Genomic DNA, 57671 nt, shown 5'->3' on the forward strand with positions numbered 1-57671 from the left:
TCTCGGACCGCCGTACCGAGCGCAGCTGGACGGTCGAGGTGGCCCCGTACCTCCTCGCGGCGTACCCCCTCACCCGGGCCGACCACGCGCGGGTGGCCGCAACGCACCCCGACGGCGCGCAGGACGGCAGGCGGCTGCCGGCGCACAGCGTGTCGTGGTGGGACGCGGTCCGGTACTGCAACGCCCTGTCCCGGCAGGAAGGGCTGACCCCCGCCTACCGCCTCCCGGGCACGGCCGACACGGCGGACGGCGAGGAGGGTCACATCGAGTGGGACCCGGACGCGGACGGCTACCGGCTGCCGACCGAGGCCGAATGGGAACACGCCTGCCGGGCCGGCACCACCGGCCCCCGCTACGGGCCCCTGGACGACGTCGCCTGGCACCGCGGGAACTCCCGGGAACGGATGCACGAGGTCGGCGGCCGCCGTCCCAACGCGTGGGGCCTGTACGACATGCTCGGCAACGTCTGGGAGTGGTGCTGGGACCTCTACGACCCCGAGGTGTACGGCTCGTACCGGGTGCTGCGCGGCGGCGGCTGGTTCGACGAGCACTGGAGCTGCCGCGCCTCCGTACGCCGGCGCAGCCACCCGACCCTGCGGATCGAGGACGTGGGGCTGCGCCTCGCCCGCTCCCTGCGGCCCTGACCGGCCGTCACCCCGGTCCGGGCCCGGTACGGACGTCAGGAGTGCGACGACGGCACCTCGGGCGCCAGCGAATTGCCGGCGGGGATGCGGCCGCAGTCGGACGGGGCCGGCCTGCCCGAGAAGCGGTCGCCCAGCCAGCCCAGCGCGACGGGTGCCCAGGCGACGGTCGCGCCCACGTGGCTGAGCAGCTCGTACTGGCTGTACTTGACGGCGGAGTTGCCGGTGGCGCAGTACTGCCGGGCGAGTGCCCGTACGTCCCCGGCGACCATGACGCCGTCGCCCGTCCCGATTCCCGGGCGGTTGCCGAAGGTCCCCTCCAGAACGCCCGCGTCGCCCTGCGCGATGAATCCGGGGCTGGCGGGGGTGGGCGCCGAACCGAGGTTGATCCTGTTCATCGCCTCCACGAACGCGGGGATCGAGTTGGGGTCGGCGTACTGCGACTTCGCCATCTTCTTCCAGGTCAGCCCGGGGTAGCGGCCGATGGCGTCGACGATGGAGCCGTGCTCCAGCTCCTTGTACACCTCCAGGCCGTAGCCGTTGAGATAGGACTTGAGATCGATGCCGTAGGAGCGGGAGACCCCGATGACCGCCATGGGGATGACGCCCGACCACGCCAGTGACCCGTCCACGTACTTCAGGTTGTGGGCCGGGTCCACGAGCAGGCCGCCCTCGGCGTAGCCGACCAGCTTGCGCTGGACGTCCGGCGCGTAGCTCGGCGCGAGCGCGGCGGCCCAGTTGGTCGCGATGGCGCCGCCGGAGTAGCCCATGAGGCCGAACGCGGTGTCGGAGGTCAGTCCGGTCTGTGCCGACCGGGTCGCGGCGCGGATCGAGTCCAGCGTGTTCGTCCCGTATTCCGGTCCGGCGGCGAAGTTCGCCTGCTGTCCCTCGGTGTCCGGGATGACGACGTCGTAGCCCTGCGTCAGCAGGGGCGCCAGGAAGACCGCCTCGACGTTCGGGATGAGGCCGCCGAGGGTGAGGTTGCCGGCGATCGCACGGGACGGGCCGTCCTCCGGGCTGAGGGAGTCGTAGAACGACTGGTAGGACACCGCCTTGCTGCGGTCGCCGGTCGGGCTGCGCACCACCGTGGTCACGTTGGCGGCCGGCCTGCCCTGGGCGTCGGTGGTGCGGTAGAGCAGTTGGACCGCTTTGAGGGGTGTGGGGATGCCGACGAGGTGGTACTGCAGCGTCCGGGTCTTCAGTACGGTGCCCGGTGCGAACGCCGACAGGGGGGCGCTGCCGCCATAGGTGTAGAACGGGTCGCTCGTCGTGGCCGTCGCCGCCGCGGGCGCGGACGGGGCGGCGGTGGCCGCCGGCGCGGCGGTCATGGCCGCCGCGGTGACGACGGCGACGGCGATCAGGCGGACGGCTGCCTTGGACATGTGTTCCTCGTTTTCTGCGTGGGGGGACTGACGCGCCGGCACGAGGTCGTGTGCATCGGCGCGTCAGGCCGGGGCGGGCGGCCCCCGGCAGGGGATTGCGGTGAGTGACACGGCCGGGTCCGCCGCATCTGGCCATTCACCCGCCAGTCGTGTTACCAACCAGTAGGTGATGTCCCGGAAACATCATCGAGCCGGTTCGCGGCCGCGTCTCCGGGGCGGGGAACAGAGATGTGCGAGGTGGATTGTGACCGGATCCAACGCGGTGGGTCGGGACCCGGTGCCGCAGTTCGGCGGCGTGCCGGTGCACAAGCGGCTGCAGGACGCCGCCGGGGCGCTGGAACGCGCGGTGATGGTCCGGCTCGTCGAGCGGCTGCCCGTCTACGGAACGCTGTCCGCGGAACACCTCGGCGGTGACATCGCCAAGCAGGTGACCCGCGGTATACGAAGCTTCGCCGCCGTCCTGAACACCGGAGAGATGCCCGGGCAGGCCGAGGCGGCGGCGATCCGCGAGTCCTCGGCCCGGCGCGCCGACGAGGGTGTGCCGCTGGAGGCCGTGGTCGGCGCCTACCACCTGGGCGCGGAGGAGTGCGCCACGCAGGTCTTCTCGACGGCCGACCCGGGTGACCTGGGCGACGTACTGCTGGTGCAGCGCCAACTGCTGGCGTTTTTGCGGCTGGTGAGCTGCGAGGTCGCGGCCGGGTACGTACAGGAGCGGCAGACGGCGCTCAGCGACGAGCAGGTCGCCCTGCAGTCGCTGCTGTCCCGGCTGCTGGAGGGCGGCAGCCCGCAGGCCGCAGCAGACCGCGCGGGCATCCGTCTGCCGCCCTGCTACCTGGTGCTGAGCATCGCGGTGGGACCGCATCCGGACGAGTTGGTGCCCGGTGTGAACCATTCGGTCGCCGCGCGCCGCAAACTCCGGCGGCTGCGCAATGAACTCCAGCGCCAGACGAGGGGGGTCCCGCTGTCCGTGCTGTCCGGGGACGGCGGGCTGGTACTGGTCCCGTACGAGACGCCGCCGACCGGTCTCGTCGGTGCCGACCGGGACCGGGTCTCCCGGCTGGTCGAACAGCTCGGCCGGGTGTGCGGCGCCGAGCTGTTGGCCGCGGCGGCGACGGCGGCGCCGGAAGGCGTCGCCGCGGCCGCCCGGCTGGCCGGCGAGGTACTCGAAGTGGCGGAGGCGTCCGGCCGGGGGCCCGGCGTATACCTCCTCGACGACGTGCTGCTCGAATACCAGCTGAGCCGTCCCGGCCCGGCCCGGGACGGGCTCGCCGCACTGCTCGCCCCGCTCGACGCGCGCCCGGAACTGCTCGTCACGTTACGCGCCTTCCTCGCGTGCGGCCTCGACCGGCGCCGGGCCGCCGCCCGGCTCCAGGTCCACCCGAACACGGTCGACTACCGCCTGCGCAAGGCGGGCGAGTTCACCGGACTGGACGCTGCCCGTGGCGCCGACGCGCTGACGCTGCGCGCGGCGCTGGCAGCCCACGACGCGGTACGGCAGGGCAGGCCCGACCCGGCCTGACGGGCCTCGCCCCCGGCTCCGGGCCGGGACGGCACCGTTCGACCGGCAGACCCTCCGTTCAGCCCTCGGGGCCGGGACCGGCGGGAGGGTCGGGGGTCCCGAGGGACCGGCACAACGTGCATGCGTGGGGGTCGTTCGTGGTGCTCGCCCGGCGAGGCGGGGGCAGGGGCAGGGGGAAGCCCGCCCGGTATTCGTCCTGGAGCACCTGGATCGATCCCCGCCTCTCGCCGGGCGGAGTGCTCGAGCCGGCCGTAACCGCTTCGGCGAGACGGCGTGTCACGCGCATCAGCGCGGCCCGGACCGTTCTCGCCAGCCGCGTCGACGCCCGGCGGACACGGCGTCGCACGGCCGGCCATGAACCTCGAGCCGATAAGTCGCCACAGGGGCCTTGCCCGTGTCCCTTCACAAAATCAGTTACTCCTCGGTCGCACGGAACAGAAATAGATGGATCATACGCTTTTTGTTTTAGGTATTTCCCGCCCTTTACGTCGACACCTAGTACGGAGGTGCGTCGAACGGGAATTACACGCACGTCGGAAGTTAAAGACGGGGCGCCATGGCACCAGATCCAGCAATGTACGAATTGCCGGGGTTTTTACGCGATCGACAATGTGCGGATTGCCGGGGTTTTTAAGGGATTCGACGCCAACGGCCGCACTTTCGGTCAGGTACACGCCCTGCCGGATGCAAGGAATTGCAAGGTATTCCGCCGGAGACCGTCGGCGTATCGCCATGGGGCGGTAGCATCCAACGCCTACCGCGAGCCGGGGCCCTCGTCGCCGGCCGTCGGCATCACCAGGCCTGCCGGGGTGCACAGGGGCCAGTACGGCTCGTGGGCGACCTGGAGCGGCTCCGCGCCCGCGTGGGCCGGGATGCCCGCGGACCTCTCGACACGTGCCGCGGCTTGCCCGCGAGCCAGCCGGATGGCGTCCACATGGCAGGACAGGACGTGCTCGAAGCGCTGTTGACGCCTCAGCTCAATGGCGTCCACGCGCCACAGACGGCCGGTCCCCGATGACGCGAACGCGGTGCAACCTGTACCCAGTGCGGCGGAGAGCAGCACGATCCACAGGAAGAGGTGTCCCACAACTGATCCTTTCGAAGGCTGAAGCTCGAAGGGGCACACGATCCCGTCCCCGTCGATCGCCCGGCATAACGCAGAGGCATATGCAGAGTTGCGCCCCACACGCCGATTGCAGCCATGCGCAGCAATCTGTCGGCCTTGGCATCTCAGCCGTTCTACTGATGATCAGCCGGGGTGTCAGCGGCGGCCGCCGATCGGCGTGCGCAGGCGCGGCGCATCTCCGTCCGGCAACGGGAAAGCGGCATGGAGGAATGAAAATATGGTGAGCCGGTGCCATGCGCCGACACCTTCGGTCATGCGGAAGGGGCGCCTTCAGCGGACGCCCGTCACCCGTCCACAGCCCGCGCGGGCCCGCGTCGATCCGGCCCTCATCGCCTGCCTGAGCTGCGGATTGACAGCCCGCCAGAACGCGGCCACCGAGCTCTTGTCGCGTTGCGGGAATCGGCGAACGGCAGGACCGACACTTATCCATCCGCCACGATCACCCGGATGGCGCATACCCTGACCAACATCGACAGCGTTTATGGAATATGACAACAGCAAAGCCCCCCTTCTTCTTCCGCAGGCCTCCAGAAGAAGACGAAGGGGGAGGTGGTTTTCACACCGGGACAACCCGGATCGGAAAGTGGACTTTCACTCCAGGATCAACCGGCTGCAGCGCGAGCGGGAACGCGACGCTGGAGGACGAGGGCCTGGAAATCGATCTGAGTTACTCGTCCTCGGTCCTCGAGGACTTCCTCCGTACGATGAGCATGATCCAGGTCGAGTTCGACCGGCGGTCAGGAAGCGCAGCACCGTCCACGACCGTCGGCGAGCGCTCGGTCGGCAGTTCCCGTGCATGAGCCGTACGGATACCCGGACGTCAACGGCCTCCATCCCCAGCCGGCCACCACCATGTCCTGGCGTCTGCCGGAACACGGGGAACCGCTGGGCAGGTCCGATGAGGCGCACCTGGCATGGGATCCGGTGGAAGAGCTCGCGAGCCTGCTCCAGGAGAGCCCCGCACCCGGGCAGCCGGAGCCCTTCACCCGCGTCGGCTACGACGGCACCGGCGACACGGTCAGCACCATCGGCCTCGTGGCGGGGCTGAAGCAGACCACTGCCGAGCGGCCGCCCAGACGAACCTCCAGCGGGCACCGGCGGAACACGTCGCGGAAGCCGGTGGCGACCCTGCTGCAAACGGGCAGCCTGTTCACCGCCCTGCTGGTCGCCGTCATCGCCGCCGTGGTGAGCGTCCTCAGCGGGATGGCCATCTGTGACGCCCTGCGCCACAGCGCCGGGCCCCATACGGCCCGCGATGTGGTGAGCTGGTGGCCGCTGCTGATCTACGGGCCCTGGATCGTCGCTTCCCTGTCCATCCTCCGGTCCGCGCTGCACCAGCGCCGCGCGGTTCATTCCTGGTCGATCGTTCTGCTGTTCTCCACCCTGGCAACGCTCCTGTGCGTGGCCCAGGCACCCAGGACGCTCGCCGCCGAGACCTCGTCCGCGCTCCCCGCCGTCGCGGCTCTGGCCTGCTTCCAGCAGTTGGTCCGTCAGATCACGCTCACGCGACCGCCCCGCCAGGCCGCACCACGACACCGGAACCCGTCGACCTCCGTCCTGGGGACCGGGCAGCCGGCCGCGCCCCGCACCGGGCCGGACGGTGTCCGTCCCGGCTACTCCGCGGCAGACGGAAGAACGGACCGCTCTCCCTCCAGCGGCCGCAGGTTCGAATACGGCGCATGACGGTCGTACCCGTGCGGTGGTGTCTCCCGCGCAGGCGTGCCGTGCCGGGCGACCGCGAAGAGCGGAGGCAGTGACAGCCGCCAACGTCCTGGTCAACCCGTTCCTTCCCACGCGTCACAAGAGTGCTCGCCTGCACCTTTGAAACGAAGATCGAAACCGATAGTCACGGGCCGTACGAAGACTCGATCCGACGGTCCCTGCCCAGGTCCGGGCCTGTTCGACGGGCCCAGGGCATCCGGCTGCCCCGGCGCATCCGAGCGACGTGTCGTTCGGCGCCGCGCGGCCTCTCCTCTCCCATTGCGATGAAGGGCAAGAACCATGGTGTACGAACTGAGTCACGCCGAGCGGATGGAGTACAAGCGGCGTCAGGACGCCGCCTACCAGGACGGCGCGGACGCGGTCACCAACCTCCAGGCCGCGCTCGCGCTCGCCGGCCTGACCCTTCCCTCCCTGTGCAACGACGGGCCTGTGGCCAGCCATGGTTTCGTGCGTCTCGGGGGATGCAACGCGGCTTTCGCCAACCGGCTCGCCGAAGTCATCACGGCGGGCGCCGACGCCCTGCATTTCCAACGGTGAGCCGGCAGACAGCCCCCTCGGGCCGACCGCACGACATCCCCGCGTTCGGGTCTGCCGAGCGAACTCGCCGTGGGCCCCTGGACCGCTGGGACTGACCGGCCCGATCCGCCCGCGCCGGCGCCCCGACCAGGACGGTCGGTGCGCCGGCGGCCCTCGCCCCGGGCCGGGTCGTCAGAGGTGGAACATGATGATGTCGGTACGGACGAGGCCGGCTGTGAGCACGGCGGCCCCGAAGGCCCCGAGGCACGGTACGAGGATCCGGGCTGCGGGAGCGGGGTCCCGGGCCGGGAGCAGGGCGAGCGGGATCACCACCAGGCCTCCCAGGACGGCCAGTTGTGCGAGCGGATCGGCGAAGTAGCCGACGTGCACGATGGCCTGGCCGGGTGTCAGGGACTGCATGCGAACGGTCCACAGGGTCCCGGTGGTGAGCACGGTCGTGAGCGGAGCCGCCCACAGGGCGGTCCGGAGCCCCGCCCTTCCCCGTACCGAGCACAGCGCCAGGAGGCACACCAGCCCCGCGACCGCCGCAACCATCCGGTCGTACTGCAGCGTCGGGACGAAGCCCGCCCGCGCCTGGTCGTGCCGGATCGCCCAGCGGGCGGCGAGCGTGCCGGCCGCCGCGGCCAGGGCCACCACGGACGGCAGGGCGAGCCCCCAGACCGCCTGCGCCGCGGAACCGGTTCCCGTCGTGCGGGCGATCGAGGCGCCGCGCAGGCACCACCCCAGCGCGAGCAGTGCCAGGAGGCCCACCACGACCGCGTCGGAGCCGCTGTGCGGCGAGTGGATCCCGGGAAGCGTGAGCCAGGCCCAGGAGATGTGAGGCAGACGCGAGGTGTACAGCGCGAGTTCCTGCGCGGTCCGCAGTACACCGGTGAAAAGTGCCGCGTTGACCGCCAGGGCCACCACGAACGGGCTTCGGGACCGGGCCCGGTCGTGGCCCGGCCGCACGGCGGAGGCGTACGCGCGAGCCAGTACCGCGCTCAGGACCGCCGCGACGCACACGGCCGCCGGCACGATCGCCACCGCGTTCCAGGCGGGGGGCGAGGCGATGTCCTCGAAGCGCCCGAGCCAACCCAGTGCGGTCCCCACCCCGAGGGCGGCGAGAGCGCGGGCGGGCAGGGGGAAGGTCCCCGGGTCCCGCATGGCGTCCTGCCACATCTGCGTACCCCAGACCGCGGCCATGAGCACGCCGACCAGGATCGCGGGAGCCAGGGTGACGTACGGGGCCAGGGGGGTTCCCGGAAGCGCCGTCGCCGCGAGCCGGCCGACCGGGTCGAGGGCCAGCGCACCGAGCAGCCCGGTGACCGCCGCGTCCGGCCAGGCCGCCCCCAGGTGCGGTTGGGGTGGTCGGAGCACTTCCATCCGCCGTGCGGGAGAGGGGTGGTTCGCCAGTACGGAGCGCGGCCCGTCCGGCGCCTTCCACCACCCCAGGCAGGAACTTCTGATCCGCCGGGTGCGGTCGGCACCGGCCAGCATGCCGATGAGGCCGGCGCGGGAGCGGCCGGAGACCGACAGGATGTCGGCCTCGTGCTCGCGCGAGCGCAGCACCATCTGGGAGACCGTGAAGACGGCGGCCAGGAGCAGCAGGGAGCGTCCCGCGTACCCGACCCACATCGGCTGGGCGAGGGCGTCCCACAGGTCCACGCCCTTCCTCAGCATCTCCAGGGCGAAACCGATGACGGGCACGGCGAGGACCACCGCTGTCGCCACCAGCGTGCTGCGGGCCAGCCACACCAGGCGTACGTCTGCGGCGGCCACATGGGCGAACTCGTGCCGGATGATCGCCCTGGCCGTTTCGGGGGCCAGGGCATCGATGCCGGCCGGCAGCACGACGACGGGCGCGCCGGGCGGGCCCGCGGTGAACGGCTCTTCCCAGCCGTCGGCCGCTTCGACGATCCGGGGCCGGCTGCGGAGCCTCATGTCGTCGGCCTCCTGGTCCGCCCACGCCACCGCTTTCCCCGGGGCGGTCTTCAGGGGGCCCGCGCGTCGCAGCGCCCGTCGGGGCAGTACCCACAGGCCGCCGGCGCCGACGAGGAGCACCGCTGCCGAGCCCGACAGGGAGACCGCGGTCATCCGCCGGGCGGCGGGCTGTGCACACCGCATCTGCCAGAGCCCGCCGGCCAGGGCGTCACCGGGGTATCGGCGCCCGGCCTCGATGGAGCAGTCGTTCTGCTGCTCGGCCCACGAGGTCCCGAAGAACTGGTTGTGGACGATCTGCCCGGCGAACGCCCCGGCCAGCAGCAGGACGCCGACGAGCAGGACGTACCGGCTTCCCGTCGGGGACCGTAAGAGGCGTGGTGCCCGCGTGCCGGGAGCGGTCGGCCGGGCCGCCGTGAGGGTCTGACCGGCCTCGGCGGCCTCCACCGGGGCCGGACGGTCGAGCTCTGTCAAGAGCCCGCTCCCGCCCGGGGCGGATCGTCGAGTGCGGTGGCGATGGCCTCGGCGAGGGCTGCCGCCGGATCCGCTTCGAGTCCGAGCCGCTGGACGAAGACGATCTGGAAAGCGGTGACGAAGGCCGCCCGCTCGTCCGCGGACCAGGTCGTCCGTGGCTCCACCGCCTGAGCCGGAGCCGGCTCCTCGGGCGGCTCGGCCCCCCGCTGCCGCAGGCGGCCCAGCAGGGCGGCGGCCTTGCCGCGGGCGGCTTCGGAGAGCGCGTCGGCCGCGCGGCCGGTCACCCGCTCGCCCACCACGCCGAGCACCCAGGCCACGGCGGGCAGCACGTACATGGTCAGGTCCGCGACGGAGATTCCCGTGCCGACCGCCGGGCCTCGCCGTCGGGTGGCCAGCCTCTGCGGGTCCGCGTCGAACTCCGCTAGCAGTTCGCCGAATTCACGGTCTCCTGTGACCTGGGCGGGCAGGGCGGCGAACACGGCACGGCCGGCGCGCTCCAGGCTCTTCCGGCCGTAGGGCTCGGGGTGGTCGGGGCCTGGTACGGGAACGGCGGACGCGGCCCGGCCGCGCCCGAAGAGTGTGGGCATGGTCCTCCCCCAAGGACGCCGGGGCGGGTATGCCCGTGCGGCGCGATTCCGCCAGCGTAGTTGGGAATGCCGCAGCGGTCATGACCTGTGGCGCAGGCTCTCACATTTGAAAACTAAACGACATTTTTTATGCATTTTTGCAACCCTTCAGGTCGGGAAAACATCCAAACAGACGGACCTACCCGTTCTGCCCGTCCGAGGGCAGCCGCCCTGTTCGGAGCGAAGTTCGTGCACGAGTACCCGCAGACGCAGCAGCCCAGGCGATCCCGCAAGAAGGTGTGGATCACGTCCGCGGTGGCGGTGGCCCTGCTCGCCGGCGCCGGCGCCGGGGTGATCCACTGGAAGACGGACTGGTTCGACGGGAACGGGGAGTCCGTCAGCTACGGGAAACCCGCTGCCGGTGCGGACGGCGCCAAGGACAAGGGCGGGGAGACCGGCGGCGGGAAGCAGGCCGCCGCGCCGAGCGCGGACCCGGACGTCTCCCTCCCCACCGGTCCTTTCACCGACTTCAAGCAGACGGTCAAGCTGGACGACGGCACCCGCATATCCAAGGCCCGGGTGAAGGGCGCCAAGTCCGGTTTCGACGGCAGCGTCTGGGTGTGGACGCCCAAGGAGTACGACCGCCCGGAGTACGCGAAGAGTGCCTTCCCCGTCATGATCGCGCTGCCCGGAGGCAACGGGAACGCCGACAACTACTGGGCGACCATGCCGAAGCTGGGCCTCCACAAGGCCATCGCCGAGGGCGCCGCGGCCGGCAAGAGCCTCCCGTTCATCGTGGTCATGCCGATCCTCAACCCGGACGCCAAGTACTACTACGACGGCTCCGACATACCCGGCCAGGCCAAGATGGGCACCTGGATCGGCGAGGACGTCCCCGACCTCGCCCGGGCCAATTTCCGTACGTACAAGTCCCGTGACGGCTGGGCTTTCATGGGCAACTCCTCCGGCGCCTTCGTGGGCCTCAAGCAGCTCCTGCAGAAGCCGGACCGCTTCCGGGCCGTCATCGCGAACGGCGGCGAGATCGTCCCGGACTCCCCGCTCTGGAAGGGCCACCAGGCCGAGATGGACGCGAACAACCCCGAGAAGCTCGCCCCCAAGGTGATCAGCGCCAACGGCCCCGAGGTGAACGTCCTCTTCCAGTACGGCACCAAGGAGGGCGGCCGCGACCGGATGGAGAAGTTCCAGCAGCAGTTCGGCAAGGGCCCGATCAAGGTCACGATCCACGAGATCCAGGGCGGTGACCACAACGGATGGGACTACGTGCGGGGCATGCGGGAAGGCGCCCTGGAACAGCTCAGCAAGCTGATGAAGGGCCCGAAGCCGCAGTAGGGGCGAGAGACAACGGGTCGCCGCGCCCGGAGCCCCTGGGGGCTCCGGGCGCGGGCCGTGGGTCAGGCGTGCCCGGGTGGCACGGCGCCGATCATCTCTGCCAGTACGGTCCGCCGGTCCTCTCCCGGGCGGGCGCGCAGCGGACGGGCCAGGCGGGCGCTGTCGTAGTGCCAGCGGTGGTCCAGGTCGCGCGGGACCGTCCCGGTCTCGCGGAAGGCGGGCCGGGTGCCGAGCAGTTCCGTGAGGTCCCGGGCCAGGTCGTGCCAGGAGACGTGGCCGCTGCACGCGTTGGCGACTCCGTGCACGGGCCGGTCGAGGCACTCGGTCACCGCGCGGGCCAGGGCGGCCGCGTGCACCCAGGCGGCTCCGTACCAGTCGTGTCCGCCGGTGCCGGGACGCGGCAGTTCGATCGGCCGGCCCTGGCGGGCGGCCTGGTAGAGCGTGCCGATGGCACCCCAGCGCAGCTGTTCGCGCAGCCGGTCGTGCGCGCCCCAGACGAGCGGGGAGCGCACGGCGCTCGCGCCCCCGCGGCCCTCGGTCCCCGCGGCGCCCAGCACCATGGCCTCGCAGTCGAGCTTGGTCCTCCCGTACGGGCTGACGGGCTCGTGGGGCGGCGCCTCCTCGGCGACCCGGTCCGCCGCGGGGTACCCGTAGGCGTCGACGCTGCTGACGAAGACGAACGGTCCGCGCCGCCAGGCGCCGACCATCGCCTCCATCGCCGCGAGGTCCACGTCGTGCCGGGTGAAGGTGCAGGCGGCGTGGACGACCGCGTCGGCCTGTGCGACGGCGTCCCGCAGTCCGGCGAGGTCGGTGAGGTCGCCCTCGATGACGTCGACGCCCTCGGTGGCGATCAGATGGGCGGACTCGGGCCGGGCCAGGGCCAGCACGGGGCGCCCCCGGGCGGCGAGTTCACGTACGACGTACGCGCCCACGCCGCCCGTGGCGCCGGTGACGAGCACCGTGCCCGGGCGGATGTCCCGGGAGCGGGGGGCCGGCCTGCTCGCGGCCTTCGCGGCGCTCTGCTGTGCCGCCCGTTCGTCGAGGAGCGCGGTGAGCGCCCGGGGCGTACGGGCCTGGAGCACGTCGAGGCCGGTGAGCGGCAGTCCGAGGTCGGTGCGCAGCCGTTCGGCGAGCTGTACGGCTTTCAGGGAGTGGCCGCCGAGGGCGAAGAAGTCGTCGTCCGGCGACGGGGCGACACCGAGTACGGCGGTGAACGTCTCCTCGACCGCCCGGGCCCGGGGGCCGGCCGGGCCGGCCGGGGCGTTCTGCGTGGGCGGACCGGGCAGCCGGGCGTGGTCGAGCGGGCCGGCGGCCGAGCGCGGCAGCTCGTCGAGCAGCGTGACCGTGGCGGGCACGGCCTCGGGCGCGAGGGACCGGCGCAGCAGGCCCAGCAGGTCGTGGCCGGACGGGCCGGCGCTGTCGCGCAGGACGGCGTAGGCCACGGGCGGGCCCTGTTCGGGCCGGACCACCGTGGCGTCGGCGACGCCGGGGTGGGCGCGCAGGGCCTGCGCCGCCGGGTGGCCGTCGCCCTGCGGGTCGGCGCCGTCACGGGGGTCGCAGGCCTCGTCCGGCTCGGGGAGGGGCAGCTCGCTCAGGGTGAGTTCCGGGTCGGCCGCGACCGCGTCGAGCAGGGCCGCGTAGTCCCGTACGGCCGCTCGTGCCACGGTGTCGTCCAGCGTGTTCGGGTCGTACTGGACGAGCGCCCGGGGCGGTGCGCCGTCGCCCGGCACCAGGCCGTAGGACAGGGTGAACTTCGCGCCGTCGGACGGGATGTCGACGTACTCGGCCGACGTACCGGGCAGCCGGAGCACCGTCGGCTCGCCGAGGATGTCGGAGGTGACGCGGACCAGTGCGGTGCCGTCGGCGCCGCGGGCCCCGGCGCCGAGGCGTTCGAGGACCAGGTCGAAGGGGATGTGCCGGTGACGCTGGGCCTCGAGGAGCGCGTCGCCCACGCGGCGCAGCAGTTCGGCGAAGGAGGGGTCGCCGGAGACGTCCACCCGTACGGGCAGGGTGTTGACGCACAGGCCGACGAGGCCGCGCATCGCGGTTCCGCTGCGGTGGGTGCCCGCCACGCCGATGACGAGGTCGTCGTCGCCGGTGAGGCGGTGCAGTGCGGCGAAGGCCGCGGTGAGGGAGACCGCGAAGAGCGTGGCCCGGCGCTGTGCGCCCAGCGCGCGCAGGGCCTCGGGCACCCCTGGTGCGAGTGGCACGGTGTGCGCGGCTCCGGGACGCGCCGCTGCGGACGGAGCGGCCGGCCGGGGCAGGCTCGGTGGGACGGCATCGGCCAGCAGGGCGCTCCAGCGGTCCAGTTCCGCCTCGAAGCCGGGCAGGTCCTCGTGCTCGCGGCGCGCGTGGTCGGCGTACTGCGGCGGCGCGGCGAGCGGGTGCCGGCTCGTGCCGTCGGTGGCCGCCGTGTAGAGCACGGCGAGTTCGGTGGCCACGGTCTCCAGTGAGGCGGCGTCCACGGCGATGTGGTGGAACGTCAGCAGCACGGTGTGGTCCTGGGGGCCGTGGCGCAGGACGGTCGCGCGTACGGCGTCGCCGGCCGCGAGGTCGAACGGCCGGCCCGCCTCGCGCCGCAGCAGCTCCGCGGCGTCCGTCGGGTCGGTGTCGACGACGTGCACGGGGACCGTCCGCGGTGTCGGGAGCACCTCCTGGCAGGGCTCGCCCGCGTGCTCCGTGTAGCGGGTGCGGAGAATGGCGTGCCGGGCCACCAGCCGGGTGAGGGCCGTGGCGAACGCGGCCACGTCGAAGGGACCGCGCACACGGGTGGCGAACGGTACGTGGTACGAGTCCCCCGCGCCGCCGAGCCGCTCCATCAGCCACATGCGGCGCTGGGCGCGGGAGAGGGGAACGCGTCCGGTCCGCGGTGCGTGGCCGTCCTGGCCGGCGTTCGCACCGGCGGTGGGCTCGGTTCGGGCCGTCGTGCGCTGGGCGGTGCCGGCGCGGGCCCGGCGCAGCAGCTCCTCCTGGAGCTGCTGCCGGCTGCCGCGGGGCTCGGAGTCGGTGTCAGTGGACATCGCTGTGCTCCGGGGTCTCGGGGTGGAGGTCCGCGTGGGCGGCGAGGAGGGCGCGTTCGACCAGCGCTGCCTGGGCGGCGACGGTCGGGGCGGCGAAGAACTCGGCGAGGGAGAGTTCCACGCCGAGTTCCTCGCGGAGGTCGTCGGTGACGGCGAGGGCGAGGAGGGAATGGCCGCCGAGCAGCAGGAACTCGTCGGCGGCGCGGGTGACCTCGGTGCCCAGTGCCTGGCTCCACACCTCGGCCACGGCCTGTTCCAGCGGTGTCATGGGCGCCGCCGTCGGCTCGTCGGCGGGCCGGTGTCCGGCGGCTTCGGTGTGCGAGGCGGCCGCGCGTGCGGTGAGGGCGCGCCGGTCGACCTTGCTGGCCGGGGTGAGGGGAAGCCGGTCCAGCACGGTGACCGTGTCCGGAACCAGGTGGGCCGGCAGGAACGCGGTGAGCCGCTCGCGCAGCACCGCGCCGGGCGGTACGGGGCCGGGGGCGGCGACGACGAACGCGACGAGGCGCGCCTCGGGGGTGCCGGCGCCGTCGACGGTGACGGCGGCGTCGTCCACGTCCGGCTGCTCGCGGAGGGCGTGTTCGACCTCGGCCGGTTCGATGCGGAAGCCGCGGACCTTCACCTGGTCGTCGTTGCGGCCGTGGAACTGGAGGATGCCGTCGGGCCGCAGGGAGACGATGTCGCCAGTGCGGTAGAGCCGGCCGTGGGCGGCGGCGGAATGCTCGACGAACCGTTCGGCGGTGAGTGCGGGCAGGCCCGTGTACCCGTGGGCGAGCCTGCTGCCGCCGATCCACAGTTCGCCGCGGTCGCCGTCGGCGACGGGGTGGCCGTCGGCGTCCAGGACGTGGGCGGTGGCCCCGGATATGGGCGTGCCGATCGGTATCGGCCCCTCGCAGTCCTGCGCGGTGACCCGGTGGGCGGTGGCGAAGGTGGTCGTCTCGGTCGGCCCGTAGCCGTTGACGAGCTCCAGCCAGGGGAAGGCGGTGAGCACCTCGCGGGCCGGTGCGGCGGCCATCGCCTCGCCGCCCACGACGACCGAGCGGAGCTGGGCGAAGACGCGGGAGCGGCGTGCGGCGAGCTGGTGGAAGAGGGCCGTGGTGAAGAACGCCACGGTCACGCCGTGTCGTTCGACGTGCCGGGCCAGGTCTTCCAGTGAGGGCCGCTGCTCGGTGCAGACGACGACCGCGGCGCCGTTCGCGAGCGCGCCCCAGACTTCGAACGTGGAGGCGTCGAAGGTCATGGGTGAGTGGAACAGCACGCGGTCGCGGCCGGTGAGGGTGACGTAGTCGGGTGCAGTGACCAGCTCGGCGATGGCCCGGTGCGGCACGAGGACGCCCTTGGGGCGGCCGGTGGATCCGGAGGTGAACATGATGAAGGCCGGGCTGTCCGGGTCGGACTCGTCGACCGGCCGACCGGTCGTGAGCGGCTCCTCGGGCAGGGCGAGGGCGGGGCCGGGGAGCGCGGCCACGTCCAGCAGCTTCGCGTCGCCGACGGTGAGCGTCACCTCGGCGTCGGCGATCATCGCCTCGGTGCGCGGGCGGGGCTGGGCCGGGTCGAGCGGCACGCACACGGCTCCCGCCAGCCACAGCCCGAGCTGCGCCACGACCGTGCGGGACGACCGTGCCGTCAGGAGCGCCACCCGGTCGCCGCGGGCCACGTCGTGTGCGCGCAGGTGCGCCGCGAGGGCGTGGCCCGCCCGGAGGAGCCGGCCGTAGGTGAGGGTGGTGTCGCCGTCCACGACGGCGAGGGCGTCGGGGGTGAGTTCGGCGTGCCGCGCGACGAGTGCCGGCAGGGCGGTGCCGGGTGCCCGCGACGGTACGGGGGCGTCGTGCGCCGGGTCGGCGGGCTGCGGGATGGTGGTGGTCATGTCAGGCTCCTTCCGGGCGCGGGGTCCGGCGCTGGTCGAGGAGGGCGGCGAAGGCCCGCAGGTCGGTGCTGCGCAGCAGCTCGGGGGCGCGCAGGCGCACTCCGGTCTCGCGTTCGACTGTTGCCAGCAGCCGGGCGGCGACGACGGAGGTGCCGCCGGCGTCGCTGAAGTGGTCGTCGAGGCCGATGCCGGGCCGGCCGAGGAGGTCGCGCACGGTGGTCAGCACCAGCCGCTCGGATTCGGTGGCGGTGTCGGCGGCGAGGTCGTCCGTGGTGGCGGGCCGGGGACCGGCGGGCGACGGGTCCTGGGCCCGGGCCGCCAGGGCGGGCCGGTCCACCTTGCCGTTGGCGTCGAGCGGGAAGCCGTCGACGATCCGTACGGCGGTGGGGACGGCCTGCTCGGGGAGCCACGAGCGGACCGCGTCGAGGAGGTCCGCCGGCGTGGGTTCGGCGCCGTCGGCGGGGCGTACGTGGGCGACGAGGCGGCCGTGGCCGGAGCTGTCGCGCAGCACGGTGACGACGGCGGCGCGCACGCGGGGGTCCTGCTCGAAGGCGGTTTCCACCTCGGCCGGTTCGATCCGTACGCCGCTGATCTTCACCTGGTCGTCGAGGCGGCCGAGGAAGTCCAGGCTGCCGTCGGCGTTCATGCGCACCCGGTCGCCGGTGCGGTAGAGGCGGTCGATCGTCGGCAGCGCCGCCTCCGGCGGGGGCGGGGTGAACCGGCGTGCGGTGAGTTCGGGGTCGAGGTAGCCCAGTGCCAGGCAGTGGCCGCCGACGCGCAGTTCGCCCTCCTGCCCGCGGGCGACGGGGCGGCCTTCGCCGTCCGTGACGACGAGGGTGATCCCCGGCAGTGCGGTGCCGATGGGCGGCGGGGTCGGGTCACCGGCCTCGGGGTCGGTTCCGCGCATGGTGTGGGTGGTGGTGACGACGGTGGCTTCGGCGGGGCCGTAGGCGTTGTGGACGGTCGTGGTGACGTCGGAGCCGGGGCGGCGGCGCATGCGGTCGCCGCCGACGACGAGGTGTCGCAGTTTCAGGTCCTGCGGCCAGGGCCGGTCCAGGAGCGGTTCGACGGTGGGGGTGGCCGCCACGGCGTGGGTGAGGCCGGCGTCGCGCCACCATTCGGTGAGCACGTGCGAGTCCCAGCGGGTGTCGTCGGGGGCCGGGACGAGGGCGGCACCGGAGGTCAGGGCGGCCCACAGTTCGAGCAGGTGCGGGTCGAACGCGACACCGATGAGCAGGGACTGGCGGTCGCCCGGTGCGAGGCCGGTCTCGTCCCGGTACCAGTCGAGGGCGACGGACAGCGAGGACTCGGCCACGGCGACGGCCTTGGGGCGGCCGGTGGAACCGGAGGTGAGGACGGCGTACAGGGCGCCTTCGGGCGCGCGCCGGGTGCCTCGGACGGATTCGGCGAAGGCCGCCACCGCGGTGGCGGGGGCGTTGACGCCTTCGGTGGGCAGCGGCAGCAGGACGTGCTCCCCGCCGCGGTGTTCCCCGGGCAGGACATCGGGGTCGCCGATGAGGCAGGCGACGTCGAGGTCCTCGGTGACGGCCTGGATGCGGCGCTCGCCGGGGCGGGGGCCGAGCGGCAGGTAGACGGCGCCGAGGCGGGCGAGCGCGACGGCGGTCACCACCAGGGCGGTGGACCGGTCGAGGCAGACGCCGACCAGGTCTCCGGGCCGGACGCGATCGGCCAGATCGGCGGCGACCAGCGCGGCCGCCGCGTCGAGGTCCTGGTACGTCCAGGTCTGGGCGCGGTCGATCACCGCCGTGGCCTGCGGGGTGTGCCGGGCCCAGTCCTCGAAGCGGGCGAGCACACCGGTCGGTTCGGCGGCGGGGCCGTGGGCGACGCTCGGCGCGGATGCGGCATCGAGGGGCGCGGCGGGACCGGCGGCTGCGGTCGGGGACTGGATCATCACGACTCCGTGGAGAGGGTGGTGGTGGCGAGGGCCTCGGCCTGGTCGGCGAGCACCGGGTTGCGGAAGAGCACCTTCAGCGGCGGGCGCGTGCCCAGCCGGGGCTCCAGCCAGGCGGCCAGCTCGGCGGCCAGCAGGGAGTGGCCCCCGCTGTGGAAGAAGTGGGAGCGGGCGTCGAAGCGGCTGTGGCCGAGGACCGTGCGCCAGCCTTCGGTGAGCAGAGCCGTCATCGGATCGTCCGACACGGCGGACAGGCCTGACACGGTGGTGGTCTCGGCCGTCGGCCCGGCCTCGGAGCCGGCTCCGGGCGCGGGCGTCGCGGTGTCGTCGGGGTCGAGCGCCGCCGCCCGGCGGGACAGTGCCGTTCGGTCGGGCTTGCCGCCGGCGAGGGTCGGCATGCTGTCCAGCCGTGCCCACCGGGCGGGCACGAGGGGGCCGGGCAGGCGGCGGCTCAGCTCGGCGTGCAGGGCCTTCTCGTCGAAGGCCGCGCCGTCGGCTCCGTCTTCGAGGAAGCCGACGAGCCGGGGGCTGCCCGGGCCCTCCCGGTCCAGTACGACGGCGCAGGACCGGCCGCCCAGCACCGCGGACGCGGCTGCCTCGATCTCCTCCAGCTCGATGCGGTGACCGCGCAGTTTGATCTGGTGGTCGCGCCGCCCGAGGAAGTACAGCAGACCGTCCAGGCCGCGGTAGCCGAGGTCGCCGGTGAGGTAGACGCGCTGTCCGTCGAGTGGGTCGACGGTGACGAACCGGGCGGCCGTCGCCTCCGCGTTGCCCGCGTAGCCCTGGGCGAGACCGGGTCCGGCGACGGCGAGTTCACCGACCGCGCCGGACGGCAGCGGCCGGTGGTGGGCGTCCAGGACGTGGACCCGCTCGCCGGGGAGTTCGGTGCCCAGGGGGATCTCGGTGCCCTCGGCGAGGGCGTCGCGGGAGATCTCGTGGACGGTCGAGCTGATGGCCGCCTCCGTGACGCCGTACGCGTTGAGCACGGTGGCGTCGGTGTCGGCGAGAACGCCGCGCAGGGCCTCCACGGGAAGGCGCTCGCCACCGAGGACCAGGAGCCTCGGCGCCCAGCTCTCGTCACGCAGTACGGGCCGCAGGTCCTCGCGGGTGGCGAGGAAGTAGCTGGTGGGCAGGTTGGCGACGGTGACCCGGGCGGACGCCAGCAGTTCCGCGAGCTCGGCGCCCGTGGGCACCTCGTGCTCGGGCAGGACCAGGCACGCACCGGCGTGCAGGGTCGGCAGCACCTCCTCGAGCGCCACGTCGAAGGACGGCTGGGCGAACATCAGGACCCGGTCCGAGGTGGTGAGGCCGAACCGCTCGGCGGCCGCCGTCAGATGGTGCACGAGCGCCGCGTGGCCGACGGCGACCGGCTTGGGCGTCCCGGTGGAGCCGGAGGTGTGGATGACGTACGCGGCGCCGGGGAGTTCGGCGGTCCCGTGCGCGGTCGGCAGTACCGGGGCGTCGATCCGGGCGGCCGGCAGCGCTTCCGGCAGGGCCGGGGTGCCGTCACCGGTGAGGACGAGCGCCGGGGCGAGCCGTTCCAGCAGCAGGGCGAGCCGGGCCGGCGGGTCGGACGGGGACAGCGGGCAGTAGACGGCGCCGGTCCGCAGGCAGGCGAGCAGGGCGACGACCGAGTCGGTCCCCCTGGGCAGGACCGCGGCCACCGGCCGGCCGGGCGTCACGCCGGCGGTCTTCAGGCGCTCGGCGAGCGAGCCGACGCGTTCGTCGAGTTCGCCGTAGGTGAGGCGGCGGGCGCCGCACAGCAGGGCCGGCAGTGACGGGTGGTGCGCGGCCACCGGGTCCAGCGGATCGCGGTCGTCCGGGACGGGCGGGGCCTCGGCGGCCGGCTCCGCGACGGTCGGGACCAGGTCGGCCAGCGGCGTCGCGGGGCTGTCGAGATAGGCGCGCAGCAGGTCCAGGAAGCGGCCGGAGACGAGCCGGGCGACGTCCTCGCCGAAGAGGTCCATGTCGTAGTCCCAGACCAGGGTCATCCCGGGCGAGCCGTGGCGCGGGGTGACGCCGCGCCGGTCGTCCGGGAGCAGGACCACGTCGAGGTCGAAGCGGGTGGTGCCGGTGTTGAAGCCCTCGAAGAGGGTGATGTCGAGGCCGGGCACGTCGATCTCGGGCAGCGGCGCGTCGTGGGCGCTGAACATGACGGAGAAGAGCGGGTTGTCGGCGCCGGAGGTGTGCATGCCGAGCGCCCGGGTCAGCTCCTGGACGGGTACGTCCTGGTGCGGCAGGGCCCGGATGAGGGTGTCGGTGACCTCGTCCATGGTGTCCTGGGCGGGGGCGGCACCGTCCAGGGCGAGCGGCAGCGGGATGGTGTTGACGAACATGCCCACGGCGTCCTCGTAGCCGAGGGGGCGGTTGCCGACGGCGGTGCCGATGACCATCCGGGAGCGGCCGCTGTGCCGGCGCAGGAGCTCGGCGAAGAGTCCGAGGAGCGTGGAGAAAGGGGTGAGACCGCGTTCGCGGGCGTGCGCGCGCAGGCGTTCGGCGAGATCGGCGCCGATCGTCTGGCGCAGCTGTCCGCCGTGGTGCTTGCGGCGGGCACCGGGGCGGGTCAGGCCGGGCAGCGGCAGGTCGTGCTGCTGGTCGCGCAGTTCGGCCCGCCAGAAGTCGAGCGATTCGGGGGCGTACGCGGCCTCGGCCCGCTCCTGGACGTGGTCGGCGTACGAGGAGGCGGGCGGGAGCTCCAGGGTTTCGCCGAGGACGTGGGCCCGGTAGACGCGGAAGACGTCGTCGAGCAGGATCGCGAAGGAGTGGCCGTCGTGGATCAGGTGGTGCTCGACGTGGATCAGCCGGTGGTGGCGCTCGGCCAGTCGCACGAGCGTCCAGCGGATGAGCGGTGCCTCGAAGGTGTCGAGGGGTGTCTCGGCCTCGGTGCGCAGGAGACGGGCGAAGGCCGCCTCGGGGTCCTCCTCGGTGGCGAGGTCGACCGTGCGCAGCCTCGGCGCACACTGCCGCGCGACCCGCTGCGCCGGTACGGATCCGGTGGTGGCGACGAGTTCGAGCCGCAGGCCGGGGTGGCGTGCCAGGGTGGCGTCGAGGCCGCGGCGCAGCGCCGCGGTGTCGAGTGTGCCCCACAGGTCGAGCGAGGCGGTGAAGTTGTAGGCGCGACTGCCGGGCTGCATCTGCTCGTGCAGCCAGACGATCTCCTGCGAGGAGGAGAGGGGAAGCATGGGCGATCCCTGAGGTTGTCGGGTCGGTCTCCGTGCCGGTCACGGTCGTGTCCGGTGGTCGTGCGGGCGGCTCCGCGGGTCGCGCGGGGCCGCTTTTCACGTGGGGGGATGCCGTGGGGGATGCCGTGGGGAGCTCTGGGTGCGCGGCGGCGCGGGGTGCGCCGCGCCGACGGGCGCCGGGCGGTGCGGGGTACGCGTGGGCGCCGCTGCGCGGGGGCCGCGGATCGGTGGTGCGCTCGGGGGGCGGTCGGTTCGGGTGGCGGGGTCAGCGCACGGTGTGATCCGAGGGGCGCAGCGCGCGGGTGAGCGCGTCGAACGCCCGGTGCGCGGTCTCGTCGTCGAGTACCGCCCGGTCCCACGCCATCCGTACGCGGATCTCGGCTCCCTGGGTCACGGAGACCGCGAAGGGACCGCGTACCGGCCTGCCGTCGACATGGACCTCCCGTCCCTCGACACCGGCGAGCACCAGGGGCGGGCGGCGGCTGTCGTCGTCCACGGTGAGCAGTCCGTCGAGGCCTCCGGTCCAGCCCGAGCCGGCGGCCCGTACCGCGGCGACGACCGCGTCGAACGGCACGTCGGCCCGGTCGAGGTCGTCCCACCACGCGTCGGCCGTCACCTCGGGGCCGGGGCCCTCGCCGGTGTAGGCCGGGAAGACGAGGGTGTTGAGGAAGCAGCCGATGACCGGTGCCGCTCCCGTGGGACGGCCGCCCCACGGGTAGCCGAGCGGGACCGCGTGGCCGGGGCCGTACAGCTCGCGGGCCGCGGAGCGGCAGGCATCGAGGAGCCCGGGGAAGGACACGCCGCCGTCGTGCGCGGGCAGCCGGGCCTGGGCGGCGCCGCTGGGCCACGTGCCCTCGGGCACGCGGGCCGGACGGGGCGCCGGGGCACGGGTCTGCAGCGCGCGCAGCCGGTCCGCCCAGTAGGCGGCCGCTTCGGGTGTCTCGGCCTTTTCCTCGGCGGCGAGCTGGCGCAGGACCGCGTCCCGGTAGGCGGCGAGTTCGGCTTCCGTCTCCCCCTGTTCGACGGGGGGTTCGGTGGCCTCCTCGCCGTACGCGGCGCCGAGTTCGTCGACGATCCGGGCCAGCGAGCGGCCGTCGCAGACGGCGTGGTCCAGGACGACTGCGACGATGTCCTGCGCGCGTTCTTCGTCGTGTACGAGGAAGAGCCGCAAGGGGGGACCTTGGGCGTCCCAGGAGGCCAGTGCGCGACGGAGCCCGTCGGCGGGCGACTCCCCCGGTACGAGGGCCGACCGGGTCACGCCGACGTCCGGGTCGCCGACGCGCAGGACGGGGGTGCCGCGGACGACGGCGGGCCGTGAGCGCAGGGCGGTGTGCCGTGCGGCGAGCCTGGATGCCGCTGTCCGCAGGCGTTCGGGGTCGACGGTTCCGGACGGGAACGCGAAGAACATCGGTACCACGTCGGGGCGTCCCGACGGGTCCAGCGCACGCACCAGCAGGAAGCGGCGCTGTGCGCCGGTGACCGGCAGCAGGGTGTCGGACCGGTCGCCGGTGAGGCGCCGGTGGCGGGCCAGGTACTGACTCGTGATGCTGAGCACGTGGTCCTCTTCGTCGTGGCCGCGGTCGCGCGGAACGGAGTGGTGGTGGGCGCGGTGCCCGCGCGGGTGCCGGTCCCGGTCGCCCAACGGCCGCCGTACGGTGCGGTGGTCGGGCGGTGGTCAGGCGGTGGGTGCGGGGGCGGCCGGCCGTTCGTCGCCGTCGGCGCGGGCCGTGTCCCGCGGTGTCCCCCGGGTGCCGTCGGTACCGTCGGTGCCGCCGTCGTCGGGCGGAGCGGGCAGGTCCCGCATCCGGCGCAGCGGGGAGAGCAGCAGCGGCAGCGGTACGGCGAGGATGCCGACGGCGCACCAGAGGAGCGCAGTACGCGACCCGAAGGACTGGGCGAGGGCTCCCCCGAGGAGCGCGCCCAGCGGCAGGGTGCCCCACATGAGGAAGCGCAGGGTGGCGTTCATCCGGCCGAGCAGCCGTGGCGGGCACATCCCCTGGCGGAAGCTGACCTGGGCGACGTTGTAGACGACGGCGCCGAAGGAGACGACCGCCGATCCCGCGGCGAAGAGGACCGCCCCGGCGACGCCGTGCCCGGACAGGGGCCACAGCAGCGCGAACGGGCCGGTCACGAGGACGGAGAGGAGCATGACCCGGGCCTGTCCCAGCCCGGCGGCCAGGCGTCCGGCGCACAGGGCTCCCAGGAGCCCTCCCACGGCCGACGCGGACAGCACCAGTCCGAGCCCGGCGGCCTCCAGGCCGACGACACGGACGAGGTGCACGGTCTGCGTCGCCATGAGGACGGCCGTGGAGAAGTTGGCGAGGCCGGTGGTGAGGGCGATGACACGGAGCAGCGGGTGACCGAAGACGAAGCGGACGCCCTCGCCGATCTCCTTGCCCAGGGAACTTCCGGCAGCGGCGGGTTCGGGCGTTTCCTCGGCCCGCCGGACGCGCTGGAGGAAGAGCGCGGAGAGCAGGTACCCGACGGCGTCGACGATGACCGCGAACTGCGCTCCGACGAGCTGGACCAGTCCGCCGCCGATACCGGGGCCCGTCACCTGGGCGGTGGAACGGACGGTCTCCAGGGCGCCGTTGCCGGCCACGAGCTGGTCACGGGGCAGGATCTGCGGCAGGTAGCTCTGGTGGGCGACGTCGAAGAACACGGTCGCCACGCCGGTCACGAGCGCGACGGCATACAGCTGGACCATGGTCAGGACGTCGGCGAGCGCGGCGGCGGGGATGGAGGCCATGGCCACGGCGCGCACCAGGTCCGCGCGGATCATCAGGGGCCGCTTGCGCATGCGGTCGGTGAGTGCGCCCGCGGGCAGCCCGACGAGGAGGAAGGCGGCGGTCTCCGCGGCGGTCAGGAGGCCCACCTGGAAGGCGGGGGCGTCGAGTTCGAGGACGGCCACGAGGGGCAGCGCCACGAGGGTCACCTGTGCACCGAGCTGTCCGGTGGCAGCTCCCGCGAGTAACAGTCGGAAGTCGCGCAAGCGCATGGGGCCACCGGCGGTGGCTCGGGATGTGTCGGACATGTGAACGACATTCACGGATTCATCGCTCAGGAGTCAAAGTAAACCTGTCACTTTCGGACTTGTTTTGCGGCCTTGTGGACACCGACCGGGAAATCTTTCGTACTACCTGGGGTGCGGCCGCGTGAATTCCTGTCAGTTGTGTGTGACGTGTGGGGCTGGTGGGGCAAGGGGGGACAGGGGGAAGGGTGAGGCGGCGAGCGGCACCACTTACCCTGAGTAACGGGTTCCATCCTGACCGAAAAGGCCCACCCTTGATCATGCGTCCGCGGAGGCGCTTATTCCGTCCGCTATGAACGCAGGCGGAGGCCGGCACCCGTGCCGGCGGGCGCGTCCAGGCCGGCGCCGGCCGTGGTCCGGCGCGCGCAGTGCCGGACGACCGAGGCCAGGTCCCCCTCCGAGCGCAGCAGGCTCCGCTGGACGCGCGCCCCGTTCCCGTGCTCCAGGAGGCGGGCGATCCCGGCCCGCACGAGTTCCTCGTCGCCGGAGTCGGCCAGGGCGTCGCCCACGTGCCGGTACAGCGCGTCGACGGCGGCCTCGGGCGCGGTTTCCCGCAGCGTCCGGGGGTGCAGCAGCGGACCGTCCAGTCCCGAGCGGCCCGCCTGCCACGACGCGAGCCGGAGCAGCCCGGTGCTGACCCGGGCCGGAGGGTCACCGGCCCGCCACTCCCGGGCCGCGGTCTCCACCAGCGCGCGTACGAGGGCGGCCAGCAGGACGGGGGTCGACGCGTCGAGGCACACGTCCGCCACCCTGACCTCCACCGTCGGGTAGGAGGCGGACAGCCGCGCGTCGAACCAGATCATCCCCGTGTCGCGCAGCACGCCCGACCCGACCATGGCCCGTACCTCCGCGTGGTAGCGGTCGGCGGAGCCGAAGACGTCCACCGGACCGGCCGCGGGGAGCCGGTTCCAGACCCGGCTGCGGTAGCTGCCGTACCCGGTGTCCTCGCCCTGCCAGAACGGGGAGTTGGCGCTCATCGCGGTCAGTACGGGCAGCCAGAGCCGGATGCGGTCCAGTACGGCCACGCCCTCCTCGTCCGACTCCACCGACACGTGGACGTGGCACCCGCAGGTCAGCTGCTCCTGCGCGGTCATGCCGAACTGCCGCGACACCCACTCGTAGCGGTGTCCGGGGGACATCGATGGGCGGACGGCCAGCGGCGAGGTGCCGATCGCGGCGACGACCGCACCGGCCGCCGCCGCGTGCCGGGCCGCCTCAGCGCGCCACCGCAGGATCTCCTCCTGCAGTTCGCCCATCTCCGTCACCGGTCTCGTACCGAACTCGACCTGCTCCTCCTGGAGCTCCGCCTCGAAGGTGTGGCCGGGCTCCTCGCCGTCCGCCGCACCGGCGGTCGCGGCCCGGTCGGCTTCGGCGAGCACGGCTCCCGACACGGCCAGCGGCTCCCCGCTGTCCGCGTCCGCGAGCAGCAGCTCTTCCTCCACGCCCACGCTCCGCATGCAATCGCGCATCACTTCGCCGTCCTGTTCGCCGATCGGTGGTCAGCGTCTGCCCCGACCCACGGCGGGTATGCGGAAGAGAATCCTCCGGGTCGGGCAGCCCCGGACGGCAGGACCGGACGGCAGGACCGTCACCCGCCCCCGGACGGGGCCGGCCGCTGTTCCTCGAACGGGGAGGGCACCGGGAAGTAGGCCTCCAGGAAGGCCGTGACGACGTTGTGCTGCTGCACCGCCGACAGTGCGCCCTCGCCTCCGCCCCCGCCGGGTCCCTCCGGTTCCTCGTCGTCCGCGAGGCAGAAGGCGTCGTGGCCGCGCTCGGCGGCCAGGTCCGGCAGCCGTTCGATCTCGGAGCGGCGCGCCGTGCTGACGTACGTGTGCGCGAGGTCGCCCTCGACGGCGTGGCCTTCGGCGAGCGCCAGGTGGGCGGCGAGCGTCACCGGGGCGAGGTCGTCCGCGCTGCGGAAGACGGACCGGGCGGTGGCGGCGAGCCGACCGGGCAGCAGTTCCTCGACGCGGGCGAAGGCGGACCGGGTGAGCGGGTACGGGGTGTGCGCCAGGATGTGGGGGTAGGTGCGGCCGACGGCCTCCTCCACGGCCTGCCGGGTGACCTTCTGGGACGAGGTGAACACGTCGTCCCCGGCCCGGCTCCCTGGGTCCACCGCGCGCCAGTCGTGGAAGACCTTGGGCAGTCCGGAGGGCAGGAAGTAGTTCTGCGGGCGCTGGGGCCGGCCGAGGAAGATGTCGTCGTTGAAGTAGAGGAAGTGCTCGGCCAGGCCGGGGATGTGGTGCAGTCGGCTCTCGATGGCGTGGGAATTGAACACCGCGGGGGCCGCCGGCTCCGTGGACAGCTCGCGGTGGTCGATGACCGTGACGCCGGGGTGGTCGGCCGCGAGCCAGGCGGGAGCCTGGTCGTCGGTGACGAGGAAGACGCGCCGGACCCAGGGTGCGTATGCGGCGATGGAGCGCAGGCAGTAGCGGAGCTCGCCACGGTCGCGGTAGCGGTTCTCGGCGTGGTCGATCCCGGCGGCTCCGGCGGGCCCATCGCTCCCGGAGGGGCGCCCCGCACCGGCCTCCGCCTCGGCGGCCCGGTCCCGGCGGTGGCGCCAGGCGGGGTCGGCGGCGTCCACCCAGGTGATCACCGCGTCGATCGGGAAGTCGATGTCGTCGGGGAAGCGGCTCGCGAAGCAGTCGACGACGGGGTACTCCCGGTCGCCGATGCGGCGGGTGGTGGAGGCGGCCAGGGAGGGGACCCACCAGCCGTACGGGGTCTCGCGCAGCACGGCGAGGGCACCCTCGCCGGAGTCGGGGGCTTCCCAGAACTCCAGGTCGCAGCCGGTTTCGGGGCCGTACTTCAGGGTCCGGCCGGAGGTGATGACCGGCCGGTGGACCCGTACGGCCCGCACGCGTGCGGTGTGCTCCGGTTCCTCGCCGTCCTTGCCGTCCTTGCCGTCCTTGCCGTCCTTGCCGTCCTCCTTCCCGGTGTCGGCGGACTCGGCGGACTCGACTGCCGCCGGGAGGTCCTCGGCCAGTACGTCCCCGGCATCGCCGTCAGCGGTGAGCAGGCGCGCGTAGACGGGGAGCCCCGTGAAGGCGGCGGCGCATGCTTTCAGCGCCGCGGCCCGGTCGCCGGGCGCGATGGCCACCCGGTGGGTCAGCCCACCGTCGGGGACCAGTCCGTAGGGGACGGCCGCCTCCTCCAGGGCCTCGGCGACCGACCGGAGACTGGCGGTACGGGCATCGGCGGGGAGGAGGTCGTCGCGTACGGTCACGAGTCGACCGCAGTGCCGGAGCAGGCCCGGAACTCTCGCCAGCAGTTCCTCCTCACGGGAGGTGAGCCCGCCGGACGGAGGGGTCGGGCCGCCGATGCGCTCCCGCGCCGCGGGACCCGGCTGCGGCGGAACGCCTCCGGGTCGACGCAGCATCCGGGCGAGTCTGCGCAGCCCGGCGGGCAGGAGGAGGCGGTGGACACCCTGCATGTACGACCTCGGTGTCGGGTGCCGGTGCGCTGGAGCCGGTCGACCGAGCGTCCCGGGCAGGAGCGGCGCGCTCAGCGGCAACGATGGATACCTTGTTCACGCTCACTTTTGCTGTTGTTCGCTTTTCACGCAAGAGTCGTGAGCGCCGCCCTCCCGACTCACAGCCAATTCTCAGTCGGGCCGCCGGCCGCCGGCCCGCCGACCACTCCCCCGTACCTCTGGTGCCGCGGCCCGCCCGGAGGGGATCATGGGCGGTGCGCGTTGGCCGTCATCGCCGCAGCAAGTGCTGGAGGTACGTGTGTCCGTAGCGTCGAGTCGTGCGTCCGGGGACCGCGAGGTCCCGCTGCTCCGGGAGACGATCGGGGACAACCTCGACCGGACCGTACGGCGCTTCCCCGGCCGGGACGCCCTCGTGGACGTGGCCGCCGGCCGCCGGTGGACCTACGCGGAACTGGCCGCCGAGGTGGACGCCCTCGCCCTGGGTCTGCTGGACCTCGGGATCGTCCGGGGCGACCGCGTCGGCATCTGGGCGCCCAACCGTGCCGAGTGGACGCTGGTGCAATACGCCACCGCGAAGATCGGGGCGATCCTGGTCACCGTGAACCCGGCGTACCGCTCCCACGAGTTGGAGTACGTGCTCGGGCAGTCCGGCATCCGGCTGCTGGTCGCGGCGGAGCGCTTCAAGACCTCCGACTACGCGGCGATGATCGAAGAGGTCCGGCCCCGCTGCCCGGAGCTGGAGTTCACCGTCCTGTTCGACGGGCCGCGGTGGGAGGCGCTCCTGGCGCGCGGGCGCGGGGCCGATCCCGCCGCGCTGGCGCGGGCGCAGGCCGCGCTGACCCCGGACGACCCGATCAACATCCAGTACACCTCGGGCACCACGGGCTTCCCCAAGGGGGCCACCCTCTCGCACCACAACATCCTCAACAACGGCTTCTTCGTAGGCGAGTTGTGCGGGTACGACGAACGCGACCGGGTGTGCATCCCGGTGCCCTTCTACCACTGCTTCGGAATGGTGATGGGCAACCTCGCGTGCACCAGCCACGGTGCGGCGATGGTGATCCCCGCGCCCGCCTTCGACCCGGCGGCGACGCTGGCGGCGGTGGCGGCGGAGGCCTGCACCTCCCTGTACGGGGTGCCCACCATGTTCATCGCCGAGCTGGCCGCGCCCGGGTTCGACGGATACGACCTGTCGAGCCTGCGCACCGGGATCATGGCGGGTTCGCCCTGCCCGGTGGAGGTCATGAACGAGGTCATCGAGCGGATGGGGATGGCCGAGGTCTCCATCTGTTACGGCATGACGGAGACCTCGCCGGTGTCCACGCAGACCCGTGTGGACGACTCGGTCGAGCGCCGTGTCTCCACGGTGGGCCGGGTCGGACCGCATCTGGAGGTCAAGGTGGTCGATCCGGAGTCCGGGCGGACCGTCCCGCGCGGCACCCCGGGAGAACTGTGCACCCGGGGCTACTCGGTGATGCTCGGCTACTGGGGCGAGCCCGCGAAGACCGCCGAGGCCGTCGACCCGGAGGGCTGGATGCACACCGGCGACCTGGCGGTCATGGACGGGGACGGTTATCTGAGCATCACCGGCCGGATCAAGGACATGGTGATCCGGGGCGGCGAGAACCTCTACCCGCGCGAGATCGAGGAGTTCCTGCACGCCCATCCCGACGTCATGGACGTCCAGGTCATCGGGGTGCCCGACCCGAAGTACGGGGAGGAGCTGATGGCGTGGGTGCGGATGCGGGAGGGGGCCGAGCCGCTGACCGCGCAGGCCGTGCGCGCGTACTGCGCGGGGCGGCTCGCCCACTTCAAGATCCCCCGATACGTCCACGTGGTGGAGGAGTTCCCGATGACCGTCACCGGGAAGATCCGCAAGATCGAGATGCGTGCGATGGCGACCCGACTGCTGGAGGCGCAGGCGGCGGCCGGCAGCGCCTGAACCTGCGGGGGGCGGCGGCCGGGGCGGCGGCTCTCCGTCCGAGACCCGGACGGAGCCGAGCCGGCGCCGCTCGAAGTGGACGCATGAGCCGGGCAGGCGGCGGCCGCGCGCCGTGCTGCTGCGGCTGACGTGCCGCGGCGGCCATGCGGACGGGCCCGGGCCGCGCTCGGCCACCGCCGGAAGGAGCCCCGGGCGGAGGGTGCTCGTGCACTGACGTACTCGGCTCCCCCGACGACCCGGGGATGAGGCGCCCTGCCGGGCACGCCGGGCCCGGCACGATCCGGAAGGGACGGCCGGGCCGCCGCGGCCGCCCGCGGGCCCCGCCCCTCCGGAACGACCGGCCCTCAGTCCTTCCGCTTCGCCGCCGGCTTCGCGAGCGCGCGGTAGCCGGGGTGCACGCCCGGCGTCAGTTCCTGCTGTGCGGCGACGCGTCCGAGGAGTTCCAGCAGCTGCGCCCGCCCGTCGGGGTCGAGGGCGGCCAGCAGGTCGTCCTCATGGGCGGCCGCGGCCCGGGAGACCGCGCCGAGGGCCTGCCGCCCTTCGGGTGTGAGGTGCAGTTCGTAATTGCGGCGGTCCTCGGCGCTGCGCCGGCGCTCGACGAGCCGCTTGTCCTCCAGGACGTCGATCAGGGCGACCACGCGGCTCGGTACGACCCCCAGGTCCTCGGCGAGCGCGCGCTGGCTGCGGCCGGGTTGTCCGGCGACCATCCGCAGCAGGCCGACGTCGGCGGGGGTGAGCCCCAGGGTGGCGACGCGTTCCGCGAACCGCCCTGCGGCGTGGGCACCGATCTGCGCGAGGAGGAAGGCAGCTCCGCGCGGAGCCGGGGCCGGAGCCGGGGCCTGGTCCGGGGCCGAAGCCACCGAGGGGTCTGGTTGCCGGGCGGTGTTCACGCGGCTATCGTACGCGACAGGTAATGATTCAGTGCAGTGAATCATTCTCTCAAAGAACGGATTGTGCCGTGGAAGCGATCGAGAACCGTGTCCCTCGCGACACCCGTACCACCGCCCCGCAGTCCGGGCCGCCGCCCGGCGTCCTCGCCGTGGTCTTCACGGCCCTGTTCCTGGGCGGCCTCGCCCTCAGCACCGTGCTGGCCGGCGGCGATCCGTTCCCGTCGCCCTTCGGCGACTCGGACGCGATCACCGCGTACTTCCTCGACCACGGGGACGCGGTCCGCGTGTCGGGAGCCCTGCAGTTCGCCGCCGCCGTCCCCCTTGCCCTCTACGCCGCGACCGTCTCGGCCCGGCTGAACCGGCTCGGGGTCCGGGCGCCCGGCGCCACCATCGCCCTGGCGGGCGGGGTGCTCGCCGCGGCGTTCCTGGCCTGCTCCGGCCTGGTCACCTGGGTGCTGTCGCACGCCGAGGTGGCTCAGCGACCGGAACTCGTACGGACCCTGCAGTACCTGGCCTTCGGCCTGGGCGGCCCCGGGCACGTGGTCCTGCTGGGCCTGCTCGTCGCCGGGATCGCCGTACCCGGGCTGCTGGCCGGGCTCCTGCCCCGGGCACTGGCCGTCGCGGGACTCGCCGTGGCCGCCGTCGCCGAGCTGGCCACCCTCGTCCTGCTGGCCGAGGGCGCCGCCCTGCTCCTGCCGGCCGCCCGCTTCACCGGGCTGGCCTGGCTGATCGCGGCGGGCTTCCTGCTGCCGCGCAGCCGTTCCCGTATCCGCGTCCGTGTCCCGGAGGAGAGCTGACATGACCACCACCGACACCACCACCGACACCACCACCGACCCGAACACCGCGCAGGCTCAGCGCCTGCTGCGGTTCCACCAGCCGGAGAAGCTCCTGCGCCACCTGGGCCCGCTCGACGAGCCGGTGCTGGCCGCCCTGTTCGGAACCGACGCCGCGGACTACCGGGGCCGGCTGGCCCGGTTCGAGGCGCGCAACCGGGGGACGGCGGCCTCGCTGTCGGCCGAACCGGGCGCGACCGCGCGGATCGCCGCACTGCCGTTCCGGCCTGGTGAGCACGTCGTGGCCCTGGGCGAGAGCACCACGGCGGACCGGCTCTCCTGGTTCGAGATCCTGCGGCACCTGCTCCCCGAGGGTGTGCGGTGCACCAACCTGGCCGTGTCGGGGAGCACCACCACCCAGGCCCTTGCGCAGCAGCTGCCGGCGCTGGGCTTCCAACGGCCCGACTGGGTGTTGTGCATGCTCGGCGCGAACGACGTGCAGCGCATCGACGGCACCCCGCTCGTCGGCTTCGCCGAGACCTGCCGCAACCTGATCGCCCTGCACGACCTGGCGGTGGCCCGGACGGGGGCCCGGTGGGTCTGGCTCACCCCTGCCCGTACGGACCCCGACCTCGTGGCCCGGTACGAGCACTTCCGGCGGGCCGGGCTGAGCTGGTCCGACGCGGACGTCGACGCCGTGGCCGACTTCCTGCTGGCCCGGCCGGAGCCGGTGGTGGACACGCGCCGCGCAGCGCCCGGTGACCACGAGGCCGACGGCCTCCACCTCTCCCCCTCCGGCCAACGCGCCGTCACCGCCGCCCTGCTGGAGGCCCTTGCCCCCTGACCCCCGGGCGAGGTGGGGGTGCGCGAGTGTGGCGTGCGCACGCGGCGGCGGCGCCTGCAGCAACATGGTGTTCACCACATCGCGCACCCGGGGTAACAACCGCTTCCTAGCGTGACCCGGCGGCGGCACACCGGCACCCAGCCCCACCGGGAGGCGTGGCATGAGCACCACCGAGTCCCAGCAGACCCCGGCACACCCGACGAGAACCGCTGCCGACCAGGCGGTCACGGAGACGCTGGAGGACTACACCCTCCGTTTCGCACCCCGCAGTTACCGGCGCTGGACCCCGATGGTGGTGGCCACCACGGCCCTCGGCGGCATCGCGTACATGGCCGACTTCTCCATCGGCGCCGGCATCGGCCTGGCCCATGGCACCGGCAACGCCCTCGTGGCCATCGCGGTCGCCGCGGTCGTCATCTTCCTGACCGGCTTACCGCTGGCCTACTACGGCGCCCGTTACAACATCGACCTCGACCTGATCACCCGCGGCTCCGGCTTCGGCTACTACGGATCGGTCCTCACCAGCGTCATCTTCGCCAGCTTCACCTTCATCTTCTTCGCCCTCGAAGGCTCGATCATGGCCCAGGGCCTGGAACTCGGCCTCGGGCTGCCGCTGTGGCTGGGCTACGCCGTCTCCACCCTGATGGTGATCCCGCTGGTCGTCTACGGCATGAAGGCGCTCAGCAAGCTCCAGGTGTGGACCACCCCGATCTGGTTGCTGCTCATGGTCGGTCCGCTGGTGTATCTGATCGCCGAAGACCCCGGCACGGTGGACCGCTTCCTCGCCTACTCCGGCACGGACGGCGAGGGCGCCGTGAACACCGCCTCCGTCATGCTCGGAGCGGGGGTGTGCCTGTCCTTGATCGCGCAGATCGGCGAGCAGATCGACTACCTGCGCTTCATGCCGCCCAGGACCGAGGCGAACAGGCGGGCCTGGTGGACCGCCGTCGTCATGGCCGGCCCCGGGTGGGTCGTGCTCGGTGCGCTCAAGCAGGCCATCGGTGTCTTCCTCGCCGTCCGCATCATCGCCGAGGTCGGCCCGGCCGCCGCGCCCGAGCCCATCCAGCAGTTCCGCAGCGCCTTCGACGCGATGATGCCGGCCTGGTCGGTCGTCCCGCTCGCCGTGGTCCTGGTGGTCATCAGCCAGATCAAGATCAACGTGACGAACGCGTACTCCGGCTCGCTGGCCTGGACGAACTCCTTCACCCGCGTCACCGGGCGCTACCCCGGCCGCATGGTCTTCGTCCTGGTCAACCTGGCCTTCGCACTCGCCTTGATGGAAGCCGACATGTTCAGTTTCCTGGGCAGCGTCCTCGGCTTCTACTCGAACTGCGCGATCGCCTGGGTGGTCACCGTGGCCACCGACATCGGCATCAACAAGTACGTGCTGAAGCTGTCCCCGCTCCAGCCGGAGTTCCGCCGGGGCATGCTCCACGCGGTCAATCCGGTCGGCGTCGTGGCGTTCACCGCCGCCTCCGGCCTCTCGATCGCCCTGTACTTCCACCTCTTCGGCGACGCCCTCCAGCCGTACTCGCCGGTCGCCGCGGCCGTCATCGCCTTCGTCGTCACCCCGCTGATGGCCGTGGTCACCAAGGGCCGCTACTACCTGCGACGCGCCGACGACGGCATCGGCGAACCCATGCTGGACAGCGACGGGAACCCGAGCGCGGTCACGCTCGACTGCCACGTCTGCCGGCAGTCCTACGAACGCCCCGACGTCACGGCCTGTACCACCCATGAAGCGGTCGTCTGCTCGCTGTGCCTGAGCACCGACAGGCTCGGCGACCACGTGCTGCCGGCTTCAGCGTAGACCGGCCGCCGGCAGCAGGGGCGTTCCGCGTCGGGGGATCCGCAGGTGGAGCCGGGGCCGTCCTTCGGGGGGGCTCGGCTCAGCGGAAGATGTGCGCGTGTTCCTCGGCCCAGTCCTCGAAGGTGCGGGGGGAACGACCCGTCAGATCGGCGAGGGCGGGGCGCTGGTCGAGCGTCCGCTGGGTGAGTTCGTCGAGGTGGAGAGCGTATTCGCGGAGTGCGAAGAGGGTGACGTCGATGCCGTCGTCCGGCCAGCCCTGCTCGCGCCAGGCGTCGCGGCCGGCCTCCGGGGTGAGGTCGACGGCGTCGATCGGGCGGCCGAGGGCCCTGGCGATGCTGTCGACGCGGTCGAGGCCGGCGAGCGGCAGCCCGACCGCCTCCAGGACCGCGCCCACGTGGTCGGCGCTGCGGAGCGCCGTCGCGGCCACGGCGGCCAGGTCCTCCTCGTGCACGAAGGGGTAGTACCCGTCCGCGAGGAACGCCTCGCGGACCGTCCCTTCGCGCCGCACGGTCTCGGGCCAGTCCGACCCCGTGGCCGGGTAGCTGCCCTCCAGGACCGCGCCCATCACGGCGGAGGGCCTGATGTGCGTCCATTCCATCCCCGCCGCCTCGACGGCCCGTTCGACGGCGAGCCAGAACCAGGTCTCGGGCGGGTACGCCTCCTCGTACTCGGGCCCGTGCGACGAGAGGGTGACGACCCGCCGGGTACCGGCCGCGCGTGCGAGGCCCAGGACTTCCCGGACCGTGTCCGGTACCGCACCGGCCAGGAAGAGCGTGTCCGTGCCGGCGAAGGCCCCGGCCTGCTCGGCGGGCCGGGTGACGGAACCCTCGACGACTTCGGTGCCCGTGGGCCAGTCCGCCGTCTGCCCTGGTTCGGCCAGGACGCGGACGCGGTCGCCGGCCGCGAGCAGTTGCCGGGCGAGGCGTCGGCCGACGACGCCGGTGGGGCTGCTGCCCGCCCCCTTCCGGGCGTTCACGGCGGTCAGCAGGTGCAGCGGGGACGCGGGCCGAGCGGAGCGGGGCTGGGGATACAGGGAAAAGCCGGGCATGGCAAGCACCTCCGGTGACGACAACGGAGATCTTGCGCCGCTTGCCCCGGCCCGGGGGAAGCGGTTGCGGATCCGGGGTACTCACCTTAGGCCGTCTCTTTCGGATCTTGCCGCCCGGCAAGATCCGAAAGAGACGGCCTGGCGGCGGTGGACGCCATGGCAAGGCCCTGCCCGCGAGTGCGGCACGGAACCGGCCACGGGGCACCCGCCGCCCGCGCGGGGTCAGCCGCTCCAGGCCCTGCGCACCCTGTCGTCCTCGACCTCGAGGTTCAGCCGGCCTTCGCGGTACTCCATGGTCAGTATCGTGCCGGGCGGGACCATGCGCACCGTCGTCCAGCCGTGCGCCAGCGCCCGGCGTTCCGCCTCGGCGGTACCGAGCCCCGTGTAGTGCGCCGGATCGTCGGCTGCGGGTGTGGGAGCGGTCATGGTTCCCACCTGCCCCACCGTGGCGCTGCGCATGCCCCCACCGGCCCGGTCCGATCGGCCGCGTGTCACGGGTCCCGACGGCGATCGGCCCGGGCTGCTCAGAGCCCGTAGCGCATGCGTCCCAGGGCCGTCATGGGCCGGTCGTGCGCGGCGACCGGGGCGGGGAGGCAGGTGGAGCCGGTCAGGTAGCGGTCCACGGCGGCGGCCGCCGCCCGGCCCTCCGCGATGGCCCACACCACCAGCGACTGCCCCCGGCCCGCGTCGCCCGCGACGAACACTCCCGGCGCCCGACCGCCGCCCGCCGCGAAGCCGGCGTCCCGTGCGAAGTTGCCGCGTTCGTCGAGCTCCAGCCCCAGCTGCTCGCGCAGGCCGCCGGCCCGCTCGGGACCCGAGAAGCCGAGGGCCAGCAGGACCAGCCCCGCCGGTATGACGTCCTCGGTCCCGGCCAGGGGGCTGCGGCCCACCGGCTCGACGGCGGTCAGGTGCAGTGCCCGTACCCGGCCCGCCGCATCCCCCTCGAAGCGCAGGGTGGCGCGGGCGAACAGCCGGGGGTCCCGGCCCTCGCGCCCGCGGGCCTCCTCGTGGGCGTGGGAGATCCGGTAGGTCCTGGGGTACACCGGCCAGGGCTCGTCGTCGGTCCGGCCCGCGCCGGGCTCCGGATTGATGTCGAGCTGGAGCACGGAGACCGCGCCCTGCCGCAAGGCCGTCCCGAGGCAGTCGGAGCCCGTGTCACCGCCGCCCACGACGACCACGTGTCTGCCCTCGGCGGTGACGGGCGACACGGCGTAGTCGCCCTCCCGTACCCGGTTGGCACAGGTCAGGTAGTCCATGGCCTGGTGGATACCGTGCAGCGAACGGCCCGGCACCGGCAGCTCCCGGCGCTCGCCGGCCCCGATCGCGACGACGACGGCGTCGCAGCGGCTGCGCAGCTCGTCGGCTCCGGTTCCGGCACCGGCACCGGCCTGGCCGCCGATGTCCGCACCGGTGACGAACAGCGTGCCCTCGGCCCGCATCTGCTCGATGCGCCGGTCCAGGTGGGTCTTCTCCATCTTGAACTCGGGGATGCCGTAGCGCAGCAGTCCGCCGATCCGGTCCGCCCGCTCGTGGACCGTGACGCGGTGCCCGGCCCGGGTCAGCTGCTGCGCCGCGGCGAGTCCGGCCGGACCGGAGCCGATGACGGCCACCGTCTTGCCGCTCTGCTTCTCCGGCGGTCGGGGTGCCATGTAGCCGCGCCGCAGGCCCGTGTCCGCGATGGCCTGCTCGACGTTCTTGATGGTCACCGGGTCCGCGTTGATCGTGAGGACACAGGCGTCCTCGCAGGGGGCCGGGCAGAGCCTGCCCGTGACCTCGGGGAAGTTGTTGGTCGCGTGGAGCCGCTCGTACGCCGCGCGCCAGTCGCCGTGGGCGGCGTACGCGTTCCACTCGGGTATGAGGTTTCCCAGGGGGCAGCCGGTGTGGCAGAACGGTATGCCGCAGTCCATGCAGCGGCCGGCCTGCCGGGAGACGAGCGGAAGCAGCGCCTGGCCCGCGTAGACCTCGCGCCAGTCGCCGAGCCTCTGCTCGACGGGGCGGGCCGGAACGGCCTCGCGGGGGACCCTGAGGAAGCCGAACGGATCGGTCACGCGCCGCCTCCCTGGATCGTGGCGCGGCAAGGCACACGGCCCGCGCACCGTGTCGCCCGTACGCGCGTTCTATGGCGGTTCAGCCAGGTTACGCCGCCTGCGCGGCAGTGCCCTGCGCGAGCGGTGGCAGGTGACCGGGCGTGCGCGCAGGGTGATGACCGCCGACGGCTCCACTGCCACCGACGCCCGGGCGCCGACGTCCGGCCGCCGCCGAACGCCGGCGTCCTCCCGCAGAGTCCTGGGACGGCCTAGTGGAACGGTTCCAGCGTCATGAAGGCCTCTTGCGGGTTGCCGTCGTGCACCAGCGACTCGTGGGCGCCCACGTCGTCGAAGGCGAAGCCGTACGCCTTACCGTCGGCCATCTGTCCGTGGATGATGCGGGAGTAGTGGTTGGTCACGGCGTCACGGTAGAAGCCGGCGCCGTTCGGGTCGGGCTGCAGCGGGTTGGTCAGCAGCGTCGACCGGTTGAAGCCCGCGCACAGGGTACGGGAGATCGGGCCGCGTACCGCGTCGTTGGGTGCGTCCAGAAGCTTGTAGCAGCCGAAGACGCTGTCGGAATCCGGTTTCTGGAAGCTGGTGACCACCGCACCCGAGCCGTTGGTGAAGTTCATGACGTTGCCCGAGACCCGGCCGTAGTACTTGGTGTTCGGCTGGTTCGCGAAGGGCGTCACGGTGAGCGTGGAGGAGGCGTACTTGTTCCAGACCCGGTTGATGTAGTCGTTCATGGCGCCGGCGGGGATCGCGCCCGCCTCGATGCCGTGGCCGGGCGAGAGTGCGCGCAGCGGTGTGCCGTCGGGGCGGTTCTGGATCAGTCCGCCCCAGCCGGCCGCACGCAGTTGACCGAAGACGGCGTCGTAGCCGCCCGGCCGCAGCCGGCCCGTGTTCGTGACCGTGCCGCCGGCCGCCTTCACGCCCACCGCGTACGGGGCCGAGAACATGTCGACCTGGGTGCTGTTGATCCACAGGCCGGCGTCGTCGAGCGTGTACTCGGACCAGTTGAACAGGATGTTGCGGTTGGGGTCGGAGGGGTTCTGCACGGCAGGCTGCACGAGGCCGCCCGTGCTGAGTTTGAAGACGATCTTCTGACCTATGGAGAAGTAGACACGTCCGGAGAACTTGGGCATCCGGATCGTCTTGGTCTGCCCGTTGGCTGGACCCGTGATCGACGCGTCGGGCGCGGTGGTGGGGGGATTGCCTCCCACGGGCCAAGGGTGGAATCCGCCGTTGGCGTCGGCCCAGCCCTGCCGGCCGGTGGCGAGCTGTGTGCCCAGGTTGTAGACGTAGACCGGCTCGTTGCGTCCCGAGTTGTTCTTGATCGTGAGCGGGATCGTCGCCGGTACGGCCTCTGCGGGTGTCAGCGGACCGAGAGCCATCAGGCCTGCGGCGACCGCCGCCGCCGCGAGCCCGGATGCCAGCACCTTCGATAAACGGAACACGATCTGCCTCCTTGTGGGGCACCTGACGGTGGGGGGGACGTGCGGCGCTCCTCCGCCTATGAGTTGACGAATGAGAGCGCTCTCAGCATCTGGCTGCGTTCAACTCCTGTCAATGAACTTGTCCGATGCGGAGCAGAAGGCCCGATCGGTGCCGCGCCCCTCAGAACGGCGCGGGCGCTCGTGTGAACCGGTCCGAGACGTCGCCGACGAGGTCGGTCCCGTCGGGGCGCAGCGTCATGACGGGAGCGCCGGGCGACAGGTCGAACCGGTCGATCCCCGCCCACAGGAGATTCGGGCTGGTGGCCAGTTCGAAGAAGTACCGCTTGCCGGTGAGGTCGCAGACGGTGCGGTACTCGGTGTTGTAGGTCTTGAACCTCCCCTCCCGGTACGGCGCGCCGAAGGGCACCGAGGCGTTGCGGGTGACGGCCAGGATCGCGGCGACCGCCTGCCGGTCGTCCGCCGGCTCGGGCAGCAGTGAACCGAAGTAGGCGGCGCGCTGGAAGCGGTCGACCGCGTTCACGTTTCCGGGGAGGGGGACCTCGCTGCTGGGCCGGTCGTGGCCGAGCCCCTGCACGGCGCGCACCTTTTCCCGCAGGAGCCGGAGTTGTTCCTCGTAGGAGGGTTCGTTCGTCATGATCGTGTAGCTGCGGTCGTGGTGCACCTGCCGTCGGCCCTCGATGTACTCGACGATCGCGGAGTCCCCCGACGCGTCCTCCAGGGCCACGTGCACCGAGGCCCGGAAGCCGCGCAGCTCGACAGGAACCAGCTGACAGGTGTCGAGCAGGTCCAGGGCCTCCGGCACGGTGCCGGCGCAGTCCAGCAGGTACTGGATCCACAGGGCGATCTGCAGGCCCGGCCTGCCGGGGTCGCGGGGGCCCAGGTCCGTGGTCTCCAGGTACAGCATGTGCGCCGCGAGTCCGGCTTCGTTGATGCCGTCGGCCGTTCCGGCGCCGTAGACGGTGGTCACGAGGCTGCCGAGCCCGCTCGTCCACCGCAGGGGGTTGTCGCCGACGACGGTGGTACTCCCCAGCCTGCCGCCGTCGCGCTCCAGCCCGCGGGGGAACACGGTCAGGACCGGCTCGGTCGATTCCGGCCAGTCCATCGTCCGTCCGGCGAGGACGGCGTGGTCGTTGGTGTTCCACAGGATCCGCGTGCACATGGGTGGTTCCCTCGTCCCTCTCTGCGTGAGCCGTACGCATCACCGTGCGGCCGGGGCATGTACGCCGCCACTCCACCGCCTAACCGGCGGGGTCCGGATCGGCGGGGTCCGGAGGGGTGCGGGCGTGGGTGCGGGCGAACGCCCGGTCGCGGAACCAGGCCCACGTCCCCACCAGCACCGCCACCCCCACCCCGTACACGGGCAGCCACAGGGTCGTCGTGGCCGCCAGGCACTCGGCGACGGCCTTGTGGGCCTGGTCCTCCTGCGCGAAGGCCACGGCCGCGCCGTCCCCGGCGGCCAGGTTCCCGACCGCCGCCTCCGCCTGGAGGGCCGCGTACCTGCCCGCCAGCAGGCAGTCGCTGCGCGTGCCCGGCATCGGGAACAGCCAGGCCCAGCGCTGCAGCAGGGGGGCCAGCGCCACGGCCACGCACAGGCCGACGACCAGAGAGTACGCGACCAGGCCGCGCGTGTACGGCGAGCGGATGTCCGGGTTCCACTCCGCCCGCCGCTGAAAGGCCAGCATCACCGAGAGCAGGGCAACCCCGATGAACGTGGCGAACCACTGCCACGAGCCCTGGGCGAGCGCGAACGTCAGCACCGCGGCAAGTCCGATGCCGATGACCCCGGGAGCGGGAAGGGCGTCCGCCGCGGTGGACACCGGCCTCGTGGTCACGCGCGGTCCGGAATCACTCACAGGCCTCTCCTGCAGGGCGGGGGGACCCAGCATGTGCCACGGGGGCGCCCCGGCCCCGGGTGCCATGCCGTCCGCTCACCGCGCCCCGCCCGGATGGCCCGCGCCGGGCCGCCGGCCACCGGCCGGGGCGCCGCAGAGGGATCTCCTCGGCTCGGCTACTCTCGGCGCCACTGACGTTCGTTCCGCCGTCCGGGCCCATCGCGTCCGAACCGCCATCGGGGAGACGCCGAAGCATGACTGCGCCACCATCACCGCCCGGGGCGGAGCGTACTGACGGATCGTCCGTCCCGATCGGCGCCCTCGTTCCGCTGACCCGGCCCGGCTGGGTCGAGGCGGGCCGGCACCTGCTCGCCGGTCTCGAACTGGCCGTGCGCGAGGTCAACGACGCCGGCGGGATCGGCGGAAGGCCACTCGAGCTGGTGGTCCGGGACACCGCGGCCGATCCGCAGCGGGCCGCGGCGGCCGTGGACGAACTGGCCCGCCTGGGCGTGGCCGCCGTGGTGGGCGAGTACCACAGCGTCGTCGCTCGCGCCGCTGCCGCCAGGGCCGCCGCCCTGGGTCTGCCGTTCCTGTGCTCGTCAGCGGTTCTCGACGCGCTCACCGAACAGCCGACGCAATGGGTGGCACGCATCGCTCCGGCACAGTCCCACGGCTGGCAGATCTACGCGGACTTCCTCGTCGGCGCCGGCCACGGCCGAATCGCCGTGGCGACCCAGCCGAGCGTCTACTGGGCATCCGGGACCCGCATCCTGCGCGAGTACCTCGCTCCGCGCGGCGGCACCGTCGTCGAACTCGACGTGAGCGACCTCGACGCCTCCGCGGTGTGCGACTCTCTCGTCGACCACCGGGCAACGGCCCTCCTCCTCCTGGTCGGCCACCCGGAGCCGGCCGTGCCGATCGTCAAGGCCGTCCGCAGTGACCGGCGCCTCGCCACGGTCATGATCGGTGCACCCGCCGGGCAACCGGAGTTCCCCGAGTGGTTGGCGCTGCTGGGCGGCGACGGCGCCGCGATCCCGTTCCTGCGCTACCTGCCGGAACGCCTCGGCCCGCTCGGGGAACGCGTCGGGACGGCCCTGCGCGAGCGGCTGGGCCAGGCACCCTCCTTCGTCGCCTTCGAGGGGTACGACACGGTCGTCGTCCTCGCCGACGTGCTGCGTACCCGGGCCGGTGAGGACCCGGCGCGCGCGGGCGAACCCTGGCCGCGGGTCGCGGTCGAAGGCACCCGCGGGCAGATCCGGTTCTCCCGCACGCCGGGCATCGGCGTCTGGCAGTGGACCTGGGCTCCGACCCAGGTCGTGGACCGGGACCCGGCGGAACCCGGTCGCTTCCGCGTCCTCCACACCGGGTGAGCGGTCGCGGCACCCGCGCGCGCGGGTGCCCGGGACGTGAACACCTCCTGGTGACGCGGGGCGCTGCCGGATAGCCTCCGCTTGATCATCCGCACCGTTCCAGGGGGCCGACCATGTCGAGACGCGTTGCACGACGGACTTCCGGCTTGCCGGCGCTCGTGGCCGTCACCACGCTGGCCGTCGCCGGCTGCGGCGCGAACCCCTCGAAGCCCGCGTCCGCGCCCACTCCGTCGGCACCCGCCGCCGCGTCCCCTTCGGCCCCGTCCCCTTCCGCCGCGGCTTCCGTGAGCCGCCCGTTGACCGCCGAACAGCTGGTGGCGGCCGCGCTGCCGACCGAGGAGGGCTCGGACTCCTACGGGCACCCCGTCGCCGTCCGCGAGTCCCGGGTCAAGGACCGGAAGTCCGAGGCCTCCGACCCCGCGTGCGCACGGATGCTGGAAGCCGCCGATGCCCGGCGGCCCTCCCGCCCGTCCCCGGTCGTGGCCGTGCAGACGTTCAACTGGAAGGACGACGCCAACGGTGGCAACTCCACCCTCGCCTCGTACGGGAACTCCGGCGCAGTGGCGGTGTTCGCCGAGGTCCGCGAGGGTCTGAGCACCTGCCGGCACTTCGAGAGCCCGGGCCCGAGCACGACCTACGAGGGCACGGTCACGGTCGGCCAGGCCCCTCAGATCGGTGACGAGGCAGTGCAGTTCGAGATCACCGCCCCGAGCGAGACGGGCCCGCACGTCACCCAGTACACGGTGGTCCGAACCGGGAGCGTCATCGCCACGTTCACCAAGCTGTCGGTCGGCGGCCGTGACGTACGCGCCTTCCCGCCCGCCATGATCGCCCAGCAGATCTCCCTCCTCCAGCAGGCACAGAGCCGGGTCAAGCTGGAGACCACCTAGGTCGTCTCTTTCGGATCTTGTCGGCCGAGCATGCGGCGTCCGGTGCCGTACCCGGCAAGGCGGAGGGGCGCCCTGCGTACTGGACGTACTCGGGTGTCCCGACAACGCGGCCGGGTGCGGTGCCGGGCGTCGCGGGCCCGGCAAGATCCGAAAGAGACGGCCTAGCCGGCGGTGGCCGGTCCCAGGGCCTGTTCCAGGGCTTCCAGGACGGTGTTGGCGAACAGCTCGGCCTTGTAGCCGGTCTGAGGCAGCGGGCGGCAGCGGGCGTGGACCGTGGCCGCGGCCGCGGCGAGGGCCTCGGGCGTGGCTTCGCGGCCGATCAGGGCGGCCTCCACCTCCGTGAGCCGCAGCGGTACGCGGGCCACCCCGCCCGCCGCGACGGCCGCGTGCGTGACGGTGGAGCCGTCGAGCACCAGCCGGGCGGTGGCCTCGACCAGCGGCCATTCGGCATGGGCCCGGCTGATGGCCCGGTGGCAGGCGGCGCGTTCGCCGGGCCAGGGCGCGGGCAGGTGGACCGAGGTCAGGATGCGGTCCGGCGGCAGGAGGTGGTCGGCGCGGGAGAGCCGGTCGCCCTCGCCGTACAGGTCGGCCACGCCGCGCGGGGATTCGCCGTGGATGTGGGCCTGGGCGTCGTAGGTGAGCAGGGCCATCGCGAGGGTGGACGGGTGCGGTGCGATGCAGGGGCCGTCGCCGCTGACCACGCCGAAGTGGTGGTCGCCCTGGCGCGCGGGGCAGCCGGGGCCGCCCTTCTGGAGGCAGCTGAAATGGGGATTGCGGTAGTACCAGCAGCGGTTGCGCTGCAGCAGGTTGCCGCCGATGGTGCCGGCGGCGCGGATCTGCGGAGTGGCCGCGCTCCCGGCCGCCAGGGCCAGGGCCGGCCAGCCGGCGCGCACGTGCGGATCGGCGGCCAGCTCGGCGAGGGTCGTCAGGGCGCCGATCTGCAGCCCGCCGCCGGGCAGCGGCGTGCAGCCGCGCAGGTGGGCGGCGCCGCCGAGGTCGGTGAACGGTCCCGGGGAGATGCCGCTGCGCCGGCGGGCGGTGGTGTCGGTGCCACCGGCGCGCAGCTCCCCGCCGCGGGCCAGTACGGCGGCCGAGAGGTCGGTGAGGGCGGTCTCGGTGCTCACGTGCCCAGTCCTTCCAGGAGCCGGTCGGGGCGGATGGGCATGTCGTACGGACGCCAGCCGGTGGCGTCGTGGACGGCGTTGGCCAGGCAGGCGGCCGTGGGCAGGGTCGCGATCTCGCCGAGGCCGACTCCGCCGCCCGGAACGTGCTCGAAACCCTCCTGGTGGAAGTGGACGGTGATCTCCGGGGTGTCCCCGATGCCGGGGATGCGGTAGTCCTCGAGGTTCTCGGTCAGCACCCGCCCGGTGGCCGGGTCGGTGCGCCGCTCCTCGTACAGGGCGTAGCCGATGCCCTGCACGACGGCGCCCTCGCACTGACTGCGGGCGAGGCGGTCCTCGTGGATCCGGCCCGCGGCGATACCGCTCCACACGCTCAGCGGGCGGACCCGGCCGAGCCGGGTGTCCACCTCGACCTCGGCGACCTGCACCGATCCGGTGAAGCCGCGGCCGATCGCGATACCGCCCATGGTGAAGGGCGTGACGAAGCCCCGCCGGTCCCGGGGGCGCCGGCCGGTCGCGCGTACGCCGTGCGCCATGGCCAGCCGGGCGGCGACGTCATTGCCGCCGAGCGCGTCGCGCAGCCGGGCGGCGGCGTCCGCGGCGGCGGGCACGAGGGAGGGTGTGGTGCGGCTGCCGCCGGAGGTGGGGCCGTGCACGGCGTCGCTGTGGCCGACTTCGGCACGCACCCTGTCCTCCGGCAGGCCGAGTCCCGCGGCGACGGCGCGGCGCAGGACGGTGCGCGAGCCCGTGCCCATGTCCTGTACGGCGCACCGGGCGACGACGATCCCGTCCTCGACGGCGAGTTCGACCTCGGTGACGGGGTCGAGGAAGTACATCCAGTTGGCCGCCGCGACGCCGACGCCCCGGCGGAACCGGCCGGTGCCGCCGCGGGGGCCCGACCAGACCGGGAGCGCGGCGGCCCGCTCGTAGAGGGCGTGCCGCTTGGGGTTGCCGTCCCAGCGGCGGCGCAGGGCGATCGGGTCCTCGCCGAGCCGGTGGGCCATCTCGTCGACGGCCTGCTCCAGGGCCCAGCACATGGTGGGTCCGCCGGGGCCGCGGAACGGGGCGCCCGGCGGACGGTGGGTGACGGTGTCGAAGTCGCGGAGCCGGCGCGGGGCCTTGCCGTACATGAACCGGGCCAGTGCCGCCACGGTGCCGCCGACCGAGATCCCGCCGTCGTTGTCCGCGTCCATGGCGAGCGCGCTCAGCTCGCCGGCCTCGTCCGCGACCATCGCCAGCCGGATCCGGGTGCCGGGCCGGTATCCGCCGTCGGTGAGTTCCTCGTCCCGGTCCAGCACCACCCGCACCGGGGCGCCGTGCAGCCGGGCCAGCTCGACCGCGGCGACGACGTCCGAGGTCAGCCCCATCTTGCAGCCGAATCCGCCGCCTACGTGGACGGCCCGTGCCACCACTCGTTCGACGGGCACGCCGAAGCGTTCGGCGGCGAGCTCGGCCGTGCGTTTCACGGACTGGGTGGACACATCCAGGTGAAGGGTGCCGTCGACCCACTGGGCCAGGCAGGCGTGCGGTTCGAGCGGGGTGTGTGTCTGCGCGGCGGTGGTGTAGACGCCTTCCACGACCCGCTCGGGGGTGCGGCTGCGGGCCTCGGTGATGCGGCGCACGGCCGCGGCGGGGCGCTTGCTCATGGCGGACGGGCCCCGGAGGTTGCCGCGCCAGCGGGCGGGCACGAGCTGGGGCGTCTCGCCGGAGCCCGGTGCGCGTTTGCGTGCCGCCTTGTCCTCGTACACCAACGGGCCATCGCCCGTTCGGGCCTGACGTGCGTCCAGGGCCGCGGGGAGGACCTCGTAGTCGACCGTGACCCGTGCGGCGGCCGCCCGTGCGGAAGCCCGGTCCGGCGCCGCGACCGCGGCCACCGGCTGCCCGACGTACCGCACGACGCCGTCCGGGGGCAGCAGCGGTACCAGGGGCAGGTCCCCGGCTTCGAGGGAGCGTACGTGCGCATGCGCGTGCGGCGAGCGGATGATCACCCCTTCCAGCAGTCCCCCGGGCCGCAGGTCCGTGGTGTAGCGGGCCGATCCGTCGGTCTTCTGCGGAGCCTCGGTGCGCGGGACGGCCGGCGCCTGTCCTCCGGCCGGGGCCGTGTCGTAGTCACCCGCGCAAGCCGCGGCCACCGCGGCGAGGATCCCCTCGTACGCACCGCACCGGCACAGGTGGCCGGCGAGCGCGGCCGCGATCGGCTCCCGTCCGGGCCGGGTTCGGCCGTGGGCGGCCCGCCACCGCTCGAAGAACGCCGCCGCGGCGACCACGAACCCCGGGGTGCAGTAGCCGCACTGGAGGGCGTCCTCGCCGGCGAAGGCGCGTCCGACCGGGTGACCGGACAGGCCCTCCACGGTCGTCACCCGCCGGCCGGCGAGCGCGACCGCCGGGGTCAGGCAGGACACCCGGGGTTCGCCGTCGACCTGGATCGTGCAGGCCCCGCACACCCCGCCCGCGCAGACCAGTTTGGTGCCGGTCAGGTCCAGCCGGTCCCGGAGCACGTCCACCGCGGCCGGGTCGTCTTCCACGTCCACCGCGTGCCGGGTGCCATTGACCTCGAACTCCACGACACGTTCTCCTCACCGCGGGGTGGCGTCCGTGGGACCTCGCGCCAGGCCGTCTCTTTCGGATCCCGCCCTCATGCACCTTCATATCCCGCTCGCGGCTCCGGCGCAGGTCGGCGCTCCCGCGCCGACCGGGCGGGAGCGGCTAGGCGCGCGCGGCTCGCCGTACGGTCATGACGGTTCGTCCCGCGGGGCGGGTGGGTTACGGTCCGTTACCTGATCCTCGCGTCACGTGGACGTCCGACCAGCTCCCCCGGAGACCACCGTGTCCCAGTTTTCCCGTCCCGCTCGCACCCGGCGAATCCGGGCGGCCGCCGTGGCCGTGGCCTTGCTGGGTCTGCTGCTCGCCCCGGCCGCCGTGCCCTCGGCCGCAGCCCCGCGCCTCCCGGCCGGTCCCGGTCCCGGTTCCGCTGCCGCGGCGCCGCCGGTGGCACCGGGCGGGACCGCCGCGCTGACCGGGTACGCGATCCGGTCGGCAGCCGAGGTGCCCGATACGGCGGCGGCCGTGTCCACGCCCGGCTACGCGACGACCGGCTGGCACCGGGCCGGGCCCCGCTCCACGGTGCTCGCCGCGCTGGTCGCCGACGGCACGCACCCGGACCCGTTCTACTCCACCGACCAACAGCGCATCCCTCGCCGTGACTTCGCCGGTCCGTGGTGGTACCGCAGCGACTTCACGCTCCCCGACGCCTCCGCGCGAACGTCGCTGGACTTCAGCGGGGTGGTCTCCGCGGCGGACGTGTACGTGAACGGCCGACGGGTCGCGTCGGCGGCCGAGGTGGCCGGTGTGTACACGCGCCACGAGCTCGACATCACCGGTCTGGTGCGGGCCGGCACCAATACGGTCGCCTTCCGGATCCAGCCCAACGATCCGCGCAAACACCTCACGCTGGGCTGGCTGGACTGGCTTCAGCCGCCGCCCGACGCCAACATGGGCATCGTCCGTGATGTCCTGGTGCGCCGCCGGGGGCCGGTTTCGCTGCACGACGCCCACGTCGTGACCGGCCTGGACGTGGCGTCCCCGGCGTCGGGCCCGGCCGAGCTGACCGTGAAGGCGCGGGTCCGCAACGACTCGCGGGAGGCGGTGACCGCGACCGTCACCGCCGCCATCGGCGGGAGCGGGACCGGCGCGGGCGGGACCGGCGCGGGCGGAATCGTGCTGCGCGAGGAGGTCACGCTGCGCGCCGGGGAAACCCGTGCGCTCGTCTTCGCCCCGGACCGCCACCGGCAACTGCGCCTGCAGCGGCCCGCTCTGTGGTGGCCCGCCGGCATGGGACCGCAGAACCTCTACGCACTCCGCCTGACGGCGACGGTGGCCGGCACCCGCTCGGACTCCGCCCGCCACTCCTTCGGCATCCGTGACGTGCGGGCGCCCCTCGACTCCGCCGGCGCCCGCCAGTACTCGATCAATGGCCGCCCCCTGCTGATCCGGGGTGCCGGCTGGTCGGCCGACGAGCTGCTGCGCTGGGACACCATGGCCGCGGAGGACCGGATCAAGGCCGCGCTCGACGCGGGTCTGAACGCGTTCCGCCTCGAAGGCCACATCGAACCGGACGAGTTCTTCGACCTGGCCGACCGGCACGGCATGCTGGTGCTGCCCGGCTGGGAGTGCTGCGACAAATGGGAGGGGCCGGTCAACCCCACCGGCTCGGGCGAGAAGTGGAACGCCGCCGACCGCCTCACCGCCCGGGCCTCCATGGCCGCCGAGGCCGCCCGGCTGCGCGACCATCCCAGCGTCCTGTCCTTCCTCATCGGCAGCGACTTCGCTCCCGACGCCGGGACCGAGCGGGACTACCTCGAGGCCCTGCGCGCCGCCGACTGGCCCACCCCTGTGGTTCCGGCCGCCTCCGCCGTCACGACGCCGCTGAGCGGCCCGTCGGGCATGCGGATGACCGGCCCGTACGACTGGGTCCCGCCCTCGTACTGGTACGACAAGCGCGAAGGCGGCGCGACGGGCTTCAACTCCGAGACGAGCGCCGGGCCCTCGATCCCCACGCTCGACACCCTGCGCCGCACGCTCTCCCCGGCGGAACTCGAGACCTTGTGGACATCGCCCGCCGCCCCGCAATACCACCGTTCCCCTTCCCGCACCTTCAGCACGCTGAGGCTGTTCAACGAGGCCCTCACGCGACGCTACGGCGCGCCGCGCAGCCTGCGGGACTACGTGGCCAAGGCGCAGCTCGGCCAGTACGAGAACGTCCGCGCCCAGTTCGAGGCCTACGCCCGCAACGCCAACGACGCCACCGCCCCCTCGACGGGGCTCGTCTACTGGATGTTCAACAGCGGCTGGACCTCCCTGCACTGGCAGCTCGTCGACCGCTACCTCGACCTGGGCGGCGCCTACTACGGCGCGAGGAAGGCCAACGAACCCCTGCACGTCCAGTACTCCTACGACGACCGGACCGTGGCCGTCATCAACCGCCGGGCGGCCGCCGTTTCCGGACTCACCGCCCGGGTCACCCTCTTCGGCACCGACGGGACCTCCCTCTACGACCGCACCGTGCGCGGGCTGCGGGTGGGCGGTAACGGCGCGCGGACCACCGCGCTGACCGTTCCTGCTGTTCCGGCCTCCGCGGACCGACGGGATGCCACGTACCTCGTCCGGCTCACGCTCACCGACAGCGCCGGCCGCGAGGTCAGCCGCAACGTCTACTGGCTCTCCACCCGACCCGACGTCCTGGACTACGGCGCCAGCGACTGGTACCACACCCCCACGACCGCCTACGGCGACCTCACCGGCCTGAGCTCCCTCGCGGCCGCCACGGTGACCGCGACCGCCCGTACGACGCGTCATGCCGGCTCGGTGTCCACCACCACGGTCACCGTCCGCAACGCCGGCCGCGGGAGCACGCCCGCGCTGCTGACCGATCTCCATCTCGTCGACGGCCGGGACGAACCAGTACTACCGGTCCGCTGGAACGACAATCAGATCAGCCTGTGGCCGGGTGAGAGTGCCGTCCTGACGGCCCATCACCGGACGGCCGACGCAGCCGGTCCGCCGCTGCGGGTACGGATCTCGGGCTGGAACACACCCACCACCCACATCACCCCGCGCTCCCCCTGACGCCCGGCGGCCCGAGCCGGTTCTCCCCCGCGATATTCGCTTGCGCACCCTCCCCGGCTCGGGCCAACGTCGGTCGGCCGACACCGAACGAAGGCTGAGCCGATGACCACCGAACCTCCTCACCCCGTAGACCACGAACTCGTCCGGGCCGCTACGCACGTCGCGCGCACCCGGTGCCAGGGCGACAACCACACCGTGGCCGCCGCGGCCCGCGCCCGGGACGGCCGGATCATCACCGCGGTGAACGCCTACCACTTCACCGGCGGCCCCTGCGCCGAGCTGGTCCTCATCGGCACCGCGGCCACCCAGGGCGCGTACGTACTCGACACGATCGTCGCCGTGGGCGACCGCGACCGGGGGATCCTTCCCCCGTGCGGCCGATGCCGACAGGTCCTCCTCGACTACTTCCCCGCCATCGAGGTCATCGTCGGCCCGGACGACCGCCCCCGTACCCTCCCCGTCTCCGGCCTGCTCCCCGAGAGCTACGTCTGGGCCGACCACCAACTCGACTCGGCATGACTGCCGTCCGAAAGGATCCGGACATGAACGACGCCCCCTTCGACGCCTTGCTCTGCGACTTCGACGGGGTCCTGCGCCTGTGGGATCCCGACGGGATGACCGCGCTCGACCGGAAGGCCGGACTGGCCGAGGGCACTCTCGCGTCGGCCGCCTTCCGCCCCGAGCTCGTGGACGCCGCCGTCACGGGACGGATCAGCGACGAGCAGTGGCGCCGGCGCGTCGCCGAGGACCTCGCCGAAGTCTGCGGATCACCGGCCCGCGCTCAGGATCTCGTCGGCGGCTGGTCGTCCCTGACCGGCCGCGTCGATGCCGCGGTCCTGGAACTGCTGACCGCGATACGCGGCCGGGTACCGGTCGTTCTGGTGTCGAACGCGACCACGCGGCTTGAGACGGACCTCGCCGCGCTGGGGCTGGCCGACGCGTTCGACGCGGTCGTCAACAGTTCCCGCGCCGGGGTGGCCAAACCCGACCACCGGGTCTTCGAAGCCGCGGCGCAGGCGGTGGGAGTGCCGCTGCGGCGCTGCCTGTTCATCGACGACACGCCCGGCCACGTCGCCGCGGCGCGGGCGGCCGGGCTGACCGCGATCCACTACCGGCACGTCGATCAACTGCGGGATGCGACCGCGGCGCTGCGACGGTGACCAGGAATGCGACCGGGGAAACGGGAAGGATCATTTGATCGGAAGTCTCGTACAGTGCGGTGATGTCGACTGTACGAGCAATGACCGAAGCCGATGTCGCGGCTGTCTCGGAGATACGGGTGACCGGCTGGCAGGCCGCGTACGCCGGGATCCTGCCCCGGTCCTACCTCGCCCGTATGACGGTCGAAGCGGATGCGCACCAGCGCCGGCAGTACTTCACGAAGCCGGACAAGGCCGCGATCGACCTGGTGGCGGTGGACGCCTGCGGCGCAGTGGTGGGTTGGGCCTGCCTCGGGCCCTCCTCCACGGCCGGGGGTGAGCTCTACGCGCTGTACGTCCAGCCCTCGCTCATCGGCTCCGGCATCGGCGCCATGCTCCTCCGGGCCGTGCACGCCGCAGCTCTGGCACGTGGCTTCGGCTCCGTCCTGCTGTGGGTACTCACCGACAACGCCGGGGCGCGCCGGTTCTACGAACGCGCCGGCTACGTCGCCGACGGCGCCGTCCAGGCCGACGACTACGACGGAGTGTCCATCACCGAGGTCCGGTACCGGATCACCTTGTAGCGGCGTACGACGGGAAGTACGCGGTGCTGGCCGGATTTGCGGCTGGACAGTCGGCGGGACCCGCCGGAGCATGGCGCGCAGGTGCGAGGCCTTTCCAGCGGAAGGACCGTCAGGATGAACGTGGACGACGGCAAATCGGGCGGCCGGCGGCCTTGGCAGCGGTCACCCGCGAACGGAAACGGCAACCCGGGACAGGTGGGTCCCGGAGGTTCCGGTGCGCCGCGAGGACTCCCCCACGAACCGATTCCCCCCGGCGCGCGGATGCCGGACGCCGTGCGGAGCCTTCGTGTGCTGATGATGGTCGTGGGCGGGATGGAGGCCCTCCTGGGAATCGCCCTGGTGACCAACAGCGTGGCCGTCGCCGAATCCATCTGGGGCGACGGCGACGCCTCCACCCCGTGTTGCACCACGCCGGGCGAGGACCACGCGGGGATGGTGGTGTTCGCCGGCCTGCTCGTCCTCGGGGTCTGCGCGTGGGGTGTCACCACCGCCCTCAAGTTCCCCACGCGCCAGCAGAACCTGCGGGTGTCCGCCCTCGTCTTCGGGTGGACGGCGCTGCCGTTCAGCTGGGCCTTCTTCCAGGTGATCCCCCTGCTGGGGTTCGCCTGGCTGGTGCCGGCGATCCTGGGCATCGTCCGCCCCAACCAGCCGGAAAGCCGCGCCTGGTTCAACCATCGGCCCCTGTGACACGAGGAGGCGGCGCGATCGGCCTGCGCCGCTCGTACGGCTCGGCCGGATCAGCCCGGGCCCCGGCCGTCGTCACCGAGCCCCGGGGCAGGGGGCCGGTGAGGTAGTGCTGGATGGTGGGGGCGATCAGGTCGGCGACGGCGTGAGCGGGGAGGTCCGCGATGGTGCCGACCTGCCGGATGCAGCGGTTCATGACCATGCCGGCGATCTGGGTGGAGACGAGGCTGGCCCGCAGGTTGCGTTCGGCGTCGGGCAGGCTGCGGGAGACGACGGCCACGGGTTCCTGGGCGGCGGTGAGGATGCTGGAGCGCAGGACCTCGGCAGGTACGGGGTCCTCCCACAGGCTCGGGGCGGCCCGCACGCAGGCGTGCCCCCGGCGTTCCATGGGCGACACGCTCACCGCAGCCCTCGGGCACCCGTCGACAACGTGCTCCACCTCGCCGCCGCACGCCTCGCCCGCCGCACGCAGCGGTGAACACGTTCGGCATCTGGTCAGTCACCCGGCGTCAGATCTATCGTGGGGCGATGACGGCACACAGCCCGGGGGCGCCCGGGGGCGTGGAGCGGGGCGGGTCGGGGACGACGGACGTGGTGCTGCGGGCGGGCGGCGACTCCTGGCTCACCGTGCCGCGCTCGCTGGGGAGCGCCGCGCTGACCGCGCTCGGTACGGGCCTGCTCGGGATCGCCCTCGTCCTGCCGGTGGCGGTGTTCGTGCTCTTCTCCGGCGCCGGCTGGGCCGCGGTGGGGGTGGTGGCCCTCTGGATGGTGTCCGCAGCCGTCGCTGCGGGCTTCGCGGGCGCACTGGCCGCGGCCTGCTTCCAGGTGTATCGGATCAGGTTCTCCGCCGCGGGCGATCCCCCCGGGGTGTGCCTGGTGCGCGGCCTGGGGAGCGGTCCGTGGCGGCCGATGGAGGAGCCGGACCGCCTGCGCCTGGAGCAGGAGATCGATGAGCCGTACGCCGGGGACCCCCTTCCCGCCACCCGCGTCCTCACGCTGCGCCTGATCCGGGACGACTCCGACGTCTGCCGGGCGGTCCTCCCGCCGGACACCGACGCCCGGCAGCTCCTCGCCGCTCTGGAACAGGCCCTCGGCCCGGCCGTCCTGCTCGAACTCCACGTCAAGCGCACCACCCGCCCCGCGCCCCGGCGCCACCCTCGCAAACGCGGCCGGGGCGGCCCGTCCGGCATCGGCATCAGCGGCGCCGGGGGCTACAGCTGCGGGAGCGGAGGCGGATGCGGCGGGGGCGGGGGCGGGGGCGGGGGCGGCTAGGCCGCCTATTTCAGATCATCGGATCGCTGGTTGATGTGCGTCGTTGGCTGACGCGCAGTGGGCGCGGATCGAGCCGTTACAAGAAGCGGCGCAGCGGCCGGACCGAGAGTTCCCGGGCGCGCTGGAGGACGGAGCGGCGGCGCCAGCGGCCCGGAGCGATGCGCGTGCCGGCCCGGAGGTCATCGTCGTAGTGCTCGTCCAGGGTGCGGGTGACGGCCGGGTCCATGACGGCCAGCATGACCTCCTCGTCGTGGTCGAGGGAGCGGCGGTTGAAGTTCGTCGAGCCGATGAGGGAGACCACCCCGTCCATCGTCATGATCTTGGCGTGCATCATCGTCGGCTGGTACTGGTGGATGCGCACCCCGGCGGCGGTGAGCGCCTCGTAGTGGTGCTGCCCCGCCAGTTGGCACACCCGCTTGTCGGTGTGCGGGCCGGGCAGCAGGATCTCCACGGTCACGCCCCGCCGGGCGGTGGCGGACAGCAGCTCGACGAAGTAGTCGTCGGGGGCGAAGTACGCGGTCGCCAGGCGCACGCGCTCCTCGGCCGATTCCAGGACGACCCGCATCAGCGTCTGCATGTCCTGCCATCCGAAGGCGGCCGAGCCGCGCACCACCTGGACGACGGCGGAGCCGGCCGGCTCGTGGTTCACGAACCGGTCGCGGTCGTCGAAGAGTTCGGGATGGCATTCGGCCCAGTTCTGGGCGAACGCCGCCGCGATCCCGTCGACGGCCGGCCCGCGCACCTCCGCATGCGTGTCACGCCACTCGTGCGGGTTGCGGGCGTCGCCGCACCACTCCTCGGCTATGCCGACGCCGCCCGTGAAGGCGGTCCGCTCGTCGACGACGAGGACCTTGCGGTGGCAGCGGTGGTTCTGCTTGAGCGGAGAGAGGAAGACGGGTCTGCGGAACCATGCGACGTCCACCCCGGCCGTGCTCATCCGGTCCAGCAGGTCCCGCTCGATCAGGCGGCTGCCGAAGCCGTCCAGCAGCAGCCGTACGCGCACGCCGTCGCGGGCCCGCTCGGCCAAGGCCTCGGCGAACCGGCGGGCGATGTCGCCCTTCCAGTAGACGAACGTCATCATGTCGATGGTGTGCCGGGCGGAGGAGATGGCGTCGAGCATCGCGGCGAAGATCTCGTCGCCGTTGCGCAACGGACGTACGGAGTTCCCCTCGGTCGCCGCGATGCCGATGAGGCGTTCCAGGCGGCGGCGGATGCGGTGGATGCGCTCGTCGGCCCGGTCGGCGGCGTCGGCCGTGGTGGTGACGGTGTCGTCGGTGGTGGTCATGACGTGGCTCCTCGGGCAGGGGTGGACGGGGCGGGCCAGGACGTGTCGGCGGCGGAGCACGACACGTCGCCCGTACGGAGGCCGGCGCGTCCCGGTCGGGTGCGGTCATACGAGCTCCCCCTCCCGCCCCGACCGGTGTCGGGGTGTTCGACGTCCGTGTGGCCGCAATCCCGGACCTCAAACCGGTAGGGCTGTCACACCGGCCGGGAGACTCACGGGGAGTGGGGCGCGCCGTCGAGCGGGACGACGACCTCGATGCGTTTGCCGCCGTGCGCGGCAGGGGTGATCCGCACGCTGCGTGTGAGGCGGTGTATCAGCAGCCACCCGTAACCGCCCTGGCCCGTCACCGCGCCGACGGGACGGGAAGGCGGGGACGCGGGAGCGGTGCTGACGGCGTCCGTGACGGCGATCCGCAGACCGGTCCCGCCGACGCACAGGGAGGCCTCGAAGCCGAGCAGCCCGCCGCCGTGCCGGATGGCGTTCGTGACCAGCTCCGAGGTCACCAGCAGGGCGTCGGTGAGGAGTACCTCCACGTCGGCGGTGCCGACCCGCACGACGGCGGAGGACCTCAGCAGGGCCCGTACGCGGTCGCGCGCCTGCATGGCGGTGCGCGGCGCGCCCGGGCTCGCCCTGACGCCGCTCGCATCGGCGTGGTCCAGCACCCTTCACCTCCTCACGGGAACGCCGTTCACCCCTGTCGGGGCGGGACGATCATGACAGTGCCCTCGGCCACGCTGGGCGCGGTGGCGAAGGCCAGATCCGCACCGGTGAGCTCCAGCAGCCGGGCCAGACGGCTCGGCACGGTCCCCGCCAGGACCACCGGCCGGTCCAGCGCGGGCTGCAGCATGACGCTGAGCGCGGTCGAGTCCACGAACGTCACTCCGGCGACGTCCAGGACGAACCGGGCCACGCCGGGCGTCGCCGGATCCATGGCGGTCCGCAGATCGGCCACGTTGTCCATGTCGAACTCACCCGCCATCACGATGATGCGTACGTCCCCGTCGGAGCGGGTTTCTACGCGACTGCGCACCTCGGCGTTGTGTGTGTCCATGCTGCTCACGTCCGTCTTCCCCACTCTTTCCGTTCGCATTCCCGAACCATTGCGTCATGTCGCCGTCACGGCCACCGGCCCGGCCATCGGCCTCACCGTGCGCGGGGGAGCTTGACCACGGTGACGAAGAAGTCGTCGATCTGCTGGATCGCCCGGATGAACTGGTCGAGGTCCACCGGCTTCGTCACGTAGGCATTGGCGTGCAGCTTGTAGCTGCGCAGGATGTCCTCCTCGGCCGCCGAGGTGGTGAGCACGACCACCGGGATGTGGTTCAGCTCCGGGTCCGTTTTGATCCGCTCCAGGACCTGCCGTCCGTCGTACTTCGGCAGGTTCAGGTCGAGCAGGATCAGGTCCGGGCGCGGCGCGTCGGCGTGCTCGCCGCGGCGGTACAGGAAGTCGAGGGCCTCCAGGCCGTCCCGCACGACGTGCAGCACGTTCCCGATCTTGTTGTCCTCGAAGGCCTCTCGGGTCATCAGCTCGTCGCCCGCGTCGTCCTCGACCAGCAGGACTTCGGCGGGGGTGGCCTGGGGCCGGTCTGCGGGAGTGCTCATCGGAGGGTTCCTTCGGTGGGTACGGGAGCGGGCGGCTCGGTGTCGGCGCCGGACACCGCGGCCCCGGCCGCGCCGGGGGTGGCGGTATCGGGGGCGGTGGTGGGTACAGCGGCGACGACGGGCAGGGTGAAGACGATCCGGGTGCCTTCCCGGTGCTCGGTGTCGATCCGGATGCGCCCGCCCGCGTGCTCGACGATCTTCTTGCAGAGCGAGAGGCCGATACCGGTGCCGCCGTAGGTCTCGCGGCCGTGCAGCCGCTGGAAGATGACGAAGACCTTCTCGGCGAACTCGGCCGGTACTCCGATGCCGTTGTCGGTGACGGTGAAGGTGTGGAATCCCGGCTCCGCGTCGGGGCCGTCGGGGTCGTCGGCCACGGCCACCTCGACGCGCGGAGCGCGGTCGGGAGAGCGGAACTTGACGGCGTTGCCCACCAGGTTCTGCCACAGCATCGTCAGGAGCGTCGGGTCGCCCACCACGTCCGGGAGCCGCTCGGGCCGGGTGATCTCCGCGCCGCTCTCCTCCACGGCGGCGGACAGGTTGCGCAGCGCCCGGTCCAGGGGGCCGTCCATCGCGACCGTCTCGCGCGCGTCCTGGACCCGGCCCACCCGGGAGAAGGTCAGCAGGTCGTTGATGAGCACCTGCATCCGCTTGGCGCCGTCGACGGCGAAGCCGATGTACTGGGTGCCGCGCTCGTCGAGCTGGTCCCCGTACCGCTTCTCCAGCAGCTGGCAGAAGGAGGCCACCTTGCGCAGCGGCTCCTGCAGGTCGTGCGAGGCGACGTACGCGAACTGCTCCAGCTCCGCATTGGAACGGCGCAGCTCCACCGCCTGCGCGTCCAGTTCGGCGGCGATGCGGTCGAGCCGCTCGCCATTGCGCCGCGACGCCTTCAGTTCGGCCACGGTCCGGTGCCGCATGGCCTCCACCGCCCGGGCCAGGGCACGTAGATCGGAGGGGCCGCGCAGGGGGATCTCCTCCTCGAAGGCCCCGTCGGCGACTCGCCGGGAGGCGGTCCGCATCAGGCCGAGCGGCCGCAGCACGCCCACGTGGAGCAGCACGGCGAGGGCGGAGCCGGCCAGCAGGAAGGCTACGACGATTGCCAGCAGGATGTGGTCGCGCTGCGAACGGGCTTCACCGAAGGTGGTACGGGCATCGGCCTGGATACGGTCCAGATGTGCCTGCTGGGCGGCGATCCGACGACGGACCTCGTCGAAGCGGTCCTTGCCGGCCTGGAGGGACGGCGGGGCGGCGCCGTTCTCCACGGAGGCGATGGCAGGGGTCGCGAACTGCTCGCGCCAGGTCCGGGCGGCCTCCTGCACGGCCGCGAGGTCCTCGCGCGTGCCGTTTTCGCCGTCGAGGACCGCCGCCAGGTGCTGGGCCGCCGCGGTCTCGTTGGCCAGGCCGCGCTCGTACGGCTCCAGCAGCGCGGGCTCGTCGGCGAGCATGTAGCCGCGGACCCCGGTCTCCTGGTCCAGCAGCGCCGTCTCCAGCCGCAGGGCGTCGCGCTGGGCGGGCAGGATCCCGTCGACGAGCCGGTTTCCGGCCGTCGTGGTGTGGGACAGGAGGGCCGCGCCGAGCGCGCCCGTGCCGACGACCATGAGGGCGAGCACGACCAGCACGCCGGTCAGCCAGGCCTGGAGGCTCGGCCCGTGGCGGTCCGGAGCCCGCCCCTGGGGCGTTTCGGGAGGCTGTGCGGGGGAGGTCACGTGGAGGAGTTCCATTCGAGGTGGAGGACGGCGACGTCGTCGGCCAGGCCGCCCCAGTCCGCGGCGAGGCCCTGCGCCGCCTGGATGAGGGTGT

General features: G+C 73.1%; 45 protein-coding genes (2 of these 45 only partly in view). 17 read left to right on the forward strand and 28 right to left on the reverse strand.

Annotated elements, in window-relative coordinates; genetic code table 11:
- Nucleotides 1–644, forward strand: partial view of a formylglycine-generating enzyme family protein gene (locus tag ACXNSR_RS00635; RefSeq protein WP_458643516.1) — the 3' portion only. The gene continues 31 nt to the left of window position 1, outside the view; the window shows 644 of its 675 coding nt (coding positions 32–675); its start codon lies off the left edge, out of view; its stop codon occupies nt 642–644.
- A gap of 35 nt (nt 645–679) precedes the next feature.
- Here the strand turns inward: ACXNSR_RS00635 and ACXNSR_RS00640 are convergent, their stop codons facing one another.
- A complete protein-coding gene (locus tag ACXNSR_RS00640; protein ID WP_458640150.1) occupies nt 680–2023 on the reverse strand; it encodes a lipase family protein in 1344 nt (447 codons plus the stop codon).
- 244 nt (nt 2024–2267) lie between these two features.
- Here ACXNSR_RS00640 and ACXNSR_RS00645 point away from each other — a divergent pair, with 244 nt between their 5' ends.
- A complete protein-coding gene (locus tag ACXNSR_RS00645; RefSeq protein ID WP_458640151.1) occupies nt 2268–3542 on the forward strand; it encodes a PucR family transcriptional regulator in 1275 nt (424 codons plus the stop codon).
- 754 nt (nt 3543–4296) lie between these two features.
- Here ACXNSR_RS00645 and ACXNSR_RS00650 read toward each other — a convergent pair.
- The gene (locus ACXNSR_RS00650) at nt 4297–4629 is read right to left on the reverse strand and encodes a hypothetical protein (protein ID WP_458640152.1); all 333 of its coding nucleotides are present in this window, start codon (nt 4627–4629) and stop codon (nt 4297–4299) included.
- An 831-nt stretch (nt 4630–5460) separates the two neighbouring features.
- Here ACXNSR_RS00650 and ACXNSR_RS00655 point away from each other — a divergent pair.
- Nucleotides 5461–6351 (forward strand): hypothetical protein, encoded by an 891-nt coding sequence (locus ACXNSR_RS00655; protein WP_458640153.1) that lies wholly within the window; start codon nt 5461–5463, stop codon nt 6349–6351.
- 318 nt (nt 6352–6669) lie between these two features.
- The gene (locus tag ACXNSR_RS00660; RefSeq protein WP_458640154.1) at nt 6670–6927 is read left to right on the forward strand and encodes a hypothetical protein; all 258 of its coding nucleotides are present in this window, start codon (nt 6670–6672) and stop codon (nt 6925–6927) included.
- A 171-nt stretch (nt 6928–7098) separates the two neighbouring features.
- Here the strand turns inward: ACXNSR_RS00660 and ACXNSR_RS00665 are convergent, their stop codons facing one another.
- On the reverse strand, nt 7099–9318 hold the full coding sequence (locus ACXNSR_RS00665; RefSeq protein ID WP_458640155.1) for a M48 family metalloprotease: 2220 nt from the start codon (nt 9316–9318) through the stop codon (nt 7099–7101).
- Entirely contained in the window at nt 9315–9905 is a 591-nt protein-coding gene (locus ACXNSR_RS00670; RefSeq protein ID WP_458640156.1) for a hypothetical protein, read from the reverse strand. The genes ACXNSR_RS00665 and ACXNSR_RS00670 overlap by 4 nt, the downstream gene beginning before the upstream one ends.
- Nucleotides 9906–10133: 228 nt before the next feature.
- Between ACXNSR_RS00670 and ACXNSR_RS00675 the strand changes: the two genes are divergently transcribed.
- The gene (locus ACXNSR_RS00675; RefSeq protein ID WP_458640157.1) at nt 10134–11234 is read left to right on the forward strand and encodes an alpha/beta hydrolase; all 1101 of its coding nucleotides are present in this window, start codon (nt 10134–10136) and stop codon (nt 11232–11234) included.
- 62 nt (nt 11235–11296) lie between these two features.
- Here the strand turns inward: ACXNSR_RS00675 and ACXNSR_RS00680 are convergent, their stop codons facing one another.
- The 8 genes from ACXNSR_RS00680 to ACXNSR_RS00715 form a co-directional block, all read right to left on the reverse strand.
- Nucleotides 11297–14254 carry a condensation domain-containing protein gene (locus tag ACXNSR_RS00680; protein WP_458640158.1) on the reverse strand — a complete coding sequence of 986 codons (2958 nt, stop codon included), beginning with the start codon at nt 14252–14254 and terminating at the stop codon, nt 11297–11299.
- Entirely contained in the window at nt 14244–16118 is a 1875-nt protein-coding gene (locus tag ACXNSR_RS00685) for an amino acid adenylation domain-containing protein (RefSeq protein WP_458640159.1), read from the reverse strand. Before ACXNSR_RS00685 ends, ACXNSR_RS00680 begins: the two co-directional genes overlap by 11 nt.
- A 1-nt stretch (nt 16119) precedes the next feature.
- The gene (locus ACXNSR_RS00690; protein WP_458640160.1) at nt 16120–18030 is read right to left on the reverse strand and encodes a non-ribosomal peptide synthetase; all 1911 of its coding nucleotides are present in this window, start codon (nt 18028–18030) and stop codon (nt 16120–16122) included.
- A complete protein-coding gene (locus ACXNSR_RS00695; RefSeq protein WP_458640161.1) occupies nt 18030–21212 on the reverse strand; it encodes a non-ribosomal peptide synthetase in 3183 nt (1060 codons plus the stop codon). Before ACXNSR_RS00695 ends, ACXNSR_RS00690 begins: the two co-directional genes overlap by 1 nt.
- A 265-nt stretch (nt 21213–21477) precedes the next feature.
- Nucleotides 21478–22767 carry a condensation domain-containing protein gene (locus ACXNSR_RS00700; RefSeq protein ID WP_458640162.1) on the reverse strand — a complete coding sequence of 430 codons (1290 nt, stop codon included), beginning with the start codon at nt 22765–22767 and terminating at the stop codon, nt 21478–21480.
- A 120-nt stretch (nt 22768–22887) separates the two neighbouring features.
- Complete coding sequence (locus ACXNSR_RS00705; RefSeq protein ID WP_458640163.1) at nt 22888–24246, reverse strand: MFS transporter; 1359 nt, start codon at nt 24244–24246, stop codon at nt 22888–22890.
- A 287-nt stretch (nt 24247–24533) separates the two neighbouring features.
- Nucleotides 24534–25700, reverse strand: a complete 1167-nt coding sequence (locus tag ACXNSR_RS00710; protein WP_458643517.1) for a glutamate--cysteine ligase — start codon at nt 25698–25700, stop codon at nt 24534–24536.
- 131 nt (nt 25701–25831) lie between these two features.
- Nucleotides 25832–27622 carry a stealth family protein gene (locus ACXNSR_RS00715; RefSeq protein ID WP_458640164.1) on the reverse strand — a complete coding sequence of 597 codons (1791 nt, stop codon included), beginning with the start codon at nt 27620–27622 and terminating at the stop codon, nt 25832–25834.
- A 301-nt stretch (nt 27623–27923) separates the two neighbouring features.
- Here ACXNSR_RS00715 and ACXNSR_RS00720 point away from each other — a divergent pair, with 301 nt between their 5' ends.
- Nucleotides 27924–29618 (forward strand): AMP-binding protein, encoded by a 1695-nt coding sequence (locus ACXNSR_RS00720; RefSeq protein ID WP_458640165.1) that lies wholly within the window; start codon nt 27924–27926, stop codon nt 29616–29618.
- A 344-nt stretch (nt 29619–29962) separates the two neighbouring features.
- Here ACXNSR_RS00720 and ACXNSR_RS00725 read toward each other — a convergent pair whose 3' ends face one another.
- A complete protein-coding gene (locus ACXNSR_RS00725) occupies nt 29963–30508 on the reverse strand; it encodes a MarR family winged helix-turn-helix transcriptional regulator (protein ID WP_458640166.1) in 546 nt (181 codons plus the stop codon).
- Nucleotides 30509–30576: 68 nt separating this feature from the next.
- Between ACXNSR_RS00725 and ACXNSR_RS00730 the strand changes: the two genes are divergently transcribed.
- From ACXNSR_RS00730 to ACXNSR_RS00740, 3 genes are all read left to right on the forward strand, one after another.
- Nucleotides 30577–31305 carry a hypothetical protein gene (locus tag ACXNSR_RS00730; RefSeq protein WP_458640167.1) on the forward strand — a complete coding sequence of 243 codons (729 nt, stop codon included), beginning with the start codon at nt 30577–30579 and terminating at the stop codon, nt 31303–31305.
- Between the two features lies 1 nt (nt 31306).
- A complete protein-coding gene (locus ACXNSR_RS00735; RefSeq protein ID WP_458640168.1) occupies nt 31307–32128 on the forward strand; it encodes an SGNH/GDSL hydrolase family protein in 822 nt (273 codons plus the stop codon).
- 160 nt (nt 32129–32288) lie between these two features.
- Nucleotides 32289–33938, forward strand: a complete 1650-nt coding sequence (locus ACXNSR_RS00740) for a purine-cytosine permease family protein (RefSeq protein WP_458640169.1) — start codon at nt 32289–32291, stop codon at nt 33936–33938.
- A 79-nt stretch (nt 33939–34017) separates the two neighbouring features.
- On the opposite strand, the gene ACXNSR_RS00745 is transcribed toward ACXNSR_RS00740, so the two are convergent.
- The 6 genes from ACXNSR_RS00745 to ACXNSR_RS00770 all read right to left on the reverse strand — a co-directional run bounded on the left by ACXNSR_RS00745 (nt 34018) and on the right by ACXNSR_RS00770 (nt 40323).
- Complete coding sequence (locus ACXNSR_RS00745; protein WP_458640170.1) at nt 34018–34986, reverse strand: NAD(P)H-binding protein; 969 nt, start codon at nt 34984–34986, stop codon at nt 34018–34020.
- Nucleotides 34987–35208: 222 nt separating this feature from the next.
- Nucleotides 35209–35412, reverse strand: a complete 204-nt coding sequence (locus ACXNSR_RS00750; protein WP_458640171.1) for an I78 family peptidase inhibitor — start codon at nt 35410–35412, stop codon at nt 35209–35211.
- Nucleotides 35413–35510: 98 nt separating this feature from the next.
- Nucleotides 35511–37034 carry a glutamate synthase subunit beta gene (locus ACXNSR_RS00755; protein WP_458640172.1) on the reverse strand — a complete coding sequence of 508 codons (1524 nt, stop codon included), beginning with the start codon at nt 37032–37034 and terminating at the stop codon, nt 35511–35513.
- A 248-nt stretch (nt 37035–37282) separates the two neighbouring features.
- Entirely contained in the window at nt 37283–38470 is a 1188-nt protein-coding gene (locus tag ACXNSR_RS00760) for a glycoside hydrolase family 64 protein (protein ID WP_458640173.1), read from the reverse strand.
- Between the two features lie 160 nt (nt 38471–38630).
- Nucleotides 38631–39629, reverse strand: a complete 999-nt coding sequence (locus ACXNSR_RS00765; protein WP_458640174.1) for a linear amide C-N hydrolase — start codon at nt 39627–39629, stop codon at nt 38631–38633.
- A gap of 79 nt (nt 39630–39708) precedes the next feature.
- On the reverse strand, nt 39709–40323 hold the full coding sequence (locus tag ACXNSR_RS00770) for a hypothetical protein (protein WP_458640175.1): 615 nt from the start codon (nt 40321–40323) through the stop codon (nt 39709–39711).
- A 233-nt stretch (nt 40324–40556) separates the two neighbouring features.
- On the opposite strand from ACXNSR_RS00770, the gene ACXNSR_RS00775 reads away from it, so the two are divergent.
- A complete protein-coding gene (locus ACXNSR_RS00775; RefSeq protein ID WP_458640176.1) occupies nt 40557–41672 on the forward strand; it encodes an ABC transporter substrate-binding protein in 1116 nt (371 codons plus the stop codon).
- Between the two features lie 146 nt (nt 41673–41818).
- Complete coding sequence (locus ACXNSR_RS00780; RefSeq protein WP_458640177.1) at nt 41819–42562, forward strand: hypothetical protein; 744 nt, start codon at nt 41819–41821, stop codon at nt 42560–42562.
- A 161-nt stretch (nt 42563–42723) separates the two neighbouring features.
- On the opposite strand, the gene ACXNSR_RS00785 is transcribed toward ACXNSR_RS00780, so the two are convergent.
- Both ACXNSR_RS00785 and ACXNSR_RS00790 read right to left on the reverse strand, forming a co-directional pair.
- Nucleotides 42724–43686, reverse strand: coding sequence for an FAD binding domain-containing protein (locus tag ACXNSR_RS00785; protein ID WP_458640178.1), 963 nt, complete (start codon nt 43684–43686; stop codon nt 42724–42726).
- A complete protein-coding gene (locus ACXNSR_RS00790; protein WP_458640179.1) occupies nt 43683–46247 on the reverse strand; it encodes a molybdopterin-dependent oxidoreductase in 2565 nt (854 codons plus the stop codon). The genes ACXNSR_RS00785 and ACXNSR_RS00790 overlap by 4 nt, the downstream gene beginning before the upstream one ends.
- A gap of 262 nt (nt 46248–46509) precedes the next feature.
- On the opposite strand from ACXNSR_RS00790, the gene ACXNSR_RS00795 reads away from it, so the two are divergent.
- From ACXNSR_RS00795 to ACXNSR_RS00815, 5 genes are all read left to right on the forward strand, one after another.
- A complete protein-coding gene (locus ACXNSR_RS00795; RefSeq protein ID WP_458640180.1) occupies nt 46510–49308 on the forward strand; it encodes a glycoside hydrolase family 2 protein in 2799 nt (932 codons plus the stop codon).
- Between the two features lie 102 nt (nt 49309–49410).
- Nucleotides 49411–49827: a cytidine deaminase family protein gene (locus ACXNSR_RS00800; RefSeq protein WP_458640181.1), complete on the forward strand. Its 417-nt coding sequence runs from the start codon at nt 49411–49413 to the stop codon at nt 49825–49827.
- 23 nt (nt 49828–49850) lie between these two features.
- Nucleotides 49851–50468: an HAD family hydrolase gene (locus tag ACXNSR_RS00805; RefSeq protein ID WP_458640182.1), complete on the forward strand. Its 618-nt coding sequence runs from the start codon at nt 49851–49853 to the stop codon at nt 50466–50468.
- A gap of 62 nt (nt 50469–50530) precedes the next feature.
- Nucleotides 50531–51031, forward strand: a complete 501-nt coding sequence (locus ACXNSR_RS00810; protein WP_458640183.1) for an N-acetyltransferase family protein — start codon at nt 50531–50533, stop codon at nt 51029–51031.
- A gap of 273 nt (nt 51032–51304) precedes the next feature.
- Nucleotides 51305–51718 (forward strand): hypothetical protein, encoded by a 414-nt coding sequence (locus tag ACXNSR_RS00815; protein ID WP_458640184.1) that lies wholly within the window; start codon nt 51305–51307, stop codon nt 51716–51718.
- Here ACXNSR_RS00815 and ACXNSR_RS00820 read toward each other — a convergent pair.
- Nucleotides 51699–52103: a TetR/AcrR family transcriptional regulator gene (locus ACXNSR_RS00820; protein ID WP_458640185.1), complete on the reverse strand. Its 405-nt coding sequence runs from the start codon at nt 52101–52103 to the stop codon at nt 51699–51701. The two genes, ACXNSR_RS00815 and ACXNSR_RS00820, sit on opposite strands and share 20 nt — an antisense overlap.
- A gap of 140 nt (nt 52104–52243) precedes the next feature.
- Here ACXNSR_RS00820 and ACXNSR_RS00825 point away from each other — a divergent pair, with 140 nt between their 5' ends.
- On the forward strand, nt 52244–52987 hold the full coding sequence (locus ACXNSR_RS00825) for a hypothetical protein (protein ID WP_458640186.1): 744 nt from the start codon (nt 52244–52246) through the stop codon (nt 52985–52987).
- Nucleotides 52988–53063: 76 nt separating this feature from the next.
- Here the strand turns inward: ACXNSR_RS00825 and ACXNSR_RS00830 are convergent, their stop codons facing one another.
- From ACXNSR_RS00830 to ACXNSR_RS00855, 6 genes are all read right to left on the reverse strand, one after another.
- Entirely contained in the window at nt 53064–54272 is a 1209-nt protein-coding gene (locus tag ACXNSR_RS00830; protein WP_458640187.1) for a phospholipase D-like domain-containing protein, read from the reverse strand.
- Between the two features lie 212 nt (nt 54273–54484).
- Nucleotides 54485–54934 carry an ATP-binding protein gene (locus ACXNSR_RS00835; protein ID WP_458640188.1) on the reverse strand — a complete coding sequence of 150 codons (450 nt, stop codon included), beginning with the start codon at nt 54932–54934 and terminating at the stop codon, nt 54485–54487.
- Between the two features lie 26 nt (nt 54935–54960).
- Nucleotides 54961–55323, reverse strand: coding sequence for an STAS domain-containing protein (locus ACXNSR_RS00840; protein ID WP_458640189.1), 363 nt, complete (start codon nt 55321–55323; stop codon nt 54961–54963).
- Between the two features lie 92 nt (nt 55324–55415).
- Nucleotides 55416–55874: a response regulator gene (locus ACXNSR_RS00845; RefSeq protein ID WP_458640190.1), complete on the reverse strand. Its 459-nt coding sequence runs from the start codon at nt 55872–55874 to the stop codon at nt 55416–55418.
- Entirely contained in the window at nt 55871–57469 is a 1599-nt protein-coding gene (locus ACXNSR_RS00850) for a sensor histidine kinase (protein ID WP_458643518.1), read from the reverse strand. Before ACXNSR_RS00850 ends, ACXNSR_RS00845 begins: the two co-directional genes overlap by 4 nt.
- Before the next feature lie 104 nt (nt 57470–57573).
- Nucleotides 57574–57671: the 3' portion of a PP2C family protein-serine/threonine phosphatase gene (locus tag ACXNSR_RS00855; RefSeq protein ID WP_458640191.1), read on the reverse strand. The gene runs 1195 nt beyond the window's last position; only the last 98 of its 1293 coding nucleotides appear in the window; the start codon falls outside the window, past its right edge; the stop codon is at nt 57574–57576.

The sequence above is a fragment of the Streptomyces sp. NC-S4 genome, from assembly GCF_054353315.1.

What these genes read in the sequence shown, in the direction of transcription:
- ACXNSR_RS00640 (WP_458640150.1), bottom strand. Translation starts at nt 2,023, where the DNA reads ATGTCCAAGGCAGCCGTCCGCCTGATCGCCGTCGCCGTCGTCACCGCG.
- ACXNSR_RS00660 (WP_458640154.1), top strand. Translation starts at nt 6,670, where the DNA reads ATGGTGTACGAACTGAGTCACGCCGAGCGGATGGAGTACAAGCGGCGT.
- ACXNSR_RS00670 (WP_458640156.1), bottom strand. Translation starts at nt 9,905, where the DNA reads ATGCCCACACTCTTCGGGCGCGGCCGGGCCGCGTCCGCCGTTCCCGTA.
- ACXNSR_RS00680 (WP_458640158.1), bottom strand. Translation starts at nt 14,254, where the DNA reads ATGTCCACTGACACCGACTCCGAGCCCCGCGGCAGCCGGCAGCAGCTC.
- ACXNSR_RS00685 (WP_458640159.1), bottom strand. Translation starts at nt 16,118, where the DNA reads ATGACCACCACCATCCCGCAGCCCGCCGACCCGGCGCACGACGCCCCC.
- ACXNSR_RS00690 (WP_458640160.1), bottom strand. Translation starts at nt 18,030, where the DNA reads ATGATCCAGTCCCCGACCGCAGCCGCCGGTCCCGCCGCGCCCCTCGAT.
- ACXNSR_RS00695 (WP_458640161.1), bottom strand. Translation starts at nt 21,212, where the DNA reads ATGCTTCCCCTCTCCTCCTCGCAGGAGATCGTCTGGCTGCACGAGCAG.
- ACXNSR_RS00705 (WP_458640163.1), bottom strand. Translation starts at nt 24,246, where the DNA reads ATGTCCGACACATCCCGAGCCACCGCCGGTGGCCCCATGCGCTTGCGC.
- ACXNSR_RS00710 (WP_458643517.1), bottom strand. Translation starts at nt 25,700, where the DNA reads ATGCGGAGCGTGGGCGTGGAGGAAGAGCTGCTGCTCGCGGACGCGGAC.
- ACXNSR_RS00715 (WP_458640164.1), bottom strand. Translation starts at nt 27,622, where the DNA reads ATGCTGCGTCGACCCGGAGGCGTTCCGCCGCAGCCGGGTCCCGCGGCG.
- ACXNSR_RS00720 (WP_458640165.1), top strand. Translation starts at nt 27,924, where the DNA reads ATGGGCGGTGCGCGTTGGCCGTCATCGCCGCAGCAAGTGCTGGAGGTA.
- ACXNSR_RS00735 (WP_458640168.1), top strand. Translation starts at nt 31,307, where the DNA reads ATGACCACCACCGACACCACCACCGACACCACCACCGACCCGAACACC.
- ACXNSR_RS00740 (WP_458640169.1), top strand. Translation starts at nt 32,289, where the DNA reads ATGAGCACCACCGAGTCCCAGCAGACCCCGGCACACCCGACGAGAACC.
- ACXNSR_RS00745 (WP_458640170.1), bottom strand. Translation starts at nt 34,986, where the DNA reads ATGCCCGGCTTTTCCCTGTATCCCCAGCCCCGCTCCGCTCGGCCCGCG.
- ACXNSR_RS00750 (WP_458640171.1), bottom strand. Translation starts at nt 35,412, where the DNA reads ATGACCGCTCCCACACCCGCAGCCGACGATCCGGCGCACTACACGGGG.
- ACXNSR_RS00765 (WP_458640174.1), bottom strand. Translation starts at nt 39,629, where the DNA reads ATGTGCACGCGGATCCTGTGGAACACCAACGACCACGCCGTCCTCGCC.
- ACXNSR_RS00775 (WP_458640176.1), top strand. Translation starts at nt 40,557, where the DNA reads ATGACTGCGCCACCATCACCGCCCGGGGCGGAGCGTACTGACGGATCG.
- ACXNSR_RS00800 (WP_458640181.1), top strand. Translation starts at nt 49,411, where the DNA reads ATGACCACCGAACCTCCTCACCCCGTAGACCACGAACTCGTCCGGGCC.
- ACXNSR_RS00805 (WP_458640182.1), top strand. Translation starts at nt 49,851, where the DNA reads ATGAACGACGCCCCCTTCGACGCCTTGCTCTGCGACTTCGACGGGGTC.
- ACXNSR_RS00810 (WP_458640183.1), top strand. Translation starts at nt 50,531, where the DNA reads ATGTCGACTGTACGAGCAATGACCGAAGCCGATGTCGCGGCTGTCTCG.
- ACXNSR_RS00820 (WP_458640185.1), bottom strand. Translation starts at nt 52,103, where the DNA reads ATGGAACGCCGGGGGCACGCCTGCGTGCGGGCCGCCCCGAGCCTGTGG.
- ACXNSR_RS00825 (WP_458640186.1), top strand. Translation starts at nt 52,244, where the DNA reads ATGACGGCACACAGCCCGGGGGCGCCCGGGGGCGTGGAGCGGGGCGGG.
- ACXNSR_RS00830 (WP_458640187.1), bottom strand. Translation starts at nt 54,272, where the DNA reads ATGACCACCACCGACGACACCGTCACCACCACGGCCGACGCCGCCGAC.
- ACXNSR_RS00840 (WP_458640189.1), bottom strand. Translation starts at nt 55,323, where the DNA reads ATGGACACACACAACGCCGAGGTGCGCAGTCGCGTAGAAACCCGCTCC.
- ACXNSR_RS00845 (WP_458640190.1), bottom strand. Translation starts at nt 55,874, where the DNA reads ATGAGCACTCCCGCAGACCGGCCCCAGGCCACCCCCGCCGAAGTCCTG.
- ACXNSR_RS00850 (WP_458643518.1), bottom strand. Translation starts at nt 57,469, where the DNA reads ATGGTCGTCGGCACGGGCGCGCTCGGCGCGGCCCTCCTGTCCCACACC.